This window comes from Pseudosporangium ferrugineum (assembly GCF_003002065.1).
Classification (GTDB): domain Bacteria; phylum Actinomycetota; class Actinomycetes; order Mycobacteriales; family Micromonosporaceae; genus Actinoplanes; species Actinoplanes ferrugineus_A.
In genome coordinates this window covers 1-57,107 of sequence record NZ_PVZG01000008.1, presented here as the reverse complement: position 1 = coordinate 57,107, position 57,107 = coordinate 1, and the positions used below count along the sequence as shown (strand labels likewise).

The following is a 57,107-nucleotide window of genomic DNA, read 5'->3' as shown; positions in this document are numbered from 1 at the left end:
CGGCGTCGCCTGGTATCCGCCGGGCGCCGCCGAGCCGGTGCGCTACCGCGGCGCGATGCCGATCTGGTCGGATGCCGCCCTGCCCGCGCTCGCCGCCGCCACCGTGTCGGGGGCCGTGCTGGCCGCCGTACGCTCCGCCACCGCCGGCATGCCGGTGACCGAGACCGCCGCGGCGCCCTTCGCCGAGGGGCGCTGGCTGTTCAGCCACAACGGCGTGATCCGGGGCTGGCCCGGCTCGGTCGTCAAGCCGGCCGGCCGGCTCCCGGTGCGGGACCTGCTCACCCTCGACGCCCCCACCGACGCCGCGCTGCTCTGGGCGCTGGTGCGCGACCGGCTGCGCGCCGGGGCGCCGGCCGCCGACGCGGTCGCCGAGGTGGTGGCGGAGATCGACCTCGCCGCGCCCGGGTCGCGGCTCAACCTGCTGCTCACCGACGGCGAACAGGTGGTCGCCACCACGCTCGGCCACGCCCTGTCCGTCCGCGCCGGCACCGGATCCGTGCTGGTCAGCTCCGAACCGCTCGACCCGGGCGAGGAGTGGGAGCCCGTACCCGAGGGCCACCTGCTCGTCGCCACCCCGTCCACCGTGCACCTGACCTCGCTAGGGAGATCGTGACCATGCTCGAGATCCACCTCGACGAGCACGACATCGACCGTGAACTGCGCGCCGACGTCACCACCGGCCTCGCCGCCGACCCGAAGTGGCTGCCGCCCAAGTGGTTCTACGACGCCCGCGGCAGCCGGCTGTTCGAGGAGATCACCCGGCTGCCCGAGTACTACCCGACGCGCACCGAGCGGGCGATCCTGGCCGGGCACGCCGACGACATCGCCCGCCTCACCGACGCCAAGACGCTGGTCGAGCTGGGCTCCGGCTCGTCGGAGAAGACCCGGCTGCTGCTGGACGCGCTGCTGCGGCACGGCACCCTGGGCTCCTTCGTGCCGCTCGACGTCTCCGGCGCCGCCCTCGAGGAGGCGGTCGCCGGGCTGACCGCGGACTATCCGGGCCTGGCCGTACGCGGGGTGGTCGGGGACATGACCCGGCACCTGGCGCACCTCCCGGACGGCGACAACCGGGTCGTCGCCTTCCTCGGCGGGACCATCGGCAACCTCGTCCCGGCCGAACGTGCGGAATTCCTGTCGGCGCTGCGCGCGGCGCTGCACGAGGGCGAGTGGCTGCTGCTCGGCACGGACCTGGTCAAGGACCCGGCGGTGGTGGTGCCCGCGTACGACGACGCGGCCGGCGTGACCGCCGAGTTCAACCGCAACGTCCTCCGCGTGATCAACCGCCGCCTGTCCGCGAACTTCGACGTCGACGCGTTCGCCCACGTGGCCCTCTGGGACGACCGCAACGAGTGGATCGAGATGCGCCTGCGCGCGACGTCCGCGCAGCGGGTCACGATCGGCGAGCTCGGCCTGACGGTGAACTTCGCCGCGGGCGAGGAACTCCGCACCGAGATCTCGGCCAAGTTCCGCCGCGAGGGCCTGGAGAACGAGCTGGGCCGGGCCGGCTTCGCGCTCCGGCACTGGTGGACCGACCCGGCGGGGCTGTTCGGGGTGTCGCTGATCCAGGCGGTCACCGCGGCCTGAGGGAGTGGCGGAGGCCGCGGAGGTTGTCGTCGACGCGGTCGAGTTGGGCGAGCAGGGTGACGGCCGCGGGGTCCGGGCGGGGGCCCGCGGGGCGCTGCTCGCGCAGCGGGCGGAACTGGGCGTGGACCAGGCTGTCGCTGGCCGCCACCACCATGGCCAGGTCCGCCGGGTCCGGGCGGCGGGGGGCCGCCGGTGCCGGTGCGGGGGTGGGGCGGCGCAGGGCGGGTGGGGGCGGTGCCGAGGCGCCGCGCATCGCCGGGCTCACGTCGCGGCTCGGTTCATGTGCGCCTCCTCGTACCGGTGGCGGTTCCTTCGCTATCGGCAGGCGGCGGCGGTGCTGTAGGGAAACGGGGTCAGCGGGTCAGGAGGGCGCGGACCATCGTCTCCAGGGTGGTGCGGGCGCGGTCCGGGTCCAGCCGCATCGCGTCGCGCAGGGTGCCCCAGGTGGGCCACATGCTCAGGGCGGTCAGGGCGGTCAGCAGGTCCTCGTCGCCGGCGAGTTCCGGGCCGAAGACGGCTCTCAGCTCGTCGCGTACGCGCTGGATGTGGGTGCGGCGGTGGTTCTGCAGGGCCGGGGAGAAGGGTTCCTTGAGCGAGGAGGCCTTGGCGACCGGCGCGATCTGCTCCAGCTGGCGGGCCCGCTGGTGGCAGTACGCCTCGATGCGCCGGTCGAGGGGCAGGCCGGCCGGGATCGGTTCGTGGCAGTCGTCGCGCTGCTCGAGGATCAGCCGGCCGCTGGCCGCGAAGAGGGCCTCCATGTCGGCGAAGTGACTCCACAGGGCGCGCAGGGACACGCCGGCGTGCTTGGCGATGCGGTCGGCGGTGGGGCGCAGGTCGCCCTCGCGCAGCAGGGTCACGTGCGCCTCGACGATGGCCGCGCGGGTGCGTTCCGAGCGGGCCGTGCGGCCGTCGATGCGCTGGGGCGGGCGGGGTGACGCAGCCGGCATCAGTAGCTCCGGTGGCTCTCGAGGGGGTGAATCACGGGGTGGGCCGGCATCAGGCTTGCCGGTAGCGGTGCAGCTCGCGCCGGGCCAGCGAGCGCTTGTGCACCTCGTCCGGGCCGTCGGCCAGGCGCAGGGTGCGGGCGGCGGACCACAGCCGGGCCAGCGGGGTGTCCTGGCCGACGCCGGCCGCGCCGTGCGCCTGGATCGCCTTGTCGATGATCCACTCGGCGGTGGACGGCACGATGATCTTGATGGCCTGGATCTCGGTGTGCGCGCCCTTGTTGCCGACGGTGTCCATCAGCCACGCCGCCTTCAGCACCAGGAGGCGGGCCTGCTCGATGCGGACGCGCGACTCGGCGATCCACTCCTGCACCACGCCCTGCTCGGCGAGCGGCTTGCCGAACGGGGTGCGGGCCAGCGACCGCCGGCACATCAGCTCCAGCGCCCGCTCCGCCATGCCGAGCAGCCGCATGCAGTGGTGGATGCGCCCCGGGCCGAGGCGGGCCTGGGAGATCGCGAAGCCGGAACCCTCCTCGCCGATCAGGTTCGCCGCGGGTACGCGTACCCCGTCGAAGACCATCTCGGCGTGGCCCCCGTGGTCGCCGTCGTCGTAGCCGAAGACCGTCATGCCGCGCCGGACGGTGAGGCCGGGGGTGTCCCGGGGCACCAGGATCATGCTCTGCTGCACGTGCCGGGCGGCATCGGGATCCGTCTTGCCCATCACGATGAAGATCCGGCACTGCGGGTTCATCGCGCCGGAGATGTAGAACTTGCGGCCGGTGATGACGTACTCGTCGCCCTCGCGGACGATCCGGGTGCCGATGTTGGTCGCGTCCGAGGAGGCGACCTGCGGCTCGGTCATCGCGAACGCCGAGCGTACGGTCCCGTCGAGCAACGGGCGCAGCCAGCGTTCCCGCTGCTCCGGGCTGCCGAACTCGGCGAGCACCTCCATGTTGCCGGTGTCCGGGGCCGCGCAGTTCAGCGCCGGGGGCGCGATCCACGGGCTGCGGCCGGTGAGCTCGGCCAGCGGGGCGTACTGGAGGTTGGTCAGGCCGGCGCCGTGCTCGCCCGGGAGGAACAGGTTCCACAGGCCCGCGAGCTTGGCCCGGGCCTGCAACTCGGCGATGACCGGCGGCGGGGACCAGTCGCCCCGGTACGCCTCGTCGAAGCCCTCCTCGGCGGGGTAGACGTACTCGTCCATGAAGGCGAGCAGCCGCTTGCGGTAGTCCTCGGTCTTCTCGTCGTACGCGAAGTCCATCAGTTCCCCTCCAGCGTGCCGTCCAGCGACTCGTGCCCCTGCGTGACGAGCGGTCCCACCATCGCGCCGACCGTGTCGAAGCCGTCCCCGACGGTCTGCCCCTGCACGTAGCGGTAGTGCACGCCCTCGAGGATCACGGCGAGCTTGAAGGCGGCGAAGGCGACGTACCAGTGCAGGTCGGAGACGTCGCGGCCGGAGCGCTCGGCGTAGTGGGCGGCCAGCTCCGCGAGGCTGGGATGCCCCGGTACGGACAGCGAGGTGCGCGGCGCGCCGTCCTGGGTGAGCAGCGGCCGGCCGGCGTACACGAGCATCAGGGCCACGTCGCTGAGCGGGTCGCCCAGCGTGGACATCTCCCAGTCGAGCACGGCGCTGACCTGGAGCCGGTCGCCGATCAGCACGTTGTCGAGGCGGTAGTCGCCGTGCACCACCGCGCCCGGACCGCCGGCCGGGATCTCGGCGGCGAGCCGGGCGTGCAGCTTCTCGATGCCCGGCACCTCGCGGCTGCGGGAGGCGTCGAGCTGCTTCTTCCACCGGCGCACCTGGCGCTCGTTGAAGCCCTCCGGCCGGCCGAAGTCGCCGAGCCCGATCGCGCCGGGTTCCAGGGCGTGCAGGGCGGCGAGGGTGTCCACGAGGGACAGCACGAGCCGGTGCATGGCCTCCGGGCCCAGCGCCTCCAGGGCGGCCGCGTCGCGGTAGATGGTGCCGTCGACGTGCTCCATGAGGTAGAACGGCGCGCCGATGACGTCCCGGTCGGTGCAGAGCCGGACCGGCCGGGGCGCCGGGAAACCCGCCCGGGACAGCGCGTCCAGCACCCGGTGCTCGCGGGTCATGTCGTGCGCGGTCGGCAGCACGTGCCCGAGCGGCGGCCGGCGCAGCACCCAGCGCTGGGTGCCGTCGGTGACCGCGTACGTCAGGTTGGACCGGCCGCCGGCGAACATCGTCGCGCTCAGCGGCGGCGACCCCAGGTACGCCCGGAGCCGCTCCAGATCGAGCCCCCGCGGCCCGCTCATGACGGGACCGCCGCGTCGAAGCCGCGCTGGATCTTGTTCATGCCGCCCAGCCAGCGGTCGGTGTCGGTGGCCCGCCGCCGGTAGAACTCCGCCGCCTCGGGGTGCGGCAGGATCAGGAAGCTGTCGCCCTCCAGCGCCTCGGCGACCACGTCGGCGACGTCCTCGGGCTCGAGCGCGCCGGCCGCCAGCAGCGTCTTGCTGGCGCTGTCGCCCTCGCCGGTCATCATCGCGGTGTTCACGCCCTGCGGGCAGAGCGCCTGCACGGTGATGCCGCGGTGGGCGTACGTGGCGCGCAGCCACTCCGCGAACCCGAGGGCCGCGTGCTTGGTGACCGAGTACGGCGCGGAGCCGAGCAGCGTGAGCAGCCCGGCGGCGGACACCGTGAACAGCAGGCGGCCGCCGTCGCCGTCGAGCCAGCGGGGGAGCACGGCGCGGGCCACGTACACATGGGACATGACGTTGACCTGCCAGGCCTTTTCCCAGTCGGCGTCGGGCGCATCGGCCGACCCGGCGGTGAGGATGCCGGCGTTGGCGCAGAAGAGGTCACAGCCGCCGAGCTCCGCCCAGGCGGTGTCGACCAGCCGGCGGGTGTCCGCCTCGCTCGCCGCGTCGCCCGGGACCGCCAGCCCGCCGATCTCCGCCGCGACGGCCTCGGCGGCGGCCGGGTCCAGGTCGTTGACGATCACCCGGGCGCCGTCCGCGGCGAAGCGCCGGGCCAGGGCGGCGCCGATGCCGCCGCCGGCCCCGGTGACCACGACCCGGGTGGGCCCGGAGTTCACTGCACCGTCCCGGTGAGGGTGACGCCGCCGTCGATGACCACGGTCTGCCCGGTGATCCAGGCGGCGTCCGGGGAGCAGAGGAAGGCCACCGTGCCGGCGACGTCCTCCGGCACGCCCAGCCGGCCGAGCGGATAGCCGGCGATGACCTCGGCCTCGCGGCCCTCGTAGAGCGCGGTGGCGAAGCGGGTCTTGACCACGGCGGGCGCGACGGCGTTCACCCGGACGGTGGGAGCCAGCTCGACGGCCAGCTCCTCGGTGAGGTGGATCAGCGCGGCCTTGGTGACGCCGTAGAAGGCGATGCCCGGCGCGGGCCGCAGCCCGGAGACCGACGAGATGTTGACGATGGAGCCGCCGGTGTCCGCCAGGCCGCCGCGCAGGGCCTCCTGCACCCAGCCCAACGTGCCGAGCACGTTGACGTCGATCATCTTGCGGGCGGCGCCCAGGTCGAGGCTGCCCAGCGGACCGTACGCCGGATTGATGCCCACGTTGTTGACCAGGATCGAGACCGGCCCGAACGCGCCGAGCACGGTGTCGATCACCGCGGCGCGATGGTCGGCGTCGTCGCCCTTGCCGGGCACTCCGATCGCGACCTCGGGCCCGCCGAGATCCTTGACGGCGGTGTCGAGCGCCTCGGCGTTGCGGCCGGTGATGCAGACCTTCGCCCCCTCGGCGACGAAGCGCTGCGCGATCGCGAATCCGATTCCCCGGCTGGCGCCCGTCACGATCGCGACGGCGCCCGAGAGCTTCGACATCCGGCCCGGACCCCCATAAATTAGTGCACTCGGAGTGCTGAATACTAACGAGTAACCGCCTCGCCGCCAACCCTGCATGGACCGGCGGCGAGCCGCAACCGTTTCGTCTCGGAAGCCTTCGTGCTATGCGGCCGCCGGGATGCCATTCGCCGGCGGGGCCGCCGGTGGCGTCCGGTACGCCCGCACCGCCCCGTCGCCGTCGTCCGTCTCGAGGACGTCGCCGAAGTACGCCTGCTTGCCGCCCTGAACCCGGGTGAGCTGCTCCCCGCCGTACCCGGAATGGTTCGAGCTCGAGAACCGCAGCGGGGCGAAACCGGCGCCCTGGAATCCGCCCTTCTCCACCGCGGCGATGAGCGCGTCGCGGGTCAGATTCTTCCCGGCGGTCTGGAGGCTCTGCACGAACAGGTAACCCACCGCCATGCCGTAGACGACGTTGTTGTCGAACTCGGCGGTGCCGTTGTGCTGCGTGTTGACCTTCTTGAACAGCTGGATCCACGGGTTCGCGTCGTCGGTGCTCAGCGGCAGGTAGTTGGCCGAGACCAGGCCCTCGGTGAGTCGGGCCGCCGGGCCGAGCTGCCGGGTCAGCGTGGAGATGTCCGCGCCGACCTGGGAGACGACGAACTGCGGGCGGAAGCCGATCTTCGCGGCGGTGCCGAGGCTCAGCGCGGTGAAGCCGGGCACGGTCGCCAGCATGACGACCTGGCAGCCGGCCTGCTTGAGCGCGCCCAGCTGCGGCCCGACGTTCGGGTTGCTGGTCACGTACGACTGCTTCGCCGCGACCGGGCCGAGGACCTTCTCCACGCCGGCCAGGAAGTCGCGGCCGAAGTCGTCGTCCTGCCCGAGGAAGCAGACCTTCTTCCCGGCCTGGTCCTGCTTGACGTGGGTGGCGAGGATCTTGCCCTCGACCGTGTAGTCCACGTTGAACCCGAACGTCCCCGGATATTTGTCCGGCTGGTTCCAGCTGCGGCTGCCCGACGCCACGAAGAGGTCCGGCACCCGGTTGGTGCGCAGGAAGTCGAGGACGCCGGTGTGGGTGGCCGTACCGAGGCCGTTGAGGATCGCGAAGACCTTGTCCTGGAGCACGAGCTCGCGCACGACCTGCTGGGTGGTCGCCGGGTTGTAGGTGTCGTCCATGATCTTGTAGGTGATCTTCCGGCCGTGCACGCCGCCGTTCGCGTTGACGTAGTCGAAGTACGCCCGGGTGGCCGGCGCGATCTTCGAATAGCCGGCGGCGGCCGGGCCGGTCAGCGGCATGTGCGTGCCCACCAGGATGTCGGTGTCCGTGACACCCGGGGTGTTCCCGCCGCTGCCGCCCCCGCCGCCGTCGCTGCAAGCGGTGGTCGCGGCGGCCAGGGCCAGGACGGTCAGGGCGGTCCAGAAGCGTCTCACGTCTTTCTCCTCAAGCGTGCGAAGGGCCGTCGGAAGGGTCGGAGGGAGGCGATGCCGCCGGGAGCGGCGAGCATCACGACGATCAAGGTGAGGCCGAACAGGGCCAGCGGCAGATTGCCCTCGAGCCGCTGCGCGTCGATGCCCTCGGTGACGCTGTGCGCCACCGCCGGCAGGGCGACGAGCAGCACCGCGCCCCACAGCGCGCCGGCCAGGCTGCCCAGGCCGCCGATCACGATGGCCATCAGCAGGAACAGCGACAGCGACAGCGGGAAGGCGCCGGGCGAGACGCTCTGGGCCAGCACGGCGAACAGCGCGCCGCCGAGCCCGGCGCAGGCGGCGCTGACCACGAAGGCCAGGACCTGGGTACGCCCCACGCTGACGCCCGCCAGCCGCGCGGCGGTCTCGTCGTCGCGTACGGCGCGCATCTCCCGGCCGAACCGGCCCCGCACCAGCACCGTCAGCGCGACCATCGTCACCAGCGCGCCCGCCCACGCCAGCCATGCCTGCCACCGCTCGAACGGCACCGTGCCGGGCGGCGGATCGAGCACCACGGACAGGCCCTGGTCGCTGTTGAACGTCTCGTCCCAGGTGCTCGCGACGGCCGGAACCACCACCGCCACGGCGAGGGTGAGGCCGGCCAGATAGGGACCGCGCAGCCGGGCCGCCGCGAGCCCCACCACGCCACCGACCACAGTGGTCGTCCCGATCGCCGCCAGCACCGACACGAGCAGGGTCCACTGCCCGCGCCCGGCCAGCCCGTCCTGCACCAGCGCGACCGTGTACGCGCCCGTCGCCATCAGCGCGCCGTGCCCCAGCGACAACTGCCCGTTCAGTCCGGTGAGGACGGTCAACCCCGCGGTGACACACAGGTACGCCCCCACGGTCGCGAGCTGGTAGGTGCGGAACGGCGGCAGCGCGTACGTCAGCACGACGATCAGCGCGGCGGCGAAGACCGTCCACATCAGATATCGCAGAACCGTCATGCCGCTCTCGCCGCTCTCGCCGCTCTTGCCGCCGCCGGTCGTCATACCGCTCTTGCCGCCGATCGGCCGAACAGCCCGCCCGGCCGGCCCAGCAGGACGACGACCAGCAGCACGAGCACCGCGATCGGGGCGACGGTCGCGCCGAGATAGCCGCTGACGTACGACAGCAGCAGCCCCACCACGAGCCCGCCCACGACCGAACCGACCGCGCTGTCCAGCCCGCCGACGACCGCCGCCGTGAAGGACGACACGAAGACGATGTCCATGGCGTTCGGGTGCAACCCCAGCTCGGTGGGGAGCACCAGCATCCCGGCCAGCGACCCGACCGCCGCGGCCAGCGCCCAGCCCAGCGTCAGCATGCCGCCGACGTTCACCCCGAGCAGCCGGGAGACGTCCGGCGCGAACGCCGACGCGCGCATGCGCAGGCCCGTGTCCGTACGCGTGAACAGCAGCGCGAGCGCCGCGACCACCGCGCCCACCGCCGCGAAGACGAACAGGTCGAAGCGCGACAGCAGGGCCACCCCGCCGACCGTGAACGCGTCCCGGCTGAACGGCGCCGCGGCCGGGCGGAACTCGTTGCCGTAGATCATCCCGAGCACGCCCTGGATGACCAGCACCAGCCCGAGCGCCACCACGACCTCGTTCAGCGGTGACGAATGATCGACGAAGCGCATCACCACCCGCTCGGTGACCGTGCCCAGCACGATGCCGGCCAGAACCGCCACCCCGAACCCCAGCCAGTACGACCCGGTCGCGGCGGAGACCGAATAGCCGGCGTACGCGGTGGCGACCGCCATGGCGCCCTGCGCGAAGTTGACGATCCTCGTCGCCCGCCAGATCAGGACCAGCGCCAGCGCGAACGCGGCGTAGACCGCGCCCCGGCTCAGCCCGTCGAAGGTGAGGAACACGAACCGGTCCAAGGTGCCTCCTAGAAGCCCAGATAGGCGTGCCGCAGGTCCTCGTCGATCGACGTGCCCCGGGTGACGACGCGGCCCAGCGACAGCACGACGGCCTCGTCCGCGATGGCCAGCGCGCCCCGGACGTTCTGCTCGACCAGCAGCACGGTCAGCCCGCTGCGGTCCCGCAGGGTGCGCAACAACCGCATGATCTGCGCGGTGACCCTCGGCGCCAGCCCCAGCGACGGCTCGTCCAGCAGCAGCAGCCGCGGCCGCCCGACGAGCGCGCGGCCCAGGGCGAGCATCTGCCGCTCACCGCCGGACAGCTGATGGCCGTGAAACGTACGGCGGCGCGCCAGCGGCTCGAACAGCTCGTACACCTCGCCGAGGGCCCGCCTCGCGTCGGCGCGGTCCCGGCGCCACAGGCCGCCGAGCCGCAGGTTCTCGTCCACGGTCAGCTCGGTGACCACGCCGCGACCCTCGGGCACGTGCGCGACCCCGCGGCGCACCATCTCCTCGACGCGGACCCCGCGCAGGTCCCGGCCGTCGAGCGCGACCCGGCCGCCGGTGGCCGGCAACAACCCGGAGAGGGTACGCAGCAGCGTCGTCTTTCCCGCCCCGTTGGCACCGAGCACGGCGGTGATGGAACCGGCCACCACGTCCAGATCGACGTCGTGCAGCACGGGGGCCGCCCCGTACCCGGCGGTGAGCCCCTCGGCCCGGAGCAGCGGCGCGCTCATCCGGCGGCCCCCAGGTACGCGTCGGCGACCGCCTCGTCGGCACGGATCTCGTCCGGCGTGCCGTGCGCCACCGGCCGTCCGAAGTCGAGCACCAGAATCTCGTCGCACACCGACATGACCAGATCCATATGATGCTCGACGAGCAGCACGGCACAGGACAGGCCGGCGATGAGCTCCCGCAGTTCGTCGATCTCGCGCGCGCTGAGGCCGCCCGCCGGCTCGTCCAGCAGCAGGATCCGGGGGTCGGAGACCAGGGCGCGGGCGAGGGCTACGCGTTTGCGCAGGGCGTACGGAAGCATGCCGGGAAGGTCTCCGGCCCGCTCGGCGACGCCGCACCGCTCGAGCGCGGCCATCGCCCGGTCCCTCCCGCCGGCCTTTCCGCCGGGCGCCGCGGCTGTTACCCCGTGCGGTGCGACTTCTTCGCCGGGCGTCGCGGCTGTTTCCCCGGGCGCTGCGGCTGTTACCCCGTGCGGTGCGACTTCTTTGCCGGGCGTCGCGGCTGTTTCCCCGGGCGCTGCGGCTGTTACCCCGTGCGTTGCGGCTCTTTCGCCGGGCGTTGCGGGGGCTGCGACCAGGACGTTCTCCAGCACGGTCAGGCCGGAGAAGAGGCCGACGCCCTGCAGGGTGCGGGCGATGCCGAGCCGGGTGAGCCGGTGCGGCCGGGGCCGCAACGGGCGGCCGTCGAGGGTCAGCGAGCCGCCGGTCGGGCTGACGAACCCGCAGACGACATTGAAAAGCGTGGTCTTCCCGGCGCCGTTCGGACCGATCACCCCGACCGTACGCCCGGGAGCGACGCGCAACGAGACACCGTCGAGGGCGACGAGCCCACCGAAACGAACGCCGATCCGATCGAGGACGAGACCGCTCATCGTCACCTCATCCTTGAGGGACTAATTTCACTTGGAGTGTAAGTTCCTGAAGACGCATGTCAATGCATGTGTAACATCGTCGACAGTAAATATGTACGGCGAATGCCCGCTTCGGGCCCGCGGGGTTGGGGGCCCGATGCGGAGTTGAGATCGTTCGGGACAGCGGTCGATCATGGCGATTGTTAACGTCCCTCCCGTGACTGAGCAGCGCCCGCCCTCCGACCCCACCGCCGAGCCCGCCCAGCCGGGATTCGCGCCGATGCCCCCGCCTCCGGACCAGCAGCCCGGCGGCCAGCAGCCGTATGGGGCGCAGCCGGGTCAGGCCTTCGGCGCGCAGCCCTACGGCGCTCAATCCGAGCAGGCCTTCGGTGCGCAGCCTGGGCAGGCCTACGATCCACAGTCCGGTCCTGCCGACGGCGGCCAGCCCGGGTCGCCTTACGCTGGCCAGCCCGGGTCGCCCTACGGCGGCCAGCCCGGGTCGCCGCCCTACGGTGGTCAGCCCGAGTCGGCCTATGGCGGCCAGCCTGGGTCGGGCTATGGTGCGCAGGCTTGGGGGGTGCCGGGTCAGGCCTACGGTGGGGTGTCGGGTGGGCCCTATCCCGGGCCGCCGCCGGCCGGTTACGGGCAGCCGGCGCGGGGGACGAACGGGTTCGCGATCGCGTCGCTGGTTCTCGGGTTGCTCGGCGGCATTCTGCTGTCCGTCATCTTCGGGATCGTCGCGCTGGTGCAGATCAAGCGGCGGGGGCAGGGCGGCAGGGGGCTGGCCATCGGCGGGCTGGTTGCCGCCGGGTGCTGGCTGCTGGTCATCGTCGCCGGGGTGGTCTTCGCCATCGCCACGTCGGATGACACGAGCAGCTCGGGTACGCGGGTCGGGGCCTACGTGTCGGTCGCCGACCTTCAGGCGGGGGACTGCGTCGCGACGGTGCCGTCGAGCCGGGAGTCCCGGGTGCGGACGGTGTCGTGCACGAGCCTGCACGAGGGTGAGGTGACCGGGGTTTCGGTGCTGCCCGCGGGCGCCTATCCGGGTGCGCGCGAGACGCAGGCCCAGGCGCTGAAGCGGTGCGTCGCCGCGTTCGACTCGTATGTGGCCGTGCCGGACGACCGGCTCAAGCTTCACTTCCTGTACCCGGATGCGAGCACGTGGGCGGAGGATCGCGGGGTCACCTGCCTCGTCCGCGACCCGAACGGCCCGGCGACCAGATCCCTGCGCAAGTAGCTGCGGGCCACGTGGCCGCCGGCAGATGGGTGGGCGGGCGCCGTGGGCTGGGTGGGTGCTGCGGGTGTGCGCCGTGGGCTGGGTGGGTGCTGCGGGTATGCGCCGTGGGCTGGGTGGGTGCTGCGGGCGGGTGCCGTGCACTGGGCGGGAGGGTGTTGCGGGCCGGGCGGCTCTTGCGGGCGGACGCCGTAGGTCTGGCGGCCGGTGCGGGCGGACGTTGTCGGTCGGGCGGCCAGGCCGGGAATTGGCCGTGTTCCGCCGGGCGCAGTGTGGCTGGGTTGTGCTGCGCGGCGGCCAGTTCGGGTGGGTTGTGCTGCGCCGCCGCCAGCGTGGGTGGGTAGTGCTGCCCGGTGGTGGGCGTGGGTTGTGCTGCGCGGTGGTGGGGGTGGGTTGTGCTGCGCGGTGGTGGGGGTGGGTCAGGCCACGTTGATGGGGCGGAACTGGACGCTGATGCGGGGGCCTACCGGGCGGGCTGTTTTGGGGATGGCGTGTTCCCAGGTTCGTTGGCAGGAGCCGCCCATCACGATGAGGTCGCCGTGGCCCTGGGGGAAGCGGAGGGTTTCCGCGCCGCCGGCTCGGGGGCGGAGCATCAGGTTGCGGGGGGAGCCGAACGAGACGATGGCCACCATGGTGTCGTGGCGGGCGGAGCGGCCGAGGGTGTCGCCGTGCCAGGCGACGCTGTCGTGGCCGTCGCGGTAGAGGCACATGCCCGCCGTGACGAAGGGTTCGCCGAGCTCGGGGTGGTAGTGGGCGGAGAGCCGGTCGCGGGCCTCGGTGAGGGCCGGGTGGGGGAGTTGTTCGTCGCGGCCGTACCAGCGGAGGAGGCGGGGAACGTCCACGACGCCGTCGTACATCGGGCGGCGTTCGGCTCGCCAGTCGACGTCGGTGCGGAGGGTTTCGAAGATGTCGTCGGAGCCGTGGATCCAGCCGGGTAGCACGTCGACCCAGGCGCCGGCCGTGAGGTGATGGCGGCGCAGGCGGCCGGGGAGGGGGTCGAGCGTCGGCGCGGGCCCGCCCATCAGGTCGAGCATCGACGGCTGGTAAGCACTCACGGCGCCACTCTACCCGCGATTAGAACGGGTGTGCTACTCGTGGGGGCGGGGGCGGGGTGTGGCCGTACGGGAAAAGGAGAGGGACCCGCCGGAAAGCGGGTCCCTCTGCGCTCAGCTCTTGTCTTGTTCGGGGTGGTTGTAGGTGATGTTCGGGAGGGGGAACTCCTGGTCGTTGCCGAAGGGTGAGGGGCCGCCCGCGTGCGGGGAGAGCAGCTCGGCGACCTCCAGTTTGCCGTCGGCGCCGACCGCGGGGGCCTGGGGTGGGCGGGTGCCCGCGCCGGACAGGCCGGCCGCCACGCCGGTGACGCCCTCCGAGGAGCTGGGCGCCATGTTCGTGGCCGAGCCGTTCTGGAGCTGGTCGCGGCGGAAGATCTTGCGGCCGAGCCAGACCAGGGGGTCGTAGCGGCGGTCGACGACGCGTTCCTTCATCGGGATGATGGCGTTGTCGGTGATCTTGATGTGCTCGGGGCAGACCTCGGTGCAGCACTTCGTGATGTTGCAGTAGCCGAGACCCTGGCTGGCCTGGGCGTACTCCTTGCGGTCCGTGCGGTCGTCGAGCGGGTGCATGTCGAGCTCCGCCGCGCGGATGAAGTAGCGCGGGCCGCTGAACGCCTTCTTGTTCTCCTCGTGGTCGCGGACCACGTGGCAGGTGTTCTGGCAGAGGAAGCACTCGATGCACTTCCGGAACTCCTGGGAGCGGTCGACGTCGACCTGCTGCATCCGGTAGTCGCCCGGGGCGACGCCGGGCGGCGGCGCGAACGCCGGGGTCTCACGGGCCTTCTCGTAGTTGAAGGACACGTCCGTGACCAGGTCGCGGATCACCGGGAAGGTGCGCAGCGGGGTGATCGTGACGGTCTCGTTCTCCTCGAACGTCGACATCCGCGTCATGCAGCCCAGGCGCGGCTTGCCGTTGATCTCCATCGAGCAGGAGCCGCACTTGCCCGCCTTGCAGTTCCAGCGGCAGGCCAGGTCGGGGGTCTGGGTGGCCTGCAGCCGGTGGATGATGTCGAGCACGACCTCGCCGTCGTTGACCTCGACGTCGAAGTCCTGGATCTCGCCGCCGGACTCGTCGCCCCGCCAGACCCGGAAGTGGCGCTTCATCAGTTGGCCTCCGTCGCGATCGCGTCGAACTTCGCGAGTTCCTCATCGGTCAGGTACTTGCTGAGCTCCGTGCGCTTGAAGAGCCGCAGCAGCTCGTCGCGCATGGTGGGCACCGGCTTGCGGTCCAGGTGCACGTCGCCGTTGTCGTCCAGCGAGCAGACGAGGTTCAGCTTGCGCCACTCCGGGCTCATCTTCGGGAAGTCCTCGCGGGTGTGCCCGCCGCGCGACTCCTCCCGCTCCAGCGCCGCCTTCGCGGTGCACTCGGAGACGACCAGCATGTTGCGCAGGTCCAGGGCGAGGTGCCAGCCCGGGTTGTAGCGCCGGCCGCCGACGGCACCGACGTTCGCCACCCGCAGCTTCAGCTCCTGGAGCCGCTTGAGCGCGTCGGTCAGCTCACCCTCGCGCCGGATGATGCCGACCAGGTCGCCCATGACCGCCTGAAGATCCTGCTGCAACGTGTACGGGTTCTCGCCGTTCTCCCGGCTCAGCGGCGCCAGCGCGGTGTCCACGGCCTGCTCCACATCGGACGTCGCCACCTTGGGCCGCTTCGGCAGCGCGTCGGTGTACGCCGCCGCGTGCTCCCCCGCCCGCTTGCCGAACACGAGCAGGTCGGAGAGCGAGTTGCCGCCGAGCCGGTTGGAGCCGTGCATGCCGCCGGACACCTCGCCGGCCGCGAACAGGCCCTCGACCGAGCCGAACGCCGCGCCGCTGTCCGGGTCGACCTCGACGCCGCCCATCACGTAGTGGCAGGTCGGTCCGACCTCCATCGGCTCCTTGGTGATGTCCACGTCGGCCAGCTCCTTGAACTGGTGATACATGGACGGGAGCCGCCGGGTGATCGTCTCGGCCGGCATGCGGGTGGACACGTCGAGGAACACGCCCCCGGACTTGGTGCCGCGGCCGGCCTTGACCTCGCTGTTGATGGCCCGGGCCACCTCGTCGCGGGGCAGCAGCTCCGGCGGGCGGCGGTTGTTGTCCGGGTCGGTGTACCAGCGGTCCGCCTCCTCCTCGGTCTCGGCGTACTGGTGCCGGAACACGTCGGGGACGTAGTCGAACATGAACCGCTTGCCGTCGGAGTTGCGCAGGACGCCGCCGTCGCCGCGTACCGACTCGGTGACCAGGATGCCCTTGACGCTGGGCGGCCAGACCATGCCGGTCGGGTGGAACTGCAGGAACTCCATGTTGATCAGCGTCGCGCCGGCCCGCAGGGCGAGCGCGTGGCCGTCGCCGGTGTACTCCCACGAGTTCGAGGTCACCTTGTAGGAGCGGCCCACCCCGCCGGTGGCCAGCACGACCGCGGGCGCCTCCAGCAGGATGAACTCGCCGGACTCCCGGTAGTAGCCGAACGCGCCGGCCACCCGGTTGCCGTCCAGCAGCAGCTCGGTGATGGTCGTCTCGGCGAAGACCCGGATCCGCGAGTCGTAACTCCCGGTCTCCGCGAAGTCCTCCTGCTGAAGGGAGACGATCTTCTGCTGGAGCGTACGGATGAGCTCCAGTCCCGTACGGTCGCCGACGTGCGCGAGGCGGGGATACTCGTGGCCGCCGAAGTTGCGCTGGGAGATCTTGCCGTCTTTCGTACGGTCGAACAGCGCGCCGTACGTCTCCAGCTCCCAGATCCGCTCCGGGGCCTCCTTGGCGTGCAGCTCCGCCATCCGGAAGTTGTTGAGGAACTTGCCGCCGCGCATGGTGTCACCGAAGTGCACCATCCAGTTGTCGCGGCTGTTCACGTTCCCCATCGCCGCCGCGGCGCCACCCTCGGCCATGACCGTGTGCGCCTTGCCGAACAGCGACTTCGAGATGATGGCGGTCTTCTTGCCCGCCAGCCGTGCCTCGATGGCGGCGCGCAGCCCGGCCCCGCCCGCGCCGATGACGACGACGTCGTAGTGGTGTCGTTCGATTCGCGTAGTCATTGTGCAGGGCCCTCTAGTTGATGAAGCGCAGGTCGGAGAACCAGCCGGCCGACAGCGCCATGACGTAGAAGTCGGTCAGGGCGAGCGTGCCCAGGGTGATCCAGGCGAGCTGCATGTGCCGGGCGTTGAGCTTCGACACGAAGACCCAGAAGCGGTACCGCACCGGGTGCTTCGAGAAATGCTTGAGCCGCCCGGCGACGATGTGCCGGCACGAATGGCAGGACACCGTGTACGCCCACAGCATCACGACATTGCCGACCAGGATGATGTTGCCCAGCCCGAACCCGAACTCGTCCCCGGACCGGAAGGCGACGATCGCGTCCCAGGTGTTGATCACCGAGATGATCGCGGCGGCGTAGAACGCGTACCGGTGGATGTTCTGGAAGATCAGCGGGAAGCGCGTCTCACCCGTGTACTTCTGGTGCCCGTCGGGCACGGCACAGGCCGGCGGCGACATCCAGAAGGCCCGGTAGTACGCCTTCCGGTAGTAGTAACAGGTGAGGCGGAAGAGCAGCAGGAACGGCAGGGTCAACGCGGCTTCCGGGATCAGCCAGAAGGACGGCAGCGGGGTGCCGAACTCCGCGGACCCCTCGACGCACCGGTCGGTGAGACACGGCGAGTAGAACGGGGTCAGATAGTGGAACTGCTCCACGTAGTACCACTTGTGCATGAACACGCGGACAGTGGCGTAGATCACCCACGCGCTCAGTCCTGCGAAGGTGACCAGAGGTGCGATCCACCACCGGTCCGTACGCAACGTCTTCGCCGCGATGGCGGCGCGCGCACGCCCCGCATCCAGCTTCGTTGCCGTCGTCGTCATTGACGTCTCCCTGAACAGTGCAGCCATGACGTGCTCTGGCGGCGGGCGCGCAGGAACCTGTCGGTGGTGTGCGTCCGCAATGTGTGGCACACGTTACAACGAAGGTCAGCAGGATGCGCCGTAAGGGATGGCTTACCGCGAGCTACCTCACTCCGGCCGGGTCGTCCGGGGCGGGCGGCCGGGTCCGGGGCGGCGGTCGGGCCGGGTTTGTTCCGCGGCCGGCTGAGCCGTATTTGTCCTCGGCCGGGTGAGCCGTATTTGTCCTCGGCCGTATTTGTCCTCGGCCGGGCGGGCGGGGTTTGTCAGGCGGTTGTGGGGCCGTATTTGTCCGCGGCCGGGTGGTCGGGGTCCGGGTTACAGGTCGGGGGTGGCCAGGCGGCGGATCGGGCCGGCGCACGGGGCGGGGGAGAAGCGGTCCAGCTCGTCGGTGACGGCCCGGCCGTCGCCGGTCCGGGGAGCGACGAAGAACGCCGGGGTACGCGACTTCACCTGCGCATCGAGGGCCTCGGCATAGGAGGTACGGGCGTCGAGCAACTGCCGCCACCCGTCGACGGCGCGGTCGTCGCCCACCTGGTTCACGTAGATGCGGGTGGCGGCGTTCTCGTCGCGTACGGCGACGGCCCGCCCCTGCGGAGTCGTGGTGGCTCCGGGCGGGACAAGGCGGTTGAGGCGCTGCTCCAGCTCGAGGCAGGCGGCGTCCCGCAGCCGGCGATCCTCGCGAGCGTCGGCGTGGTCGTCCCGCAGGCCGGAGAAGGCGGAGACCACGGCGATCCCACCGACGCAGAGGCCGACGAGAACGAGGACGGCCCCGGCAGCCAGCGCGCCGATGAACCAACGGCGGCGGCGAGGTGGAGCGGGGGCGGCGGGGGCGAGGCGAGCCGCCCTGGTGCGGGCGCTGCCGGCGGTGGTCGGTGAGGCGGTGGCCGAGCCGCTGCCAGGGGCCGGCTGCCCGGCGGAGCCGCTGGCGGGGGTTGGCTGCTCGGCGGAGCCGCTGGCTGGGGCTGGCTGCCCGGCGGAGCCGCTGGCTGGGGTGGTCGTCGGTGGGGTGAGCGGGCTGCCTGGACCGGCTGCCGTGGCGCCGGCGGGGACGCCGGTCGTGGGTTGGCCGGCCGGCTCAGTGGCGCGGGTCGGGTCGGCCAGGTCCGCCGGGCCGGTTGGGTCGGCCGGGCCAGCCGCGGTGGTCGGGCCAGCCGCGGTGGTCGGGGTGTTCGGGGTGCGGTCCGTTCCCTGGTCAGGCGGCATGTCGCTCACGGCCCCAGTGAAGCACGCCGGTCAATGCGCCGGAGGATGGAGCGGCTCGGGCCTCCGGCCGGCTCGCAGTCGCCGGGATCGGGGCCGGGGAGGGGGCGAGGTCAGCCGGAGGCATTGCCGGTGAGGTTCCAGGAGGCCAGGTGGAGGGCAGGGGCCGTGTAGCGGACTCCCGACCAGCGGTCCGGCAGGGAGATCGCCTCGGTGCCGATGCCGAGGACGGCGCCCGGGCCCAGGGCCTGGGGGTAGGACTGGGTGAAGCGCAGGTTGCCCACGGCGGCCACTATCTCGCCGTCCTCGACGAGCCAGACGCCGTTGCGGGTCAGGCCGGTGACGACGAGGCTCTTCTGGTCGAGGACGCGGGTGTACCAGAGGTCGGTCACGAGCAGCCCGCGCCGCATCCCGGCCACCAGCCGCCGCGCCGACGGCACCACCGGGCCGGCCGCGGACGACACCACCGGGCCGGCTGCCGTCGGCACCACGGGGCTGGCTGCCGTCGGCACCACGGGGCTGGCTGCCGTCGGCACCACCGGGCCGGCCGCCGTCAGCGTGACCGGTCGGCCGGGTGGCGATGAAGCGGGTCGGCCCGCCGCCTCCGGTCCGCCGCCGCCCGCCGTCCCGTGCGCTGAGCCCGAGGAGCCCGCGCCCGCCGTCCCGTGCGCTGAGCCCGAGGAGCCCGCGCCCGCCGTCCCGTGCGCTGGGCCCGGCGTGCTCGCGCCTGCCGATGTCGGACCTGCGTCGTGCGCCGGCGGCTGTGCGGGGGCGAGGCGGAGGTTGACGGCGGTGGGGCCCCAGGAGCGGGAGGCTGCCGAGCCGTGGCCGGTCGAGACCGTGCCCGCTTCAGCGGCGGACGTGCGGTCGTGGCTGACCGCGCGGGTGGTGCCGTTCTCGACCAGGGTCAGGGTGGCGCGGGGGGTGCCTTCGGCGTCGAAGGGGAGGATCGTGCCGAGGGGCTCGTCGGTGAGGGTGATCGCCTCGTCGAACTGCTGGGTGCCCGGTTCGGCGAAGGACTGGTGCTGGGCGTACGACTTGCCGTTGAAGCCGAAGGTGGCGAGGTTGTCGAGGAGGTCGGCGACCGCGGTCGGTTCGAGGATCACTTCGTAGCGGCCCGGTGGGAGTTCGGCCGGGGTGGCTCCGGCGCGGGCCTTCGCGGCGGCGCGGGCGCCCAGCTCGGCGCCGCTCAGGTCGGCGAGGCGGGAGGCGGCGCGGCGGGACATGCCGTCGGCGCCGGCGAGGCGGGCGATGCCGTCCATCGCGGCCTCGGCGACGCGGCCGTGCACCGCCTGCCCGAGCGTGTTGGCGAAGCCGCCGGACGCGTACGTGGTGCGGCAGTAGCCGGCCGTCTCGAGCCCGCCCGCCGCCTCCACGAAGTCGCGCACCCGGGCGGCGCGGTCCCGGGGGCCGGCGCCGGCGGTGGCCTCGTCGAAGCCGGCGTCCGGGGCGAGCGGAGTGGGCGGGGTGAGACCCGGCCAGGAGGCGTCCGGTGGGGACAGCCGGGCGGCGGCGAGGGTGCGTTCCACCAGCGAGCGCAGGCCCTCCGCGTCGGTCACCGTGGTCGAGCCGCCCGCCGTACGCCCGTCGACGTGCAGCCGGAGCCGTACGGTCGTGGTGGCGTCCGCGACGTTCTGGTGGATGGCCGAGTTGGCGAAGCGGGTCAGCGCCTCCGCCGAGTGGGCCGCGACGACCTCGGCCTCGGCGTGCGCGCCGGCCAGCCGCCGGGTCAGCTCGACCACGCGCGCCGCGAGGTCCAGTTCGGTGTGCACAGCTCGGTCGGTCATCCGCGGACTCCCACCCGTACGTCGGTGAACCGTGCCGGTGCGGCCGGATGCCCGGTGTGACCCACCTGGCCGGGTTGCCCCTTGCCGCAGTTGGGGGTGCCCCAGGCGACCGTCTCGGACGAGAGCATGTCCATCGACTGCCAGAATTTCGGCCCGATGCCGGTGTAGGTCGGGTTGCGCAGCATCCGCCCCCGCCTGCCGTTCTTGATCTCCCAGCCGATCTCGCAGCCGAACTGGAAGTTGAGCCGGCGGTCGTCGATGGACCAGGACCGGTTGATGTCCATCATGACGCCGTCGTCGGTGGCCGCGATGATCTCGTCGAGCGTGTGCGGGCCCGGCTCGAGGCCGACGTTGGTCATCCGCACCATCGGCAGCCGCGCCCACCCGTCGGAGCGGACGCTGCCGGCGTAGTCGAGGCCGGCCATCGCGGCGGAGTCGCGCCCGGCGAGCACCCCGACCCAGATGCCGTCGCGCACCGCGTCGCGGCGGGCCGCCGGCGTGCCCTCGTCGTCGTAGCCGAAGCTGCCCAGCGCGCCGGGGATGGTCGGGTCGATGGTGATGTTCATCAGCTCGGAGCCGTAGCGCAGGCTGCCGAGCCGCTCGAGGTCCAGCCAGGAGGTGCCGGCGAACGCGGCCTCCCAGCCCAGGATGCGGTCGAGCTCGATGGCGTGCCCGACCGACTCGTGGATCTGCAGGGCCAGCTGCTCGCCGCCGAGGATCAGCGTGGTCTCCCCGGACGGGCACAGCGGCGCGGTGAGCAGTGCGCGCGCCTCGTCGGCCATCCGCGCGGCATTGTCGGTCAGGGCCAGCTCGTCGACGAGCTCCCAGCCCCGGCTCTCGTACTGCCCGCGGTGCGAGGGCCAGGAGCGTCGCTGGATCTCGCCGTCACCGTACGCCATGGCGGTGATGCCGGCGCCGCACTCGCGGATGTGCTGATCGATGCGGTGCCCGTCGCTGGACGCGAACCACTTGCGGGTGTCCCAGATCTGGTAGATGCCCTCGGCCAGGTCGGCCCCGGCGTCCCGCGCGGCCGCGGTGGCCGCCACGAGCAGGTCACCCTTGGTGGACAGCGGCACCGACAGCGGGTCGATCTCGCACGGACTGGCCCAGCTGGCCGTGGCCGCACCGGCCGGCACCAGGTCGATCGCCGGCCCGGGCACCAGAGCACTGGCGGCGGCGATCTCCGCGGCCCGCCGCCCGGCAGCCCGGGCCGCGGCATCCGACAGATCCGGTACGGAGTAGAAGCCCCAGCTGGACCCGACCAGGGCCCGCACCCCGATGCCGGCACTCTCGTCGGAACTCAGATCCTCGACCTCACCGTCACGCGCGCTCATGGTCTCGGTCCGCCGCAGCATGACCCGGGCGTCGGCATACCGCGCTCCCGCGTCGAGAGCCGCCTGAACCGCGGCGCCGGCCTCGTCGAAGTGATCCCCGCTCATGTGCGAAACCCTAGAGGACGGGTACGACGAAAACCGGCCGTTCGGCGTTGTCCACAGGCGGGCAGACGTCCGTCGATGCATCCCAGTAGTCTCCACCGGTGCTCGACAACCTGATTGGACAGTCCGTATCGGACTCGGCGACCCCCGCGCCCCGCCGCACCGCACCGCAGGACGCCGCGACCGCGGCCCCGGAGGACGCCCGGAGCGTCACGGTGTCCTGGCTGCACCGGGGCATCTCGCTCGCCGCCGTCATGGGTCTGGTCGTCGGCATGCGTACGTTCTGGAACGGTCACGCGCTCGCCCACCCGGGCCTGGCGTTCGCGCTGACCTGCTGCTATCTGCTGATGCTGGGCGCCGCCGTGCTGGCGCTGTGCCTCTCCAGCGGCCGATCGCTCGCCAAGCTGGACGGCGCCGTCCTGGCCGTCGCGATCGCGATCAAGGTGGTCGGCGCGTGGCCCAACCTGGTCGGTGACCGGGCTCTCATCGTCGACGAGGGCATGCTGATGGACGGCGCCACCCGGGCGCTGGCCGCCGGCCACAATCCGTACCTGGCCACGTGGGAGGGCATCGACCCGAATCTGCCCACGCAGCTGATGGACGGGCGCACGGTCTTCGACTTCGGCTACCCGCCGTTCGGTGCCATGCTGGGCGCCGTCGTCCAGCGCCTGATCCCGTCCGTGCCGGGCATCGTGGTGCTCGCCTGGCTGGCCCTGTTCGCCACCGCCATCATGATCTTCTGGGCGGCGCCCGTACCGCTGCGGCCGCTGTCCACCCTGGGGCTGCTGGGCCTGGGAACGCTGACGATCTATGCGAACAACGCGTACCCGTCTCTGATCGCCCTGCCGTTCCTCTGCCTGGCCGCCTGGCGCTGGACCGCCATCGGCCGCGGCGGCCGGCTCGGCCGCAACGGTACGGTCCAGGCCGTCGCCCTGGGCCTGGCCTGTTCCACCCACCAGCTCGGCTGGTTCCTCGCCCTGTTCCTCGTCGTCGGGCTGGCGGTACTGCGCCTCGGCGAGCTTCCGCTCCGGACGACCACGGCCGTGCTCTTCCGGTACGGCGCGACCGCCCTGGCCGCGTTCTTCCTCGTCAGCGCCCCGTTCCTGATAGCGGCGCCCGAGGCGTGGCTGACGGGCATCTTCGAGCCGCTGCTCCAGCACGCGGTTCCGCACGGTCAGGGCCTCTCCGGTCTCACCCACTACGTGATCGGCGGCAGCGGGGCTCTCGACTACTACGGCCGCGCGTCGATGCTGCTGCTGGCGGCGCTGCTGATCGCCTTCGCCGTGCATCTGCGGACGATCGGGCCCGCCGCGGTGGTCCTGCCCTGGCTCGTGTTCATGGTGTCCACCCGGTCCCAGGACGGCTATTGGGTGCTGACCATGCCGCTGTGGATCGTCGCCGTGTGCACGACCCCGCGGTCCGACTTCGCCGGAGCGTTCCGCTTCCGCCTCCCGGAGAGAATCCGCGCGGCCCTCCCGGCCGGAAGCCTCCGACCGCTCGGGATCCTGGCGACCGTCGCGCTGTTCCTGCCGACTGTCGCGTGCGTCGGCGTCGCCGTGGCAACCCGCCAACCGCTCGACATGTACGTGTCGGCGCCGGTTTCGCCGGGCCAGACCGTCCGCACACTGACCGTGGAGGTCAGAAACCGATCGACGGGCGAGCTGACCCCGCACTTCGCGGTCACCACGGACGTGACCATCGCCGAGTTCTGGATCATCCAGCGCGGCCCGAGCGTGCTGGCGCCGAGCACGTCGGCCACGTACACGCTGGTCCCGCCGGCAAAGACCTGGAAGGCGCCGAAGGAGGCGCCGGCGGTGCTGCGCGCGGTGTCGGATCGCCCCCAGACATTGAGCAGCGTCCGTCTGCTCGGCTGATGCCGGGCCGCCATGGCGGTCTGTCATCCTTTCGGATCGATGCATATCAACCGTACGGATGATCTTGCTGAGAAGAACCTGAGCGCCTGTCGCTTTGCGTGATCACGCATTGCGGCTCATGCATGGGCGTCTATCGCCGCCTGGCCAGCAAGATCACCTTTCCCGCGAATGTCGCTCGTGGACGGCGCCGCGGCCCGCCGCATCCCCATGGGCCTACGCAGAGTGTGGCTGGCCTCTCGATGTGTCACCGGTACGTTCCGGCGTGGCATGTGGCTCGACGGGGGAGGCCGAGTGGCGGCAAGTCGTTCTGACCGGATCAGACCGCGGTTCCGCCTGTGGGCTGCCACCGGACTCGTCGTGGTGCTCGGCGCCGCGGCCGGGTGGGCCGCCGGCGCGGACGACCTGATGCGGACGGCGGCCGGAGCGGTGATTCCCGGAGGATCCGGCGCGTCCGGAGCCAGGGGTGCGTCGGCACAGGGCAGCGCACTGGCGCCCGATGCCGCTGCCGTTGCAGGCTGTACGGGCGGCGCCGACTCCGACTTCAACGGAGACGGCCTCAGCGACGTGGTGATCGGTGACCCCGACGCCGCGGTAGGCGCCCAGCAGAAGGCGGGCACCGTCACCGTCTCGTACGGAGGCTCCGGCACGATCCAGGTCCTGTCCCAGGGCGTTTCCGGCGTACCGGGCGGACCCGAGGCCGAGGACCAGTTCGGCTTCGCGCTGGCCACCTACGACGTGAACCGGGATGGGTGCACCGACCTGGCGGTCTCCGCGCCGTTCGAGTCCGTCGGCGACAAGTCCGGGGCCGGTGGCGTCACCGTCCTGTACGGCGCGCCGGCAGGCCTGTCCAAAGGCCCGGCCGGACTCTGGATCGATCAGAACAGCGCAGGCTGGGGCAACTCGGCGGCCGCGAACGACTGGTTCGGCTATGCCCTCGCCGCCGGTAACACCGCGTCGGGCGAGGGCTTCCTGGCGGTCGGAGTTCCCGGCGAGGACTTCGACGCCGCGTTCAACGCGGGCCTGGTCCATTACCAGCGTGGCTCCGCCGTCGTGAACCTCTATGCCGGCCACGGCGCGAAGGGCGTACTGGAGACCGACGACCGGCTCGGATCCTTGCTGGCCGCCTCGCCGTACCATCTGGCGGTCGGTTCTCCCGGCGAGGCGATCGGCGAGGTGACCTGGGCGGGCGTGACCGTGCTCTACACCCACGACATCGTCGACGGTCTGCTCAAGACGGTCGGCGTGGTGGGCGAGAACGCGAGCCAGATCGGCGTGGATCCGCAGGAGAGCGACCATCTGGGGAAGTCGGTGGCGCTGGCACCCTACCGGGCGCCGGGCGCCGCGGCCGGCACGGTCACCTCCGTCCTGGCGGTCGGCGCACCGGGGACCGATGTCGGCGGTCAGCAGGACGCCGGAGTGGTTCATCGATTCCTCGTGACGTCGACCGGCTACACGCGGATCGACTCGCTGACCCAGGCCACTCCGGGGGTGGCTGACGAACCGGAGGACGGGGACTACTTCGGCGACGTCGTACGCCTGGTCAACACGCGACCGGGCGACGTCTCCACCGCGCAGACGGTCCAGCTGGCCGTCGGGGCGCCGGGCGAAGACCTCGACGGTACGGCGGACGCCGGAACGGTGAGCGTCATCGCCGGCGCCACCACGCCGGTCGTGCCCACGAATCTCACGGTTGCCCGGCGTGACGGCTCGTTGCCCAAGTCACCCGGAACCCAGGAACTGCTCGGCGCCTATCTGGGTGTCTCGCGCACCAACCTTTACGTGAGCAGCCCGTACCGGGACGGGGGCACCGTCTTCGCGATCCCGTGGGCCGGCCTGGCGGAGCAGCAGGCCGGTCCGGCCCGAACGATCTCGGCGGGCACCGCGGGGTTCCCCGCCGGGGTCTCCTTCGGGGCGGCGATCGGCTGATGTACCCGCGATCCGTTAAGGGCAGGCAGGCGAAGACACAGAAGGGCGGACCGGTGGTCTCAGGCAGCGGCAGGGCGCGACTCGCGTCGTCGGCCGGACTCGCGGCCCTCCTCGTGGCGGGTCTGGGCTGGGTGCCGTCCACCCGGCAGGATTTCTCCGCCGCGCCGGCGCCGGCCATGGAACCGGCCGCCGACACCCGGCCGATGCGGCAGCAGGAGGACGACGCGGCCGAGCTCGCCACCCGCACCGGGCAGCGGGTCGAGGTGGGCGGCCTGCGAGACGAGAGCCGGACGGTCTACGCGGAACCGGACGGCACGATGCTGGCCGTCGAACACATCCAGCCGGTACGCGTGGTCCGCGACGGGAAGTGGACGCCCGTCGACCCCAGGCTGGCCGAGGCGCCCGACGGCTCCTTGGGACCACGGGCGGCGACCTTCGGACTGCGGCTCTCCGGCGGCGGCCCCGGTCCGCTGCTCACCGCCGAACGGGCCGGGCGGAGCTTCAGCCTGGACTGGACAGGGGATCTCCCGGCGCCTACGTACGACGGCTCCCAGGCCAAGTACGAGAATGTGCTTCCCGGTGTGGACCTGATCGTCAACGTCAGCCCCGACTCGTTCTCCCATGTGCTGGTCATCAAGGACGCCGTGGCGGCCGACAACCCGCGGTTGCGGGAGATCTCGTTCGGTCTGACGGCGACCGACCTCGAGCTCCGGGAGACCGCGGAGGGCGGCATCGATGCGGTCGACGGCGCTGGTGGCGTCGTCTTCGAGGCGGCCCAGCCGCTGATGTGGGACTCCGGCGGCCAGCCGGTCACGACGAGCCGGCAGGCCCGGGCCCACCGGGCGGGTGCGGATTCCGCTGATCCGGAGCGTGCGCCGACGGACGCGTCGGCCAAGGCCCCGCTCGACGTGAGACTGTCTGCCGGAAGCATCACCCTCGTGCCGGATCAGACGATGCTGACCAGCCCGAGCACCCGTTGGCCGGTGTACGTGGACCCGATCTACAAGACCTCCAAGCGTTCCGCGTACGCCATGGTGGCGAAGGGCTATCCGAACGAGTCGTACTGGTCGTTCAACAAGAAGGACACCGAGGGGGTCGGCAAGTGCCCGGTCTCCTCGGGTACGTGCAACGGCACCGGCGTCAAGCAGCTGTTCTACACCGTGCCGACGCCGTACCTGGGCAAGAATGTCATCGAGGCGAACTTCGCCGTCACCATGACGCACGCCTGGAGCAATTCCCCGCGGGCGCTGGAGATCTTCAAGGCCGACGCCGGCATCAGCAAGTCGACCACCTGAAGCAACAAGCCGGGATCCGCGGGCGTCCTGGACACCGTCTCGCCCACGGGCACCCGTGACACCTGCGCCGACGGCCAGCAGAACGTCCGCTTCGACGTCAAGAAGGCGTTTCCCGCCGCGTACACGGGCAAGAGCTTGACCTTCGGGCTCCGCGCCGGTGACGAGGGCGACGAGACCGCTTGGAAGCGCTTCTGCGGCAACGGCCAGCTCGAGACCAAGTACAACCAGGCGCCCAATGTGCCCTCCACCGCGAAGTTGACCTCGTCGCCCGGCGGCAAGTGCCGCGGCGGCAGTACTCGGCCCGTGGTGCCGGAGGCGCCGACGTTCTACATGTACGTATCCGATCCGGACCACTCCTCGGAGCACAAGCAGGAGGTCCTGGCGGAGGTGCGCTTCACCTGGCGCACCGCGTCGGGCAGCACCTCGACCAAGACGGTCCGGACCGCGGCCAAGGCGGGGGACGGCAAGACGAGGCTCCAGACCACGCCGACCGGATTGCCGCAGAACACCGTGATCAGCTGGCAGGTGCGCGCCCAGGACCAGGACGAGTGGTACAGCGACTGGAGTTCACCGGCGTGCGAATACGTGCTGGACACGAAGGCGCCACCTGCGGCGGATGTCGACTCCGCCGAGTTCCTGCCGCTCGAGAAGGGCGAGACGACGGGAGCATGCGCCGAGGACGACAAGATCCGGGAGTACGCCGGGCTCTATTCGACCTTCACCTTCGACAGTTCCGGCACCGACACGACCAGGTACCGCTACGGCCTCGACGAGGATCCGGTGCATGAACTAATTCCGCGTAAGGCTGACGGCTCGGTCAACCCGGGCGGCCCCGTCACGGTCCGGCTCATGCCCGACGTCGCGGGCGAACACGTGGTCAACGTGGTGGCTTACGATGCCGCCGGGAACAACACCGAGAGCAACTGTCGCTTCACTGTCGCGACTCGCAAGGGCGCGGGGGAATGGCTCCTCAGCGAGCCCGCGGGTGCCACGCAGGCCGCCGACACCGGTGGCAATCATCCGCTGGACATCCGCCCGGGAGTGACCTTGGGCGTGCCCGGTCCGGGCTGCGCGGCGGCGCTGGGCGAGTGCACCCGGGATCGGGCCGCTCGCTTCGCCGGCGCGCCCGAGGCCTATCTGACCTCGCGAACCACTGCCCTGGTGGATACCAGCAACTCGTTCGCGGTCGCCGCGTGGGTCCGCCTCACCGAGGCCGGCCAGGATCGGACGGCGGTCAGTCAGGACGGGACCGGGGAGTACGGCTTCATGCTCGGCTACGACTCGAGCACCAAACGCTGGCTCTTCGAGGTTCCCGTCAACGACGTCAACACGCTCGGCCTGTGGACCTCGCGCAGCGACACGGAGGCGCGGCTGGGGGAGTGGACACACCTGGTCGGCGTCTTCGACGAGGAGACGCACAGCCTGCAGCTGATCGTCAACGGCGTCGGGCAGAAACCCGTCCAGAATCGGACGCCGTGGAAGTCGCGGGGTGCCGTGCAGATCGGGCGCCTGATCGACAAGGGCGGCTACCGCGACCCGTGGATCGGCGACCTTTCCGACGTGTCCGTGTACGACCGCGTCATGCCACCCCGCGAGGCCGCGATGCTGGCGAAGTTGAGGCCGGTCCGTCTCGGCTACTGGCCGCTCACCGCGGCGCCGAGCAACCGTAGCGCCGAGTTCGACGGCAACACCGCCCGCGACCTGATCCTGGAGGGCGGCGCCCGGATCAACGCGCCGGACCTCGAGGCGGATCCGTTCGCCGATGCCGCGCTCGTCGGTGCGGGGGAACTGGTCCTCGACGGCGTGGACGACCGGGCCCGTACGAATGCGCCGGTCGTGCCGATGAGCGGCAGCTTCACCGTGTCCGCGCGGGTCCGGCTGGCGACATCCGGCTGCGGTACCGACATGTCGGTGATCTCTCAGGCCGCCTCCAAAACGAGCGGCTTCCGGATCCGCTGCTCCGCCCAGGACCAATGGGAACTGGTCGTGCCGCACGTCGACGTCCCCGCGCCGGCGAGCGGTGAGACCACCACCGTGGTGGAGACATCCCGATATCCGGACGATTCCCAGGACGGCCAGCATCTCGCGCTCGTCTACAACGCCTTCACCAAGGAGCTGTGGTTCTACGTCGACGGCCGGCTCGCGCAGGTCGAACCGGCTCAGCCCGCGACGGTGGTGAACGCGGGCGGAGCCCTGCAGATCGGGCGTGCGCTGGTCGGCGGGGCTTACGGCGAATACTTCGCCGGCACGATCGACGACGTACGGGTGTACTCCGGCATCGCCGACCCGGCGACCGTCGCGCTCATGGCGCAACGCCAGGAACAGCCGCAGCTGTGACCCTCCGGCCCTACGATTCCCCGTCCGTTGCTGCCCCAGGAGTGGCGATGTCATCCGGTTCGCGCGCCCGCCTTCGCGGTGCGATCGGCTTCCTCACCGCGGTCGTCGTCGCCTCGACGTTCCTCCAGGTCGACCCGCCGGCGGCGGTGGCGACGCCGGTTCCCTTGCCGGAACCGTCCGCCGGCCACGTGGCGCCGGCGCGGCCCGCGCCGGCCGGAGTCAAGGACCTGCCGGACCACGCCCTCGCGATGGCGCGTAAGGCACCTGCCGCGGTGGCGTGGCCCGCCGCGGGCACACGCGCCATCACGGTAGGTGCGGTTGGTGCCTCCCAGCGGACGACGCCGGTGACGGCGCAGCTGCGCACGTACGATCGGCAGACGTCCGTACGGGCCAAGGTCGACGGCCCGGTCATGCGCGTGACCCCGGCCGGCGCGGGCACGGTCAAGCTCACCGTCGACTACGCCTCGTACGCGCACGCGGGTGGCGGTGACTTCGGCGCCCGCCTGATCCTGGTCAGCCTGCCGGAGTGCGCGCTCACCACTCCGGAAGTCCAGGCGTGCGCGCCTCGGCCGTTGACCACGGTCAACGACCGGAGCACCCGGAAGCTCACGGCCGACGTTCCCGCGGCTGCCGCCGGTTCCCTGGTCGCCGTCACCGCGACCGAGGGGTCCTCACAGGGCAACTACAGCGCCACCAGTCTCGCGCCCTCGTCGCAGTGGAGCGTGGCACCGTCGTCCGGCGGTTTCTCCTGGTCCTACCCGCTGCGCGTACCCCCGGTCCCCGGTGGGTTCGGTCCGGGGGTGAGTTTCGGCTACAGCTCTCAGGCCATCGACGGGCGCACCGCCACGACGAACAATCAGGGCTCGTGGATCGGTGAGGGCTTCGGCTATGAGCCCGGCTATGTCGAGCGCCGGTACAAGCAGTGCTCGGACGACGGGCACAAGACGGTCGGCGACCTGTGCTGGGCGTACGACAACGCGGTTCTGTCCCTCAACGGCAGCTCCAGCGAGCTGGTGCGGACCGGCAACACCTGGCGGCTGGCGAACGACGACGGATCGAAGATCGAGAAGCTGTCCGGTGCCACGAACGGTGACGAGGGTGCGGATGCGGGCAAGGGCGAGCACTGGAAACTCACCACGACCGACGGCTCGCAGTACTTCTTCGGGCTGAACCGGCTCAGCGGCTGGAGTGACGGCAAGGCGGAGACGAAGTCCGTCTGGACCGCGCCCGTCTTCGGCGACGACGCGGCGAATGCCGACGACAAGTCCGACCCGGACAACGCGAACGAGGCCGCGCCCAAGGAACCCTGCTACAACGCGACCTTCGAGAATGCGTACTGCCAGCAGGCTTGGCGCTGGAATCTCGACTATGCCGTCGACCGCAACGGCAATGCGATGGCGTATTTCTACGAGCCCGAGAAGAACGCCTACGCCCGGACCCGCAAGGTCGACGTCAACGGCGCCGCCTACGATCGTGGCGGCTACCTCAAGCGCATCGAGTACGGCCTTCGCTCCACCAGCCTCTACACGACTCCCGCCGCGGCCAAGGTCGAGTTCGAGGTCGCCGAGCGGTGCATCCAGACGGTGGCGGCGTGTCAGTCGAACAACCTCACCAAGGACACCCAGAGCGCGTGGCCGGACGTGCCCTTCGACCGGATCTGCGCGACCGGCACGAAGTGCAAGTCGGACCAGGTGTCGCCGACGTTCTTCACTCGTAAGCGCCTCAAGTCGGTGACCACTTACATCCGTACGGGCGCCAGTACCTATACCGACGTCGACAAGTACACCCTGGACCACATATTCCCCGACAACGGCGATGGCAGCCGCCTGCTCTGGTTGCACACCATCACCCAGGACGGTGTGTACGGGGACAAGTCGGCATCCGCTCCGGCCGTACGGCTCGACGTGAAGCAGTTGCCGAACCGCATCCGCCGCGACGGCGACATGCTGGGCGAGATGGTCCGTCCCCGGCTCGGCACGGTCTACACCGATTCGGGTTCTCAGATCGACATCCAGTACGCGGAACCCGACTGCACCAAGGACAACCTGCCGGCCGAGGGCAGGAGCACCCGGCGGTGCTTCCCGGTGAAATGGCACGGTCCGGGCGTGGAGGACGTCGTCACCGACTGGTTCCACAAATACGTCGTCGCCGCGGTCCGCGAGACCGACATGACCGACGTGGAACCCGGCACGAAGCTGCCGCCGGACATGGTGACCTTCTACCGGTACGAGGGTGACGCCGCGTGGCGGCACGCGGAACCCGACGGACTGGGGGAGAGCAAGTACGACACGTGGGGCGACTGGCGCGGATATGCGAAGGTTCTGGTCAGCAAGGGCGACGACAACGCCGTGCGCACCCGGACCCGCCACTTCTATCTACGGGGAATGGACGGGGACAAGAACCCGGACGGCGGCACTCGCTCTGTCACGCTGACGGACTCGGTGGGCACCGTGCACACCGACTCCAAGGAACTCCTCGGCTTCGAGTTCGAGACCCAGGTGCTCGACGCCGACGAGAAGGTCATCAGCAAGTCGGTCAACTCACCGTGGCGTAAGCAGACCGCTTCCCAGAAGCGCTCCTTCGGCACCCGGCAGGCCTCAATCGTGCGGCCCGGGTCGAAACGTGGTTTCACCGCCCTGGAATCGGGTGGCTGGCGGGAGACGAAGACCGTCACGACGTACGACGGCAGCGCGTCGTATCCGGTCGGACGGGTGACGCAGGTCGAGGACCAGGGTGACGTCAGCGTCGCCGACGACGACCGGTGTTCCCGGACCACCTATGCCGACAACCCCGACCGCAATATCCGGACCCTGGTCGCCCGGGTGGAGACGGTCGCCGTCAATTGCTCCGCCACGCCCAACCGCGCGAAGCAGGTTATCGGCGACACCCTTTCCTACTACGACGACAAGGCGCTCGGTGCCGCGCCGACCACCGGCCTGGTCACCAGAACCGAGCGGCTGAACAAGCACGACGGCACGAAGGCGACCTACGAGAAGGTCAACGAGGGCGGCTACGACACGTACGGCCGGCCGACCTGGACCCGCGACGCCAAGAATGCCGAATCGCGGATCGCGTACGTCGAGACCAACGGGCTGACCACGAAGAAGACCGAGTACAGCCCGAAGATCGCAGTAGGGGCCCAGACCCCGGCCGAGTTCTCCGCCGTGACCGAGTACAACCCGGCTTGGGGCCTGCCGGCACGTCAGTCCGACTGGAACGGGAAGAACACCAGTTTCGCGTACGACCCGATCGGTCGCCTGGAAAAGGTCTGGTTGCCGAACCGTTCCCCGAACGGCGACCCCAGCGTCAAATACACGTACCGGACGGAGCCCGGTAAGCCGATCGCGATCAAGACGGAGAAGGCCGGCAACTCGGCCGGCGTGTGGACCACGCAATGGCAGATCTTCGACGGCTTCCTGCGCCCCCGTCAGATTCAGGGGCCCGGTCCGCACGGGCGGCTCGTCGCTGACACCTGGTACACCTCGACCGGGCAGGTCGACCGGGTGAGCGAGGAGTACGCGGCCCAGGGCGTGCCGACCTACGAACTCCTGCCGACCCTGAACGTCGACACCGAACTGCAGACCGGCTATCTCTACGATGCCGCGGACCGGGTCACCGACACGATCACCTTCGTCGCCGGCCAGGAGAAATGGCGCTCCCGCACCTACTACGGCGGCGACCGTACCCACGTGCAGCCGCCCCAGGGCGGCGTCGCGACCACCGTCCTCTCCGACGCGCGCGGCAACGAGACGGAACGCTGGTACTACAAGGACAGCACGCCGGGGCCCGCCGGGCATGCTGTGGGCGCCCATGACACCACCCGGTACACCTACACCGCCGCCGGGCAGCTGGCGACCGTGACCGATCCGGACCGCAACGTCTGGAAGTACACGTACGACCAGGTCGGCAACAAGACGAGTGCGGAGGACCCGGACAGCGGGACGACGCTCTTCGGCTACGACGAGGCCGGCCGGCTGATCCGCACCGAGGACGCCCGTCACCGCGTCGTGGAGACCGACTACGACCTCCTCGGACGGGTCACCGGCACGTTCGAGGTCACCGCACAGGGCCGGGTGCAGCTGACCGACCAGGACTGGGACGAGAAGGCCAGAGGTCAGCTCTTCAAGTCCGCCCGATTCGTCAACGGCAAGCAGTACGCCGCGGCGGTCATGTCGCTGGACGACTTCTACCGCCCCCTCGAAACCCGTTACGTCATTCCCGACGACGCTGGCGAGGCGCTGAAGGGCACCTACCAGTTCTTCTCCAGCTACAACCTGGACGGGACCCAGCAGGGCTACACCCTGCCGACGACGAAGGCCGGCGCCGGCGAGGCCGTGGTGTTCGGCTACGACGAGTTCCAGCGGGTCAAGACCGTCACCGGCACCCTGAGCCCGCTGGTGACGGACGTGAAGTACACCGACACGGGCGAGGTCACCCGCGCCGAGCTCAATGCGGGCAAGCGCAGCACGTACGTGTCCATGACGTACGAACGAGGCACCAACCGTCTGGCGACCCGGTCGCTGTCGCGGGAAGCCATGACGTCACCCAGCAACCCCCAGCCGGACAGGCCCGCGAACGACATCAACCAGAGCTTCAATTACGACCACGCCGGCAACGTCCTCTGGGCCCGGAACACCCCGGCGACCGGCGAGAACGACACCCAGTGCTTCACGTACGACCACCTGAACCGGATGACGGACGCGTACTCCACGGGCAACGGCGGCGACACCCCGTGCCGGGACAGCGCGGTCGGCGGGGTGGCGCCGTACCACCACTCGTACACGTACGATGCGACCGGGAACCGTCTCACCGAGACAATCCACGCCGTGCCCGGAACGGACGGCTCGGAACGCACGTACGCCTACCCGGACGGTGGCCGGCAACGCCCTCACGGCGTCACCGCCATCACGGAGCAGGCCGAGAACGGCGCCCAGAAGCTCTACCAGTTCGGCTACGACGAGTCCGGCAACACGAACAAGCGCAGCGTCGCCGGTGAGGACCAGATCCTCGACTGGGACGCCGAGGGCAAGCTCGCCTCGGTGACCAACGCGGACGGCGCCAAGACCACGTTCGTCTACTCGCCGAGCGGCGACCGGCTGGTCCGCAAGGAACCCAAGGCCACGACCGTCTATCTGCCCGGCCTGGAACTGCGGCTGGACACCACCACCAGCGTGGTCTCCGACACCCGCTACCACGCGCTGCCCGGCGGAGTGGTCGCGGTCAAGACGGCGGCGGGCCTCCAATGGCAGATCGCCGACCGCAACGGTACGGGCGAAGCCGCGGTGGACGCCCAGACGGACGCCATCGCGATCCGCCGCTCCACCCCGTTCGGAGCCGACCGCGGCACGCAGCCCACGGCTGCCCAATGGGCGGGCGAGAAGGGTTACGTCGGCGGCACCAAGGACACCACCACCGGGCTGACGCATCTGGGCGCCCGCGAATACGACCCGCTCACCGGCAAATTCATCTCGGTGGACCCGCTCATCGACCTGAGCGACCCCCAGCAGATGAACGGGTACGCCTACTCGAACAACAGCCCGATCACGTACAGCGACCCCGGCGGCCTGAAAGCCTGCGCCGACGACCGCTGCGGCCCCGGCGCCGACTACGAAGACCTCAACGGCGACTACGTCGACGTGGAAGGCGACAACGACGGCTGCGTCGGCGACTGCATGACCTCCGGGGACAACGGCGGCAGCAGCGGAAGCGACAGCGAGCCCGCAGAGGTCAAGGCGGCCAAGAGCAAAGCGCAAGCCGCCAAACAGAAGCTGATCGCGGTAGCCAAGCAACTCGGCAAGCTCCTCATGGACGAGCTGGGCATCACGGACGCGATCGACTGCTTCACCAAGGGCGACGTCGGCGGCTGCGTCAACACCCTCCTCAACATCGCCGCAACCGCTCTCGGCGGCGCGGTGGGCAAGCTGGCGATGCGCTACGCGGCCAGGTGGGACAAGCTGCTCAAGCTGGTGAAGACGGGATGGGACCTCGTCGGCCGGCTGAAGGGAGCCATCGGCGACTTCTTCGCAAGCCGCAAGGCCCTCGACGCCGCCGAGTCGGCCGCCACCAGCTGCGTGCGTCACAGCTTCAAGGCAGGAACGCTGGTCCTCCTCACCGATGGATCATTCAAGAGAATCGAAGAGATCGACGTCGGTGACGAGGTAGTAGCCACAGACCCGGAAACCGGCACGACGCGGTCGGAAGAGGTAACCGAGACCCACGTCAACCTCGACCGGGAACTCGCCGATGTGACGGTGTCGGTGAACGGCGACGACATCGTCCTCGAGACGACGACACACCACCCGTTCTGGGATGCAGGTCGTCGGCAGTGGATTCCCGCTGGAGAGCTGGAGCCGGAGACCGAACTGCTGTCGACCTCCGGCGATCGGGTCACGGTCTCCGACCGGAACAACTACGCCGGCGAACGAACGATGTACGACCTCACCGTCAACGACATCCACACGTACTATGTGCTCGCCGGCAACACACCAGTCCTCGTACACAACTGCGGAGACCTTCCCGAGGGATATAGTTCATCTCCAGGATTGCGGGGCGATCCCTACCATCCGGATGAAGTAGCGAAGCGCAGCAGGGACAGTTGGGACCTGTACGGCCCGTCAATACAAGACAGGGCGGCAGCGTTGGGATACAAATCTAGAATTCCCGCGCAGCGTGCACCTTTCAACTCCCATGGGCAGGTTGTCTTTTCGGACGGGAAGAACTACATCACGCCGGATGTCGACGGGCACAACGTCTCGGATGGCTGGAAGATGTTCAACCGTAGAGGCCAACGGATCGGAACATATGATGCAGACCTCAACTACCTCAAAGAATGACGATTTCGCCATCCAGGTTGTCGGAAGGCCCTCGTCGCCCGTATTAGCTCCATCTGATGAGGCAACTGGTCTGATCAGGGTCGGAGGCTTCCTGGAGACCTTCCCGATGGCCTTGGGTTATTGGAGTGTTGATGAGTATGTTGCGAGTTGGAAGCGGGCACTAGATTTCTTGGAGGATTCCGAGGATGCGGTGGCATGTCTCGTTGCATCTATGGTCGATCCGCGAGAAGGGAATTTCGTCAACTGCTGGCCGCTCTATAGGAGAGGCGAAGCCGTTCTCGTGCAGAATGCCATCATCTTTCTTCGGGAGTTGAGTACGACCTTCGATCCGGACAGGCCGTGGCTTTCCGTTGAACCCCATTCCTCCGTGGACGAGGATGGGAATCGCATTTCTGAATGGTCAGTAGATTTGTCTGAGGTGCTGAGTTTCCGTGAAACTGGCCTTTACATGGCCGACCGAAACGGTGGTGACGGTACGTAGCGTCGAGGCCCCGAAGTGTGCCGGCCGTCGTCGCAGTGCGCATGCGTTGCGGTCAGGATTGCCGTCAAGCGGCGCCCCTCATCGCCGGACGTCGATATTCCTGCTGTGATGTGTGGGATTGCGGTGGGCAATCTGCGATCCCGTGGTCACTCGCTGTTACCGGTCGTGCGTGCGGGGCCGTAGGCCCGCGCGTGCATAGGCGCGGTCCGGTCACCGGCCGGGCTGCCTGTACAACCTTTGGATTCCGAGTTGATCCAGTCGATCACTGGCAGATGCTTTGCTGGGACGCGAGTGCTTCGCCGGGCTTGTCGGTTGTCAGGTAGTCGACGCCGAAGGCTGTGACCTTGGCCCAGTTCTCGGGGGTGTCCAGGGACGGGTTGTCGGTTGTCCAGGTTGATACGCCGATGCCGTACTGGTGGTAGTAGTTGACGTAGTCGGCCGAGCGGACCTCGCCCACCGGGACCGTGTAGACCTTTGCGCCCAGGGCTTGCAGGGACTCTGCCGTGCGCATGAAGCCTGCTGGGGGGCGTTCGAGCAGGTAGTACGTGAAGTTCGGGTACCAGCCGCGCATGGCTTTCAGGCCGTCGGCGCTGTTGGCCATCCAGATGATCTGGGTGCGCATCTGGAGCTCTGCGCGGTCGAGGTAGGAGACGAAGAGGTCGGCTTGCTCCTTCGTCGGGGTGACCTTTACGTCGAGGAGGAGCTTGACCTTGGCCTTCTTCGCCGCGTAGAGGAAGTCGTAAGCGTATGGGGGGCGGACCTTCGGGGTGCCGTCCGCGTTGAAGCCGCCGTAGCGGGGGTCGGTCTTCCAGGGCGCGTAGTCGGCGGCGCTGAGTTTCTGCAGGTCCGGCAGCCAGAGGTCCTGGACGCGGCCGGTGCCGTTGGTGGTGATGGAGACGTCCTCGTCGTGGAAGGCGAAGGCGAAGTTGCTCTTGTTCCAGCGGATGTCGATCTCGACGATCGGGGCGCCCTGGCTCGCCATCAGGTTCAGGCCGGGGACGGTGTTCTCCGGCGCCGACCGCCCGCCGGCCTTGTGCCCGACCACCGTGGGGCACGCAGCCGCCGGGGCCGCCGCAGCCGCCGGGGCCGCCGCAGCCGCCGGGGCCGCCGCGGCAACCGGGGCTACCGCTGTGACCGGGGCCGCCGCGGTGACCCCGGCCGGCGCGGTGGCGGGGTGAGGTGCGGCGGCGGCCTGGGTGGCTGGAGCCAGGGCCACGGAGGCGATCAGGGATGCGGTGAGCAGGGTGGAGCGCGGAGGCATTGTGGCTCCTGGGCCGTAGGTCGGGATGGCCGGCCTGCGGCCGGGCGACGGCTGAGCGACATCGACGCCAGCTGATGATAGAGCGTCGTCCACTGTCAACGGTCGCCCCTGTGGATCACCTGTGGACAACCGGGAGGAGGACCTCCTCGCACCACTGGCGGAACGTTGTCGGGGTGCTGTTGTCCGGCGTACGGATGGCGGCGTTGTCCAGGCCTTTGTTCTTGGCGCGCATCATGTCCAGCATTCCCTGGGCCACCGACTCCGACATGCCCTGCGCCACGAGCAGGGCCTTGTAGTCGGCGTCCGGGGTCCGTCGGTAGTGGACCCGGCGGTGCAGGAGCTCGGACAGGATCTGGGCCATCTCGTCGAAGGACAGGTCCTCCGGGCCCAGGACGGGCACCTCGCCGCTGCCGGTCCACGAGCTGTCTCGGAGCAGGCGTACGGCGACCGTGGCGATGTCGCGGGTTGCGCAGGTGGGGAGTTTGCGGTTGCCGGCGATCGGCTGCGCGAAGAAGCCCTGCGTTCTGATCAGGTCCGCCTGCCACAGCAGGTTGTCCATGAACGAGGGCATGGTCAGGGCCCGGTACGGGACGCCCGTCGCCGCGAGGAGGTCGTCCATGGCCAGGGATGCCGTGACGTGGCCGGCATGGGCGGCTTGGGGGGTGCCGCGGCCGAGGGCGGAGATGCCGACGACGCGGCCGACGGGGTGGGCGGTGAGGGCCGCGGCGGCCGGGCGGGTGAAGTCGACGTAGTACGAGGCGAGGGACGGGGCCTGCGCGTCCGGTGGGACCAGCCAGAACACCGCGTCCGCGTCGGCGAAGGCCTGGGCGAGGACGGCCGGGTCGTTGTGCGTACCGATGACGGATCGGACCTGGTCGCGGATCTCGGCGGGCAGGCGGGCGGGGTCGCGGACGATCACGCGGACCGGCTCGCCGGCGTCGAGGAGCTGGTGGACGACCTGGCGGCCGATGGTTCCCGTGGGGGTGGTGACGACGATCATGGCTCGAGTCAACGCCGGGGCGCTCCGAACCTGAAGGACCGATCCGATCCCGATTGATACCGTACGGATATGAGCGACCTCGAAGTCCGCCAGCTGCGCTACTTCGTGGCGGTGGCCGAGGAACTGCACTTCGGCCGGGCGGCGGAGCGGCTGGGAATGGCGCAGCCGCCGCTGTCCCGGGCTATCCGGGAGATGGAACGGCACCTGGGCGTCCAGCTGTTCGTCCGCACCACGCGGCGGGTGGCGCTGACCCCGGCCGGGGAGGTTCTGCTGCGCGACGCCCGCACGGCCCTGGACGCGGTCACCGCCGCCGCCCGCCGCGCCCGGAACGCCGGCCGGACGGCTCCCGGCCTGCGCGTGGCGCTGAAGGCCGACTACGACGCCGGGATGCTGCCGGAGATCATCGAGACCTACCGGCGTGACGAGGCGTCCCTGCCGGTGGAGGTGCTGCTCGGCAGCCGCGGCGACCAGATCCCGGCGCTGCGGGACGGCCGCGCCGACGTCGCGATGCTGCCGGAACCGTTCGACGACCGCGGCCTCGACACCGAGGCCCTCCTCACCGAACCCCGCCGGGTGGCGCTGGCGGCGGCCGACCCGCTGGCCGCCCGTTCGGCGCTGCGGCTCGCCGACCTGGCGGGCTGGACGCTGCCCGGCGGCTCACCCGCCGACCGCGGCCCGGCGCCGGAACGCGAGCCCCCGGCCGACGCCCCCCGCTACGACCTGGCGCAACTGTTCAACCTGGTCGAGCTGGGCCGGCTGGTGTGGTTCCTGCCCGCGTCGCTCGCCCGCCGGCACCCGCGGCCCGGCATCGCGTACCGGAAGGTCGAGGATCTGGGGCCGTCGACCCTCCTCCTGGCCTGGCCGCAGGACGCCCGATCCCCGGCCGTGGCCGCCTTCGTCCGGGCGGCATTGGAGGTCGCCGCCCGAAACCCCGTCCTCACCGAGGAGGAAGCAGCTTCTCCGGTGCGATGGTGACGTCCACCGGGTCGGTCAGGTGCAGGAGGTCGCCCACCTTCGTGACCGACCGCTCGACGTAGTGCCTGCCCTCGAGCCGGTACAGGTGCAGCGCGCCCGTCTCCTGCTCCACGATGAGATACCAGGGAATCCCGGCCTCGGCGTAATAGTGCATCTTGAGAATCTTGTCCGCGGATGCGTTCGACGGGGACACGATTTCGCAGACGAGCAAGACCTGCTCGGCGTCGACAGCCTGCTCGTCGAAGTCGATATCCGACGTGATCACTACATCGGGGATCGGAATGCGTCCCGGTTTGAGCCGCACGTTGATTGCTTCCACCACGTGCAGGCGCTCTGGCGTAGCGCCGGCTTCGAGCGCGTTCGCGAGCCGTCGCGAGATGTGTTGATGGCGCGGCGTGGGCGCGGGGGTCACGTGCAAGCTCCAGTCGAAGAGTTCGACGCGGTCTGTCGCCTCTTCGAGCGCGAAGAACTCCTCCTCGCTCAGCGGCCCGCCGTCAGGGAAGAAGGCAGACGTCGTCATGGCGGGATTCTCCCACGTGGGGTCAGATATTGAGGCCGGTCACGCGGACGAGTTGCATGACCGATTGTTCGACGTAGCCCTGGGCCGTGAGCATGTGGCTGTGCAGGAGGCCGCGGTCCGGTTCCGCGACCAGGTAGCAGGGGATGCGGGCCTGGGCGTACGCGTGCATCTTGAGGGTCCAGTCCACCGTTGCGCTCGCCGCCGACGTGATTTCGCAGACCAGGCGGACCGAGGGGGCCTCGACCAGGGGGATGTCCGGGTCGATGGTGCCCGCGATGATCAGGTCCGGTACGGCGATGCGGCCCGGGCCGAGGCGGACCGGGACGCCGGTGACGACGTTGAGGTCCGTTCTGCCCGCGCGGAGGGCGTTGGCCAGCGAGTTCAGGATCATCTGGTGGCGTGGGGTGTCCCGGGGGCAGGTCAGGACGTTGCCGTCCCACAGCTCGGAGATGGCCGAGGTCTCGCCGAGCTGAAGGTAGTCGACCTCGGTCGTCGGCAGGGCTTCCATGGGCAGGCTGCGGCCGATCAGGGCTGACGTCATGCACACTCCCGGGTCAGGAATCGCAGTTCTTCGGACAGGCCCCCGGTGGGGGAGATCAGCAGCGGCGCCTGTCCCAGCGCCGCGGCGTGGTGGTCGTAGATCTCGGCGTTGTCGGTGCGGTTGCCGAGGTAGCGCTCGGCGTACGCGGGCGGCAGTTCGGTCCAGTCGGTGACCGGGTCGATCGCCACGCCGCAGCGGAACAGGTCGGGGCGGCGCTGCACCGCGAGCATCGCCAGCCAGCCGCCGAGGCCGGTGCCGCGCGCCGCCACCCGGCCCAGTTCCAGGTCGGGGTGCTTGCCGGTGAGCGCGTGCAGGGCGTCGATCTGGTCGGTGAGGGCCACGTCGGCGAGGCGCCGGTGCACCACCTTCTCGAAGCAGGGCGTGACTCCGGGCGTACCCCTGGTGTCGACGCTGACCACGATGAAGCCGGCGTCGGCCCACCACTGCCGTTCCTGCCACCGGGCCGGGTCGAGGACGACCTGCTGGTGGCCGGGGCCGGCGCCGAGCTCGACCAGGACCGGCAGGCGCGAGCCGGTGACGTGGCCGCTCGGGTAGAGCACGGCCGCCGGCAGCCGGCGGTCGGTGACCCGGGCCAGGACCGGCTGCGGAGCGTACGGGAGGGGTGCCGCGTCCGTGGGCAGCGGCCGGGTCGCCGCGCCCCGCCGCACCACGTCGTCGATGACCAGGACGTCGCCGCCCGCCTCGGCGTGGTGCCAGCCGGGCCGGTCGGTGAGCCGGCGGGCCTTCGCGCCGCCCCCGCCGAGGGCCGTACGCACGGCGTACACGTGCTGTTCCGCCGGCTCCCCGTCGGTGCCCTCGACGATGAGTTCCTGGGTGCCGCCGAGCATGCCCACGACCCGGCGTACGTACAGCTCCGGCGGGGTAAGCAGGCTGCCGTCGGCGAAGAGGCAGCGGGCGTCGAAGCCGTCGTGGGCGAGTTCCCCGCCGACGAGCACGCGGCCGTCGGGCAGCAGCAGGGGCGTGCCGGCCACCGGTTCCACCCAGCGGGCGTCGGCGAGCTCGGCGTGCACCTGCGTCTCGCCCGTCCGCGGGTCGACGGAGAGCACCAGCCCGTGCTGCTGGCTGCGGCGCAGCACGGTCATCAGCGGGTTCCCGGCGGTCCAGCGCACGTCGACGAGGTACGGGTACGTCTCCCGGTCCCAGTGCACGTCGACCCAGCCGCCGTACAGGTCGAGCAGGTGGAGGCTGACCGTGCCGGCGCTGCGTACGGCCAGGATGCGGCTGCCGTCGGGCGACCACCACCAGCCCCGGTCACGCCCGAACTCCGCCGCGGCCGGCTCCGCCACGCCCCACGCCACGCCGCTGCCGGGCTCGCCGGCCAGGAGCTGGTCGTCGCCGTCCGCCCCGATGACCCGCAGCGTGGCGTCGGGGGTCGTGTAGCCGATCGCGCGCCCGGTCGGGTCGGGCCGGGGGCCGTGCACCGGCGCCGCGGCCGCGAGGGTGCTCCCGGAGCAGTGCAGGCGGCCGTCGCGGGCCCAGGCCAGGACGGCGAGGTCGGCCGAGCCGGCGTACGCCTCGACGGGCCCGTCCGCGATCTTCGTCACCGCCCCGGTGGCGACCGTGAGGACCCACAGCGCCGGCGCCGCGTCGTGCGGCCCGGCGGAGCGCAGGAAGGCCACGCGGGCGCCGTCCTCGCCGACCGTCACGGCGTGGGGGGCGCCGAAGCGGAACCGGCCGCTGCGGCCGGCGAGTTCGGGATACTCCACGACGACCAGCATCGCTGATCGGACACCGTCCGCGGGGGGCAAACAGCAGACGCGGGGGCGCGACGGGGCGCGCGTAAAGTGGCGCGGGTGACCGACACCCTGCCCGAACGCCGCCTGATGCTGGTGCACGCCCACCCGGACGACGAGGTCACCGGCACCGGCGCGACCATGGCCCGCTACGTCGCGGAAGGCGCCCAGGTGACCCTCGTCACCTGCACCCTCGGCGAGGAGGGCGAGATCCACGTTCCCGAGCTGGCCCAGCTGGAGGCCCGCCAGGCGGACCAGCTCGGCGGCTGGCGCATCGCCGAGCTGCGGCACGCCTGCGCCGCGCTGGGCGTCACCGACCACCGCTTCCTCGGCGGCGCCGGTCGCTACCGCGACTCCGGCATGATGGGCCTGGAGACCAACAACCACCCGCGGGCCTTCTGGGGTGCCGAGCTCGAGGAAGCGGCGGCGCACTGCCTGGAGATCATGCGGGAGGTACGCCCGCAGGTGCTGATCACGTACGACGAGAACGGCTTCTACGGCCACCCCGACCACATCCAGGCGCACCGGGTCGCCATGCGGGCGGCGGAACTGGCCGAGGCCGAGGGGTTCGGCCCCGAGAAGATCTACTGGACGGCGATGCCGCGCAGCGTGCTCGAGGGCGGCATGGAGGCGTTCCAGGCCCTGGACGACAACCCGTTCGCCGGCGTGGACAACGTCGACGACCTGCCGTTCGGCCACCCCGACGACGAGATCGCGGCCCGGATCGACGGCACCGACTTCTACGAGCAGAAGGTCGCCGCGATGCGCGCGCACGCCACCCAGATCCCCGACAACTCCTGGCTGTACGGCATCGCCGGCGACTTCGGCGGCGAGTTCATGGGCGTCGAGTACTTCACCCTGGCCAAGGGCGAACGCGGCGAGGTGAGCGGCCCGCACAAGTGGGAGAGCGACCTGTTCAGCAACGTGGCCGGGCGATGACGCTGGAAGCCCCGGCCCCCGCGCCGCCCGCCGAGACCCCGAAGCCCCCGCGCCCGGGGCTGGAGCGCCTGATCACCGCCGGCGGCCTGGTGGTGGCCGTGCTGGCGACGATCCTGTCGGCGCTGTTCGAGCTGTTCATGACCCCGCTGCGGATCGGCGGGGTGCCGATCTGCGTGGCGATCGTGCTCGCCGCGGTCGCCAACTACGCCATCTCGTGGTTCGCCGTCACGACGGTCGGCCGGCGGTGGGCGGTGGCGCCGCCCTGGGCCGTGTGGACGATGATCATGTTCTTCGCGGCCGGCTCCCGGACCACCGAGGGCGACTACCTGGTCAGCGGCAAGGACTGGGTCGCGCTGGTGATGATCCTGGTCGGCAGCCTGACCTTCGCCGTGTTCACGTACCGGGCGATCCTGGCGAGGCCGGTCGCCGGCAGGCCATGACGCCGGAGCCCGCGGACCCCGGCCCGCTGGACCGGCGGCGGGTCGTCGTGGTGGGCGTGGTCGCGTCCGTGCTGATCGCGGCGGCGGGGGCGACGGCGTGGGCGTACGGCGGCGACGTGCCGCGCGGCACCCGGGTGCTCGGCGTCGACCTCGGCGGGCTGTCCCGCACCGAGGCGGAGCGGAAGCTGAGGGAGGCGGTCGGGCCGCGCACCGGCGACCCGGTCCGGGTGGAGCTCGGCGACCGGGTGCTGACCGTGCCGCCGGCGGACGTCGGGCTCTCGCTCAACGTCGAGCTCTCCGTGGGCAAGGCCATCCGCGGCAGACCGTCGCTGTTCGGCGAGCGCAACGTCGCGCCGTCGGTCCAGGTCGACGACGCGAGGCTCGATACCGTCCTGCGCGCGGGGTCCGGGCTCGCCTTCGACCCGGCCGTTGCCGCGGCCGAGGTGCGCCGGGCGTGGCTCACCGCGGACACGGCCCATGTCCCTGCCCGTTGAGCCGGTGTGACCGGACGAGCGCGGGGCGCTACGATCCCGAGCCACGAGCCATCGGCGAGGAGCCTTGAGCCGGTCCTGGAGGACGTCATGAAGCAGCGGTGGGTGTCGATCGCGGTCCTGGCCGCGGCGCTGTTCGCGATCAACGTGGTGGCACGGCTGGTCACGCGCATCGGCTTCCCCGACAACGACACGGCGGAGAACTGGGTCTCCGTCGCCATGTTCAGCCTCATCGGCCTGGTGCTGGCCGTGGTCGCGTTCGTCCGGGCCCAGCGGGTCCCGGCCGGCACCTGGCTGCCCGACCTGGCCGCCGCGGCGGTCGGCGGCATGCTGCTGACCGTTCTGGCCGGCCCGTTCGTGAGCGGCGACTACCCGTTCTCCGGCGGCGCGGGCAACTTCTTCTCCCAGATCTGGCTGTACGGCGGCTTCGCGATCGCCGGCACGCTGCTCGGCTACTGGACCGCGACCATGCTGGGGCGCGACTACCGGTCCAAGTCCCTGAAGGCGTTCGCCACCGCGAAGACCGCCAAGCCCCGCCGCGTCGTCCGCCGCTGACGCCTGACCCGGGTCAGCACTCGACGACGGTGACGGCGAGACCGCCCAGCGACGTCTCCTTGTACTTCGTCGACATGTCGCGGCCGGTGTCGCGCATGGTCCGGATCGCCGTGTCGAGGCTGACCCGGTGCACCCCGTCGCCGTTGAGGGCGAGCCGGGCCGCGTTGATGGCCTTGACGCTCGCGATCGCGTTGCGCTCGATGCAGGGCACCTGCACCAGGCCGCCGACCGGGTCGCAGGTCAGGCCGAGGTTGTGCTCCAGGGCGATCTCGGCGGCGTTCTCGACCTGCTCGGGCGTACCCCCGAGCAGTTCGCAGAGCGCGCCCGCCGCCATCGCCGCGGCCGAGCCGACCTCGCCCTGACAGCCGACCTCCGCCCCGGAGATCGAGGCGTTGCCCTTGATGAGGATGCCGATCGCGGCCGCGGTGAGCAGGAAGCGGACCACGTCGTCGGCGTCCGCGCCCGGCACGAAGCGCGCGTGGTAGTGCAGCACCGCGGGGATGATCCCGGCGGCACCGTTGGTGGGGGCGGTCACCACCCGGCCGCCGGCGGCGTTCTCCTCGTTGACGGCGAGGGCGAACAGGTTGACCCAGTCGATGACGTGCAACGGGTCGGTGTCCGTCCGCCCGAGCAGGTCACGCCAGAGCGCGGGGGCCCGGCGGCGCACCCGCAACCCGCCCGGCAGCACGCCCTCCGCGCGCAGGCCACGGGAGACGCACCCGCGCATGACCTCCCAGATGTGCAGCAGGCCGTCCCGTACGTCCGCGGCCGGCCGCCAGGCCTGCTCGTTGGCGAGCATGACCGCCGAGACGGACAGCCCCTCGCGCCGGCAGACCTCCAGCAGCTCGTCGCCGGACGCGAACGGGTGCGGCAGCACCGTCGCGTCCCGGTCGCGGACGCCGCCCTCCTCGACCACGAACCCGCCGCCGACGGAGTAGAAGATCCGCTCGGCGAGCAGCTCCCCGTCGGCGAAGGCCCGGAACCGCATGCCGTTGGGGTGGCCGGGCAGGCTCTTGCGCCGGTTCAGCACCACGTCGGTGTCCGGGTCGAAGGCGATCGGGTGCTTGCCGGCCAGCAGCAGGCGGCCCTCGGCGCGGACGGCGGCGATCCGATCGGGGATCCGGGACGTGTCGACGGTCGCCGGGTCCTCGCCGCAGAGGCCGAGCACGACCGCGGTGTCCGAGTGGTGGCCCCGGCCGGTCGCCCCGAGAGACCCGAACAGCTCGGCTTCCACGCGTACGGTGGCATCGGTGTGGGGAAGTTCGGCCGCGAACCGCCGGGCCGCACGCATCGGGCCGACGGTGTGTGACGACGACGGGCCGATGCCGATCGAGTAGAGGTCGAACGCGCTGATCGCCACGGAAAAAGCTCCCTGTCCCGGGCCGGTCTCTGGGATCTTCACCGCCTCATCGACCTTAACACCCGTTCAGTGCGGCGCCTCCCGCGTCAGATAGGTGTGGTGGGTGCTGAATCCCAGCTTCCGGTAGAGCGCCACCGCGGCCGTGTTCCGCTCCTCGACCTGCAGGTAGGCCCGCGGCGAGCGCTGCTGCACCGCCCACTGGGCGAGCGCCCGCAGGACGTGCGCGCCGAGCCCTTGCCGCCGGGCGGCCGGCGCGGTCTGCAACAGCGACACCCCGAGCCACCGGTCGGGCCCGGTCACCGCGCCCCGGGCCACCGCGAGCAGCTCACCCTGGGCGTCCCGGACATGAGCAAAAACGCTTTCCGGTACGCCGGTGAGAATCCTCCGCGCCGTCGCGGGCAGCGTGCCCTTGTGGTCGGCGACCATCGCGTACCAGTCGTCGGCGGGGGAGTCGGCGAGCTCCACGGTCGGCAGGCCGGCGCGCGACGGCGGGGACTCCAGCAGCGCCGCCACCCGCGCGGTCTGCACCAGCGTGAGCGGGCGCGCCGTCCAGCCCCGCTCGTCCAGCGTCGCGTTGACCGGGGCGGCGAGCGGCATCGGGGTGTTGATCAGGGCCTGCTGGCCGCGGTCGGCGTACCACTGCTCGACCGCGTCGATCGCGGCCTCCAGGGTCCGGTCCGGATCACCGACCGCGAGCGCGGAGTTGGCCCGGCCGGTCCAGTTGCCGGCCGCGCGCAGGATCCACGCGCCGAGCCGGGCCTGCACCGGCGCCGGCCACCCGTCGTTCGCGGCCAGCTCCAGGGCGACCACGTCGGCGGCCGGGGGCCGGCGGGCGGGAGGCACCCGTTTGGCCCGGTGCACGTCCTTGAGGGGCACCCGCAGCGGGCCCTTGGCGGTGGCGAGAGTGAGATCCGTCTCGGTCAACGCGACAAGCTCGCCGAGCGCATCCGTGAATAGCGGCCGATCCCGGGAAACACCTACAATTCGTCGGACTACCACCCGGTGTCCCACATCCTGCCGTCGGAGCACGTCCCACCTCCTCCCGGCGAGATACTAGGCTCTGGCCGTACCGTCGTGCTTCGACGCGGAGTGGCTCCCGCTCGCGAAGTGCTCCCGCTCTCGAAGTGGCAAGGCTCTGGAAGGGAAAGACCCGTGACATACATCATCGCTGAGCCCTGCGTCGATGTGCTCGACAAGGCATGTATCGAGGAATGCCCGGTCGACTGCATCTACGAGGGCAACCGGATGCTCTACATCCACCCGGATGAGTGCGTCGACTGCGGTGCCTGTGAGCCGGTCTGCCCGGTGGAAGCGATCTTCTACGAGGACGACGTCCCGGAGCAGTGGAAGGACTACACGAACGCCAACTACGAGTTCTTCGAGGATCTCGGCTCCCCCGGCGGCGCGTCGAAGGTGGGCAAGATCGAGAAGGACGCGACGTTCGTGGCCGCCCAGCCGCCGCGCGGGGATGCGCACTGACCGTGGTCTCGGCGTCGCTGCCTGACTTTCCCTGGGACCTGCTGGAGCCGGCCAAAGCGGTCGCCGCCGCGCACCCCGACGGCATCGTCGACCTCTCGGTCGGCACGCCGGTCGACCCGGTGCCGGCGTCGATCCGGTCGGCTCTGGCGGACGCCGCCGACGCGCCGGGCTATCCGCTGACCGCGGGGACCCCGGCGCTGCGTGCGGCGATCACGGCCTGGGTCGCCCGGGCCTGCGGCGCTTCCGGTACGCCCGGAGTCCTGCCCACGATCGGCTCCAAGGAACTGGTCGCGTGGCTGCCCACCCTGCTCGGCGTCGGGCGCGGTGACGTCGTCGTCATCCCGCAGGTGTGCTACCCGACGTACGAGGTCGGGGTGAAGCTCGCCGGTGCCGAGGCGGTCCGCAGCGACTCGCTGACCGCGCTCGGCCCCGACCGGCGGATCAGGCTGATCTGGATCAACTCGCCGTCCAACCCGACCGGCCGCGTGCTGCCCGCCGCCCACCTGCGCAAGGTCGTCGCGTGGGCCCGCGAACGCGGCGTCACCGTGGCCAGCGACGAGTGCTACCTGACGCTGGGCTGGGACGAGACCCCGGTCTCCGTCCTCTCCGACGAGGTCTGCGACGGCGACTACACCGGCGTGCTGGCCGTGCACTCGCTCTCCAAGCGCTCCAACCTGGCGGGCTACCGCGCCGGCTTCGTCGCCGGCGATCCGGCCCTGGTGGCCGAGCTGCTCGCGGTCCGCAAGCACGCCGGCATGATCGTGCCGGCGCCGGTGCAGGCCGCGATGATCGCCGCGCTGGAGGACGAGTCCCATGTGGCCGGCCAGCGCGCCCGCTACGAGGCCCGGCGGTCGGCGCTGCGGCAGGCGCTGACGGCGGCGGGCTTCACCATCGAGCACTCCGGGGCCGGGCTCTACCTCTGGGCGACGCGCGGCGAGGAATGCTGGAAGACCGTGGACTGGCTGGCCGAACGCGGCATCCTCGCGGCGCCGGGCGCGTTCTACGGCCCCGCGGCGGCCCAGCACGTGCGGATCGCCCTGACCGCGACCGACGAGCGGGTCTCGGCGGCGGTGGCCCGCCTGGCGGACTCCTCGAGCCGCTAGGACCGCCCAGATCCCCCTCTTCTCCTTCCCCTTTTCCCCTTCCTCGCGCCTTTCCCTTCCCCTGGCGAACCCGGACGGGGTATCGAAGCGTCGCAGGTAATCGCTACCCTCGATGGCGTTGCTGTGACGGCATAGCTGGACGGGGAGGCTGTCGTGGGCGAGCCAGGTATCAATGTCGAGACGGGCGGGCTGAGCAAGTTCGCCACCGATGTGCATGTGGACACCGACAGTGTCCTCGCGCCGGCCACCGAGCGGGCCAGGATCCAGCTCGGTGACGGGGTGACCTTCGGGGCCAGGAATGCCAGCGGGGCGGTGCACGCCGCCAAGGTCCGCTACGCCCAGAGCCTCAGCGCCTCGACCGCGAACCTCAAGCGGTACGTCGAGGCCGCCAAGCTGCTCGCCGCCGCCGCCGAGAAGGTGGCCGCCGACTTCGACGCCTCCGACACCCGGGCCGCCAAGTCCACCGAGCAGGCCGAGCAGGCGCTGTGGGCCGCCGCCCAGGAGGCCCGCGCGGCCCGGCTCGCCGCCGAACGCGCGCAGAACCCGCCGCACCACGGGGGACGGGCGGTCGCGGTATGAGTGACGAGGTGCTGAGCAGCAGTTGGTGCACGGCCTGGGGCTCGTACAACACGCCCCGCCTGTGGGCGATGGTGGCCGACGAGGACGACCCCGAATCGTGGCGCCAGGTCGCGGCCTGGGGCGAGATCTCCGGCTCGGTCAAGGACCAGCGCAACCTCCTCCGCAAGGCCCGCGAGTCGCTGGTGGCCGCGTGGCCGCCGGAGGACAACAAGTCGGCCGCGGCGTTCGTCGAGGAGCTCGACATCCTCATCGCGCGCATGGACACCGCCCGCGCCGACGCGGACGACACCGCGACCGGCCTCGCCAACATCCTCGAGGCGCTGCGCCAGGCGAAGAACAACATCAAGCCCCTGTACGAGCAGTACAAGGAGAAGAACGAGGACATCGTCCCGTCCTGGTGGGACAACGCCGAGGACAAGCTCGACGAGAAGGCCCGCACGCACATGATCACGGCGGAGGGCATCGTCCAGGACAACGTGGCCCGGCTCAAGGTGCCGGACCCGTACGTCCTCGAGCCCGACAAGCCGAAGGGCGGCGGCAGGCCGCTCGGCGAGCCCAGCCCGCAGCAGCACTCGGGCGGCGGTTCGTCCGGCAGCCGAGGCGGGGGCGCGGACCCGATCCCGGTGCCGCACGACCCGGTCCCCCCGCTGCCCGGCCGTGACGCGACGATCCCTGACGGCGTCGACCCGGTGCCCTCGCCCGGCGACGGTCCGTCCGGGGGCGGCCCCGGCGCCGGGTCGACCGGACCGGGGCTCGCCGGGGTCATCACCCCGGCCCCCGTCACCCCGCCCGGCGGCCAGCCCGGTCCCGTACCGGGCCCCGGCGGCCTGCCCGCCGGCGGTGGCGGCGGGATCGTGCCCCCCATGCCCGGCCCGATCGTGGGCGGCGGCGGTGGCGGTGGCCGCGGCGGCACCCTCCGGGGCGTGACCGGCATCGGCGGCCCGGGCGGCACGGCGAACGGCCTCGGCGGGGTCGGTCGCGGTGCGCAGCCCCCCGGCGTCCGGCCTGCCGCGGGCCGGGCCCTGCCATCGGGAGCGGTCATCGGCGAGACGGTCGCCGGTTCCGGGCGCGGTGTGGCCGGCGGGCCGGGTCGCGGCATCGCCGGTGGGCCCGGGTCGGTCGGCGGGGTCTCGGGCCGTGGGGCCACCGGCCGGGGCGGCGTTTCCGGACGCACCCGTGCGGGCGCGCTCGGCGAGGCGGAACGGACCCGGCCGCCACGGCCGTCCTGGCTGCCCCAGGAGCCGGGCGGTTCGCGCGCCGGAGCCACCACCGGTCTGACGGGCTCGGCCCGCGGCAACCGGCGCGCGGGCGACAACGGCGCGGACCACGACCCCGACAACCCGTGGCAGGTGGCCGAGGGCGTCGACCCGGTCATCGCCCCCGACCTGCACGAGGCGACCCACGACCCCGGCCCGAACGTGATCGGCTGGCGCGGGTGACGGTGCGCTCCAGCGCCACCCCGCGCGGGGCCCGCCCGGATGGGGTGCCGGCCCCGGTCCTGCGTGGCCCGCGTGCGGCGGCTGCGCTGATCACCGCGCCGCTGTGGGCGGTCGTGCGGCGGGCGGCCGTGCGCCAGGCGGCCGTGCGGCGGGCGGCTGTGCGCCACGCGGCTGTTGGGCGGGCGGCTGTGCGCCAGGCGGTTGTGCGGCGGGCGGCTGTGCGCCAGGCGGTTGTGCGGCGGGCGGCTGTGGGGCGGGCGGCAGTTCGCCCGGTGGCTGTCCGGGGCACCGTCGCACCCGGGGGGCGCGGGTCGGTTGCGGTGCGGCGGGTGGTGGCCGCGGTGGTTGCCGGCGTGCTCGTGGTGCTGGTCTCCGGTGGTCCCGCGCGGGCCGACGAGGCGCGGGAGCGGCAGTGGTTCTGGGGTCCGCTGGAGGTCGCGAAGGCGCAGCGGATCACCAAGGGTGCCGGTGTCACGGTCGCCGTGCTGGACACCGGTGTCGACGCGCGGCATCCCGATCTCAGGGGGGCCGTGCTGCCCGGGCGGCAGACCGTACAGAACAAGCCGGCCGGGAACGACGACGGCGTCGGGCACGGCACGGGCATCGCGGGCATCATCGGTGGGCGCGGTCACGGCAGCGGCGACGGCGTTCTGGGCATCGCGCCCGAGGCGAAGATCCTGCCCGTACGGCCGGTGAACGACTCCTACTTCGTGGCGCAGGGGATCCGCTACGCCGTGGCCCAGGGCGCGAAGGTCATCAACATGTCCTTCGAGACGCGCGCCTCGGAGAGCCTCCGCGCCGCACTGCGCGAGGCCGCCGCCGCGGACGTGGTGCTGGTCGGAGCTGCCGGCAACGAGGGCGACAAGGGCAACGAGCAGGAGTATCCGAGCGCCTATCCGGAGGTGCTCACCGTCGGCGCGCTCCAGCGCAACAACAAGATCGCCCCGTTCTCCAACCACGGCCCCCAGGTGGACCTGGCGGCGCCGGGGGTCGAGATCCCGGCCCCGGCGCCCGAGGGCAGGTACGTCACCCTCGAAGGCAGCAGCGCCGCGGCCGCCATCGTGTCGGGATCGGCGGCCCTGATCCGCGCCGAACACCCGGACCTGTCCGCGGCCGAGGTCGTGGCCCGCCTGACGGGCACCGCGATCGACCGGGGTGCGAAGGGCCGCGACGACTTCTACGGCGCGGGCCAGCTGGACCTGATGGCCGCGCTGACCGCCCCGCAGCCGGCGGCGAGCAGCTCCCCGCCGGCCGGAGCGAACGGCCAGACCGCGCCGAACGGCCAGGCAGCGGCTCCCCGGCCCCCGGACTCCACCGCCGACGACGGCGGCGGCCTGCCACCCCTGCTGTTCGTGGCGATCGGCGTGGTGCTGCTGGTGGTGGCCGGAGGCGTCGTGCTGGTGCTCCGCCGCCGCTGAAGCGAACGCCCCGGTCGAAGCCATGGTCCGGGCGGCAGCGCGGTGCCGCCGGGAGTGTGGTCGTTGCTGCAACCGAACTGCCTCGGGGCGGCCACCGGGGTTCCTCCGGGGCGCGGCCAGACTGGGGGGCGTGGACGTGATCAGCACGTGGAACGCCGGGGACAAGCCGCCGACCCGGGTGGCTGTGGCTCGGGAGTTCGTTGCCGTGTGGGCCGTGCATCTGCTTCGGTCGTACCGGGTCATCCGGGGTTGATGACGATGCGGGCGGGAGCCGGAGCTCCCGCCCGCTTTCCGGGGTCGGGTCAGACCTTCAGGCGCAGGGCCTCGAGCCGCAGCGACTGGCCGGTGGTGCCGATGACGGCCGGCCAGGAGTGCTTGGAGCAGCTCCAGCCCTGCCAGCCGATGTTCTCGACGTGGCCCTGGGCGCAGATGCGCTTGCCGGCCCACAGGCGCAGGGCCTCCATGCGCAGCGACTGGCCGGTCGTGCCGACCGTCACGATCTTGTTGTTGGCCGCGCAGCGGGTCTGCTGCCAGCCGATGTTCTGTACGTGGGCCCGCAGGCAGATGCCGCCGATCTTGTGGGTGAGGACGGAGACCGCCTCGAGGCGCAGGGACTGTCCCGTGGTGCCCGCCGTCACCGGCCAGCCCTTGCCCGAGCAGCGCCAGCCCTGCCAGCCGATGTTCTGCACGTGGGCGTTGACGCAGATGGCCTTGCCGGCCTTGGCGAGGTGGGCCTTCGCGGTGGCGTTCAGTGCGGGGGCCTTGACGACGGCGGCGGGGGCCTTGTCGGCCGGGGCCGCGGACGCGGTGCCGCCGAAGGTCGGGAGGACGGCCGCGGCGGCGGTCACGCCGACGAGCGCCGCGGTGCGGAGAAGCTTCGAGATGCTGATCATGCAAAGGGATATACCGTACGAATTCGACCGTTATTCCCGAGATTAGGCGCCGAGGCGAAGATTGCACCGTCCGGGTGACCGCGAGGGTCTTCGGGTGCAGGATGCAGCGAAGTCGAGGGGTGTGAACGGCGCTGGATCGGGGACTGGAGCGGTGTGCGGCGATCGGGCATCGGTCGTTCGGACGCATCCTTCTGTCCGTTCGTATGAGTTTGACCATGGGGGGTCAGTGGGCATGAGTCCGGCGACCTGCTGACGGCCCTTCCCGGGACGTTTGCGGGTCACTGGTGAAACAGGGCCGCCCCCGCGGCCGGATCTGAAGGAGCTCGTCCATGACCGTTATCGCCGCCCCTGTCGACAGCGCCCCCGCCGCTGCTGATGCCTCGGCGACAACGGACCGCGCGAGCGAGCTGATCGCCGCGGTCGCCGCCCTGCCGTCCGGACACCCGTCCCGCGCCGCCCTGCGCGACCGCGCCATCGAGGCCTGGATGCCGCTGGCCCGGCACCTCGCCAACCGCTACGCCGGCCGCGGCGAGCCGCTCGACGACCTGATCCAGGTGGCCGTGGTCGGACTGATCAAGGCCGTCGACCGCTTCGAGGCGGACCGGGGCGTCGAGTTCGCCGGCTTCGCGATCCCGACGATCGTGGGCGAGCTCAAGCGCCACTTCCGCGACCGTACGTGGTCGATCCGCGTGCCGCGCCGCCTCCAGGAGCTGCGCCTCGCGATCACCGCCGCCAACAACACGCTGAGCCACACCCTCGGCCGCTCCCCGACGGTCACCGACGTCGCCGAGCACCTGGGCGTCACCGAGGAAGAGGTCCTGGAGGGCCTGGAGGGTTCGCGCGCCTACAACGCCACGAGCCTGTCCACCCCGGTCAACGCCGACGGCAGCACCGAGCTGGGCGACACCCTCGGCGGCGAGGACAACGCCTTCGCCGAGGCCGAGACCCGCATCGCCCTGGGCCCGGCGCTGGCCATGCTGGACGAGCGCGAGCAGAAGATCATCACGCTCCGCTTCTACGGCAACCTGACCCAGTCGCAGATCGCCGAGCAGATCGGCATCTCCCAGATGCACGTCTCCCGCCTGCTCACCAAGGCCCTCGCCAAGCTGCGCGGCCAGCTCGACTTCGCCGCCTGACCACACCGACCACGACGGCCCGCGGGCCAAACCCGCGGGCCGTTCCGGTGTCCGGGAGGAGTCCGCTGCCCGTGCCCGCTCCAGCAGTAGCCCGCACGGTCGCAGCAAGTGCCGCCGCAGCCGTCGCCCCGCCGCAGCCGGGCCCGCAGCCGGGCCGTCGTAGCCGGGCCGTCGTAGCCGGGCCGTCGTAGCCGAGCCCGCAGCCGTCCTGCGCGGAGCGCGGGACAGCCCCGCCCTAGCCGTCGCCTCGCCGCACTCGGCGTCCGCAGCCGGGGCCGGGGTGGTCAGCGGTCCACTGTGCCGGCGGGGGCCATGATGCGGAGCGCGTTCGGGTCGATGCTGATGCGCAGGGGTGTGCTGCCGCTCGGTTCGCCGTCGACCTCGACGCGGGCCGGGCGGTCCGTTTCCAGCCAGAGTTCGCCGACGGCGAGGAACGGGTCGTCGCGCAGGGTCCGGCGGTGGCCGGTCGCCGCGTTGCGGGCCGTTTCGCGCAGGAGGCGGCGGCGGGACGCGTCGCCCACCGGGTAGGCCACCAGCAGGCGGTCGTCGGCGTCCGCGTCGCTGGTGATGGGGCGGCCGGCGTGGAAGCCGCCGTTGGCCACGTACAGCTGGTGGGTCAGGAATTCGTGGTGGCGGTCGCCGGCGCGCAGGCGCGCGTGGAGGGGGCGGTGGCGCAGGAGCAGGGCCAGGGCCGTCATCGGGTACGCGAGCCGCCCCGTGACCCGCTTCAGCGCCCGCGGCGCGTTGATCATGACCTCGGCGGACAGTCCGATGCCGACGTGGTTGGTGAAGGCGAGGTCCCCGGCGAGTCCCAGGTCGACGTCGACGACCGTGCCCTCGGCGAGCGTCGTCACCGCCTCGTCGAGGTCGAGCGGTACGCCCACCGTACGCGCGAAGTTGTTGGTCGTCCCGAGCGGCAGCAGCCCGAGCGCGATGTCGCGGTGCGCCAGCAGCCGCGCCGCCGTGCTGATCGTGCCGTCCCCGCCGCCGGCGATCAGGAGGTCGGGGCCGGCCGCGACCGCCGCCTCGAGACGTGCCGGTAGTTGCGCGGGGTCGTCCACGGGCGCGTCCGTGACCAGCGTGAAACCTGCGGCGAGGAGCCGTTCCCGGGCGTCGTGATAGAGCCGGCCGCCCCGCCGCGAGTGGGCGTTGACCACGAGGGCCGCCCGCCGCCGGGTGCGGATGTCGTCGCTGAGCTCCGGTTTCGTGCGCATCGATGGGAAGCGTATCGGTCGGCCCGGCGGATCCGGCGGTGCGGACCACCCCCGCGAGGCGCCGACCGGCTTCCGGAAGTTTCACGGAAGAAGATCACCATTGTGCTCCACTTTGTCATCACTCACGTACGGCCGTGTTGCCGGATTGTTATGCCGAGGGATGAGAAGTGCGGGGCTCAGCGCTTGTGCTCCGCGCCGCAATGCACAAACGTTGCCGAGCACAACAATCGAAATATCGCACGGCACCCCCGAGAACTGAAACTTTCGGCGATGAAGCCATGAGAAGGGACACGACGGATGCGCAAGGGATTGGCCGTTATGGCGGCGACCGGTCTGCTGGCCACAGGCAGCGTTGCGGCCTGCGGTGACAGCAAGGACGAGAGCGGCAGCGGCAGCAAGGCCACCGGCAAGGTCGGCGTCATCCTGCCGGACACGAAGAGCTCGGCGCGCTGGGCGACCGCCGACCTCACGTACCTGAAGGCGGCGTTCGAGAAGGCCGGCGTCGAGGCGGTCATCCAGAACGCGCAGGGTGACAAGACCCAGTTCCAGACGATCGCGGACGGCATGATCTCCAGCGGCGTCAAGGTGCTGATGATCGTCAACCTGGACGACGGCACCGGCAAGGCCGTGCTGGACAAGGCCAAGAAGGCCGGCATCGCGACCATCGACTACGACCGGCTGACCCTGGGCGGCGGCGCGGACTTCTACGTGTCGTTCGACAACTTCAAGGTCGGCGAGCTGCAGGGCAAGGGCCTGGTCGACTGCCTGGCCGCCAAGAAGGTCACCAAGCCGGTCGTGGCCGAGCTCAACGGCTCGCCCACGGACAGCAACGCGGCGCTGTTCAAGAAGGGCTACGACTCGATCCTGCAGCCGAAGTACGACTCCAAGGAGTACACCAAGGGCCCCGACCAGGACGTGCCGGACTGGGACAACGCGCAGGCGGGCACGATCTTCGAGCAGATGCTGACCCAGAACCGCAACATCAAGGGTGTGCTGGCCGCCAACGATGGCCTGGGCAACGCGGCGATCGCGGTGCTCAAGCGCAACCGGCTCAACGGCCAGGTGCCGGTGACCGGTCAGGACGCCACGGTGCAGGGTCTGCAGAACATCCTCGCGGGTGACCAGTGCATGACGGTCTACAAGGCCATCAAGAAGGAGGCCGACGCGGCTTCCGAGCTGGCGATCGCCATCGCGAAGAACCAGAAGCCGACCACCGCGACCGGTGTCGCCAAGGACACGCAGACCGGGCGGGACGTCCCCTCGGTGCTGCTCGAGCCGGTGACGATCACCAAGGAGAACGTCAAGGACGTCATCGCCGACGGCTACGTGACCAAGGACCAGCTCTGCACCGCGGACTACGCCAAGGCCTGCACGGCCGCGGGCATCAGCTGATTCTGTCGCTTCGAGCCGCCCACGCCTGGCCGGGCGTGGGCGGCGCCGCATCCAAGAAGGAGAACCACCCGTGGCCGCGACACCTCTTCTGGAGCTACGCGGGATCG

The 57,107-nt window shown here is 71.3% G+C and carries 48 protein-coding genes (1 of these 48 running past the window's edge); 21 read left to right on the top strand and 27 right to left on the bottom strand.

The window, feature by feature from the left end; genetic code table 11:
- Together egtC and egtD are read left to right on the top strand one after the other, a co-directional pair.
- A protein-coding gene (gene egtC / locus CLV70_RS18125) for an ergothioneine biosynthesis protein EgtC (RefSeq protein WP_106127712.1) crosses the window boundary here: on the top strand, positions 1-613 show its 3' portion. The gene continues 137 nt to the left of window position 1, outside the view; the window shows 613 of its 750 coding nt (coding positions 138-750); the start codon falls outside the window, past its left edge; the stop codon is at positions 611-613.
- Between the two features lie 2 nt (positions 614-615).
- On the top strand, positions 616-1,584 hold the full coding sequence (gene egtD / locus CLV70_RS18120) for an L-histidine N(alpha)-methyltransferase (protein ID WP_106127711.1): 969 nt from the start codon (positions 616-618) through the stop codon (positions 1,582-1,584).
- Here egtD and CLV70_RS39150 read toward each other — a convergent pair.
- The 11 genes from CLV70_RS39150 to CLV70_RS18070 form a co-directional block, all read right to left on the bottom strand.
- Positions 1,571-1,849: a hypothetical protein gene (locus tag CLV70_RS39150; protein ID WP_146164090.1), complete on the bottom strand. Its 279-nt coding sequence runs from the start codon at positions 1,847-1,849 to the stop codon at positions 1,571-1,573. The genes egtD and CLV70_RS39150 overlap by 14 nt on opposite strands.
- Before the next feature lie 88 nt (positions 1,850-1,937).
- Positions 1,938-2,531: a TetR/AcrR family transcriptional regulator gene (locus tag CLV70_RS18115; protein WP_106127710.1), complete on the bottom strand. Its 594-nt coding sequence runs from the start codon at positions 2,529-2,531 to the stop codon at positions 1,938-1,940.
- A 49-nt stretch (positions 2,532-2,580) separates the two neighbouring features.
- Positions 2,581-3,786: an acyl-CoA dehydrogenase family protein gene (locus CLV70_RS18110; RefSeq protein WP_106127709.1), complete on the bottom strand. Its 1,206-nt coding sequence runs from the start codon at positions 3,784-3,786 to the stop codon at positions 2,581-2,583.
- A complete protein-coding gene (locus CLV70_RS18105) occupies positions 3,786-4,796 on the bottom strand; it encodes a phosphotransferase family protein (RefSeq protein WP_106127708.1) in 1,011 nt (336 codons plus the stop codon). Before CLV70_RS18105 ends, CLV70_RS18110 begins: the two co-directional genes overlap by 1 nt.
- A complete protein-coding gene (locus tag CLV70_RS18100; protein WP_106127707.1) occupies positions 4,793-5,575 on the bottom strand; it encodes an SDR family oxidoreductase in 783 nt (260 codons plus the stop codon). The genes CLV70_RS18105 and CLV70_RS18100 overlap by 4 nt, the downstream gene beginning before the upstream one ends.
- Positions 5,572-6,327 (bottom strand): SDR family oxidoreductase, encoded by a 756-nt coding sequence (locus CLV70_RS18095; protein WP_106127706.1) that lies wholly within the window; start codon positions 6,325-6,327, stop codon positions 5,572-5,574. The genes CLV70_RS18100 and CLV70_RS18095 overlap by 4 nt, the downstream gene beginning before the upstream one ends.
- A gap of 123 nt (positions 6,328-6,450) precedes the next feature.
- Positions 6,451-7,716 carry an ABC transporter substrate-binding protein gene (locus CLV70_RS18090; RefSeq protein WP_106127705.1) on the bottom strand — a complete coding sequence of 422 codons (1,266 nt, stop codon included), beginning with the start codon at positions 7,714-7,716 and terminating at the stop codon, positions 6,451-6,453.
- On the bottom strand, positions 7,713-8,744 hold the full coding sequence (locus CLV70_RS18085) for a branched-chain amino acid ABC transporter permease (RefSeq protein WP_106127704.1): 1,032 nt from the start codon (positions 8,742-8,744) through the stop codon (positions 7,713-7,715). Before CLV70_RS18085 ends, CLV70_RS18090 begins: the two co-directional genes overlap by 4 nt.
- Positions 8,741-9,619: a branched-chain amino acid ABC transporter permease gene (locus CLV70_RS18080; RefSeq protein WP_106127703.1), complete on the bottom strand. Its 879-nt coding sequence runs from the start codon at positions 9,617-9,619 to the stop codon at positions 8,741-8,743. Before CLV70_RS18080 ends, CLV70_RS18085 begins: the two co-directional genes overlap by 4 nt.
- 8 nt (positions 9,620-9,627) lie before the next feature.
- Positions 9,628-10,335 carry an ABC transporter ATP-binding protein gene (locus CLV70_RS18075; RefSeq protein ID WP_106127702.1) on the bottom strand — a complete coding sequence of 236 codons (708 nt, stop codon included), beginning with the start codon at positions 10,333-10,335 and terminating at the stop codon, positions 9,628-9,630.
- Entirely contained in the window at positions 10,332-11,204 is an 873-nt protein-coding gene (locus CLV70_RS18070) for an ABC transporter ATP-binding protein (protein WP_106127940.1), read from the bottom strand. Before CLV70_RS18070 ends, CLV70_RS18075 begins: the two co-directional genes overlap by 4 nt.
- Positions 11,205-11,760: 556 nt before the next feature.
- Between CLV70_RS18070 and CLV70_RS39695 the strand changes: the two genes are divergently transcribed.
- Positions 11,761-12,420: a DUF4190 domain-containing protein gene (locus tag CLV70_RS39695; protein WP_158277775.1), complete on the top strand. Its 660-nt coding sequence runs from the start codon at positions 11,761-11,763 to the stop codon at positions 12,418-12,420.
- Between the two features lie 416 nt (positions 12,421-12,836).
- Here CLV70_RS39695 and CLV70_RS18060 read toward each other — a convergent pair whose 3' ends face one another.
- From CLV70_RS18060 to CLV70_RS18025, 7 genes are all read right to left on the bottom strand, one after another.
- Entirely contained in the window at positions 12,837-13,451 is a 615-nt protein-coding gene (locus tag CLV70_RS18060) for an alpha-ketoglutarate-dependent dioxygenase AlkB (RefSeq protein ID WP_106127700.1), read from the bottom strand.
- Positions 13,452-13,583: 132 nt separating this feature from the next.
- Positions 13,584-14,573 (bottom strand): succinate dehydrogenase/fumarate reductase iron-sulfur subunit, encoded by a 990-nt coding sequence (locus CLV70_RS18055; RefSeq protein WP_106127699.1) that lies wholly within the window; start codon positions 14,571-14,573, stop codon positions 13,584-13,586.
- Entirely contained in the window at positions 14,573-16,483 is a 1,911-nt protein-coding gene (locus tag CLV70_RS18050; protein WP_106127698.1) for a fumarate reductase/succinate dehydrogenase flavoprotein subunit, read from the bottom strand. The genes CLV70_RS18055 and CLV70_RS18050 overlap by 1 nt, the downstream gene beginning before the upstream one ends.
- Before the next feature lie 13 nt (positions 16,484-16,496).
- Entirely contained in the window at positions 16,497-17,303 is an 807-nt protein-coding gene (locus CLV70_RS18045; RefSeq protein WP_106127697.1) for a hypothetical protein, read from the bottom strand.
- Positions 17,304-17,657: 354 nt separating this feature from the next.
- A complete protein-coding gene (locus CLV70_RS18040; protein WP_106127696.1) occupies positions 17,658-18,068 on the bottom strand; it encodes a hypothetical protein in 411 nt (136 codons plus the stop codon).
- 587 nt (positions 18,069-18,655) lie between these two features.
- Positions 18,656-20,329, bottom strand: coding sequence for a metallopeptidase TldD-related protein (locus CLV70_RS41080; protein WP_245908308.1), 1,674 nt, complete (start codon positions 20,327-20,329; stop codon positions 18,656-18,658).
- Entirely contained in the window at positions 20,326-21,768 is a 1,443-nt protein-coding gene (locus CLV70_RS18025) for a TldD/PmbA family protein (protein ID WP_106127695.1), read from the bottom strand. Before CLV70_RS18025 ends, CLV70_RS41080 begins: the two co-directional genes overlap by 4 nt.
- A gap of 98 nt (positions 21,769-21,866) precedes the next feature.
- Here CLV70_RS18025 and CLV70_RS18020 point away from each other — a divergent pair, with 98 nt between their 5' ends.
- From CLV70_RS18020 to CLV70_RS17995, 6 genes are all read left to right on the top strand, one after another.
- Complete coding sequence (locus CLV70_RS18020) at positions 21,867-23,639, top strand: hypothetical protein (RefSeq protein WP_106127694.1); 1,773 nt, start codon at positions 21,867-21,869, stop codon at positions 23,637-23,639.
- A gap of 564 nt (positions 23,640-24,203) precedes the next feature.
- A complete protein-coding gene (locus CLV70_RS18015) occupies positions 24,204-25,565 on the top strand; it encodes an integrin alpha (RefSeq protein ID WP_158277774.1) in 1,362 nt (453 codons plus the stop codon).
- Between the two features lie 53 nt (positions 25,566-25,618).
- A complete protein-coding gene (locus CLV70_RS18010) occupies positions 25,619-26,860 on the top strand; it encodes an AsmA family protein (protein ID WP_146164089.1) in 1,242 nt (413 codons plus the stop codon).
- Between the two features lie 135 nt (positions 26,861-26,995).
- On the top strand, positions 26,996-29,197 hold the full coding sequence (locus CLV70_RS18005) for a LamG domain-containing protein (protein ID WP_106127691.1): 2,202 nt from the start codon (positions 26,996-26,998) through the stop codon (positions 29,195-29,197).
- A 47-nt stretch (positions 29,198-29,244) separates the two neighbouring features.
- Positions 29,245-36,030, top strand: coding sequence for a polymorphic toxin-type HINT domain-containing protein (locus CLV70_RS18000; RefSeq protein ID WP_106127690.1), 6,786 nt, complete (start codon positions 29,245-29,247; stop codon positions 36,028-36,030).
- Positions 35,999-36,511: a hypothetical protein gene (locus CLV70_RS17995; RefSeq protein WP_211303803.1), complete on the top strand. Its 513-nt coding sequence runs from the start codon at positions 35,999-36,001 to the stop codon at positions 36,509-36,511. The genes CLV70_RS18000 and CLV70_RS17995 overlap by 32 nt, the downstream gene beginning before the upstream one ends.
- Positions 36,512-36,773: 262 nt before the next feature.
- On the opposite strand, the gene CLV70_RS17990 is transcribed toward CLV70_RS17995, so the two are convergent.
- Both CLV70_RS17990 and CLV70_RS17985 read right to left on the bottom strand, forming a co-directional pair.
- A complete protein-coding gene (locus tag CLV70_RS17990; protein WP_106127688.1) occupies positions 36,774-37,772 on the bottom strand; it encodes a glycerophosphodiester phosphodiesterase in 999 nt (332 codons plus the stop codon).
- Positions 37,773-37,887: 115 nt separating this feature from the next.
- Complete coding sequence (locus CLV70_RS17985; protein ID WP_106127687.1) at positions 37,888-38,772, bottom strand: NAD(P)H-binding protein; 885 nt, start codon at positions 38,770-38,772, stop codon at positions 37,888-37,890.
- 69 nt (positions 38,773-38,841) lie between these two features.
- Between CLV70_RS17985 and CLV70_RS17980 the strand changes: the two genes are divergently transcribed.
- Positions 38,842-39,747: a LysR family transcriptional regulator gene (locus CLV70_RS17980; protein WP_106127686.1), complete on the top strand. Its 906-nt coding sequence runs from the start codon at positions 38,842-38,844 to the stop codon at positions 39,745-39,747.
- Here the strand turns inward: CLV70_RS17980 and CLV70_RS17975 are convergent.
- The 3 genes from CLV70_RS17975 to CLV70_RS17965 are packed head-to-tail and all read right to left on the bottom strand — an operon-like array spanning position 39,710 to position 42,547.
- On the bottom strand, positions 39,710-40,267 hold the full coding sequence (locus tag CLV70_RS17975) for a Uma2 family endonuclease (protein WP_106127685.1): 558 nt from the start codon (positions 40,265-40,267) through the stop codon (positions 39,710-39,712). The two genes, CLV70_RS17980 and CLV70_RS17975, sit on opposite strands and share 38 nt — an antisense overlap.
- A gap of 22 nt (positions 40,268-40,289) precedes the next feature.
- Complete coding sequence (locus CLV70_RS17970) at positions 40,290-40,808, bottom strand: Uma2 family endonuclease (RefSeq protein ID WP_106127684.1); 519 nt, start codon at positions 40,806-40,808, stop codon at positions 40,290-40,292.
- Entirely contained in the window at positions 40,805-42,547 is a 1,743-nt protein-coding gene (locus CLV70_RS17965) for a S9 family peptidase (RefSeq protein WP_425440180.1), read from the bottom strand. Before CLV70_RS17965 ends, CLV70_RS17970 begins: the two co-directional genes overlap by 4 nt.
- 75 nt (positions 42,548-42,622) lie before the next feature.
- Between CLV70_RS17965 and mshB the strand changes: the two genes are divergently transcribed.
- From mshB to CLV70_RS17945, 4 genes are all read left to right on the top strand, one after another.
- On the top strand, positions 42,623-43,501 hold the full coding sequence (gene mshB, locus CLV70_RS17960) for an N-acetyl-1-D-myo-inositol-2-amino-2-deoxy-alpha-D-glucopyranoside deacetylase (RefSeq protein ID WP_106127938.1): 879 nt from the start codon (positions 42,623-42,625) through the stop codon (positions 43,499-43,501).
- Positions 43,498-43,941, top strand: a complete 444-nt coding sequence (locus CLV70_RS17955) for a hypothetical protein (protein ID WP_106127683.1) — start codon at positions 43,498-43,500, stop codon at positions 43,939-43,941. The genes mshB and CLV70_RS17955 overlap by 4 nt, the downstream gene beginning before the upstream one ends.
- Entirely contained in the window at positions 43,938-44,435 is a 498-nt protein-coding gene (locus CLV70_RS17950; protein ID WP_106127682.1) for a hypothetical protein, read from the top strand. Before CLV70_RS17955 ends, CLV70_RS17950 begins: the two co-directional genes overlap by 4 nt.
- A gap of 87 nt (positions 44,436-44,522) precedes the next feature.
- A complete protein-coding gene (locus CLV70_RS17945; RefSeq protein ID WP_106127681.1) occupies positions 44,523-44,987 on the top strand; it encodes a hypothetical protein in 465 nt (154 codons plus the stop codon).
- Between the two features lie 13 nt (positions 44,988-45,000).
- Here CLV70_RS17945 and CLV70_RS17940 read toward each other — a convergent pair whose 3' ends face one another.
- The gene (locus CLV70_RS17940; protein WP_106127680.1) at positions 45,001-46,347 is read right to left on the bottom strand and encodes an L-serine ammonia-lyase; all 1,347 of its coding nucleotides are present in this window, start codon (positions 46,345-46,347) and stop codon (positions 45,001-45,003) included.
- A gap of 66 nt (positions 46,348-46,413) precedes the next feature.
- A complete protein-coding gene (locus CLV70_RS17935) occupies positions 46,414-47,376 on the bottom strand; it encodes a GNAT family N-acetyltransferase (protein WP_106127679.1) in 963 nt (320 codons plus the stop codon).
- A gap of 123 nt (positions 47,377-47,499) precedes the next feature.
- Between CLV70_RS17935 and fdxA the strand changes: the two genes are divergently transcribed.
- The 5 genes from fdxA to mycP all read left to right on the top strand — a co-directional run bounded on the left by fdxA (position 47,500) and on the right by mycP (position 52,365).
- Positions 47,500-47,826, top strand: coding sequence for a ferredoxin (gene fdxA, locus CLV70_RS17930; protein ID WP_106127678.1), 327 nt, complete (start codon positions 47,500-47,502; stop codon positions 47,824-47,826).
- A gap of 2 nt (positions 47,827-47,828) precedes the next feature.
- Positions 47,829-48,929 carry a succinyldiaminopimelate transaminase gene (gene dapC / locus CLV70_RS17925; RefSeq protein ID WP_425440179.1) on the top strand — a complete coding sequence of 367 codons (1,101 nt, stop codon included), beginning with the start codon at positions 47,829-47,831 and terminating at the stop codon, positions 48,927-48,929.
- A 153-nt stretch (positions 48,930-49,082) separates the two neighbouring features.
- Positions 49,083-49,508 carry a hypothetical protein gene (locus CLV70_RS17920; protein ID WP_146164088.1) on the top strand — a complete coding sequence of 142 codons (426 nt, stop codon included), beginning with the start codon at positions 49,083-49,085 and terminating at the stop codon, positions 49,506-49,508.
- The gene (locus CLV70_RS17915) at positions 49,505-50,947 is read left to right on the top strand and encodes a hypothetical protein (RefSeq protein WP_106127675.1); all 1,443 of its coding nucleotides are present in this window, start codon (positions 49,505-49,507) and stop codon (positions 50,945-50,947) included. Before CLV70_RS17920 ends, CLV70_RS17915 begins: the two co-directional genes overlap by 4 nt.
- Before the next feature lie 329 nt (positions 50,948-51,276).
- Positions 51,277-52,365: a type VII secretion-associated serine protease mycosin gene (mycP, locus tag CLV70_RS17910; protein ID WP_158277773.1), complete on the top strand. Its 1,089-nt coding sequence runs from the start codon at positions 51,277-51,279 to the stop codon at positions 52,363-52,365.
- Between the two features lie 302 nt (positions 52,366-52,667).
- On the opposite strand, the gene CLV70_RS17905 is transcribed toward mycP, so the two are convergent.
- The gene (locus tag CLV70_RS17905) at positions 52,668-53,258 is read right to left on the bottom strand and encodes a hypothetical protein (protein WP_106127673.1); all 591 of its coding nucleotides are present in this window, start codon (positions 53,256-53,258) and stop codon (positions 52,668-52,670) included.
- Positions 53,259-53,587: 329 nt separating this feature from the next.
- Here CLV70_RS17905 and CLV70_RS17900 point away from each other — a divergent pair, with 329 nt between their 5' ends.
- Positions 53,588-54,394 carry a SigB/SigF/SigG family RNA polymerase sigma factor gene (locus CLV70_RS17900; RefSeq protein ID WP_106127672.1) on the top strand — a complete coding sequence of 269 codons (807 nt, stop codon included), beginning with the start codon at positions 53,588-53,590 and terminating at the stop codon, positions 54,392-54,394.
- 284 nt (positions 54,395-54,678) lie between these two features.
- Here the strand turns inward: CLV70_RS17900 and CLV70_RS17895 are convergent, their stop codons facing one another.
- Positions 54,679-55,608: a diacylglycerol/lipid kinase family protein gene (locus tag CLV70_RS17895; RefSeq protein ID WP_106127671.1), complete on the bottom strand. Its 930-nt coding sequence runs from the start codon at positions 55,606-55,608 to the stop codon at positions 54,679-54,681.
- Between the two features lie 297 nt (positions 55,609-55,905).
- Between CLV70_RS17895 and CLV70_RS17890 the strand changes: the two genes are divergently transcribed.
- Entirely contained in the window at positions 55,906-57,000 is a 1,095-nt protein-coding gene (locus CLV70_RS17890) for a sugar ABC transporter substrate-binding protein (RefSeq protein ID WP_106127670.1), read from the top strand.
- Positions 57,001-57,107 lie beyond the last annotated feature (107 nt).

What these genes read in the sequence shown, in the direction of transcription:
- CLV70_RS17980 (WP_106127686.1), top strand. Translation starts at nt 38,842, where the DNA reads ATGAGCGACCTCGAAGTCCGCCAGCTGCGCTACTTCGTGGCGGTGGCC.
- CLV70_RS18095 (WP_106127706.1), bottom strand. Translation starts at nt 6,327, where the DNA reads ATGTCGAAGCTCTCGGGCGCCGTCGCGATCGTGACGGGCGCCAGCCGG.
- egtD (WP_106127711.1), top strand. Translation starts at nt 616, where the DNA reads ATGCTCGAGATCCACCTCGACGAGCACGACATCGACCGTGAACTGCGC.
- CLV70_RS17955 (WP_106127683.1), top strand. Translation starts at nt 43,498, where the DNA reads ATGACGCTGGAAGCCCCGGCCCCCGCGCCGCCCGCCGAGACCCCGAAG.
- CLV70_RS17905 (WP_106127673.1), bottom strand. Translation starts at nt 53,258, where the DNA reads ATGATCAGCATCTCGAAGCTTCTCCGCACCGCGGCGCTCGTCGGCGTG.
- CLV70_RS18070 (WP_106127940.1), bottom strand. Translation starts at nt 11,204, where the DNA reads ATGAGCGGTCTCGTCCTCGATCGGATCGGCGTTCGTTTCGGTGGGCTC.
- CLV70_RS17995 (WP_211303803.1), top strand. Translation starts at nt 35,999, where the DNA reads ATGATGCAGACCTCAACTACCTCAAAGAATGACGATTTCGCCATCCAG.
- CLV70_RS17965 (WP_425440180.1), bottom strand. Translation starts at nt 42,547, where the DNA reads ATGCTGGTCGTCGTGGAGTATCCCGAACTCGCCGGCCGCAGCGGCCGG.
- CLV70_RS18085 (WP_106127704.1), bottom strand. Translation starts at nt 8,744, where the DNA reads ATGACGACCGGCGGCGGCAAGAGCGGCGAGAGCGGCGAGAGCGGCATG.
- CLV70_RS18045 (WP_106127697.1), bottom strand. Translation starts at nt 17,303, where the DNA reads ATGACGACGACGGCAACGAAGCTGGATGCGGGGCGTGCGCGCGCCGCC.
- CLV70_RS18025 (WP_106127695.1), bottom strand. Translation starts at nt 21,768, where the DNA reads ATGAGCGGGGATCACTTCGACGAGGCCGGCGCCGCGGTTCAGGCGGCT.
- CLV70_RS17985 (WP_106127687.1), bottom strand. Translation starts at nt 38,772, where the DNA reads ATGATCGTCGTCACCACCCCCACGGGAACCATCGGCCGCCAGGTCGTC.
- CLV70_RS17890 (WP_106127670.1), top strand. Translation starts at nt 55,906, where the DNA reads ATGCGCAAGGGATTGGCCGTTATGGCGGCGACCGGTCTGCTGGCCACA.
- CLV70_RS17915 (WP_106127675.1), top strand. Translation starts at nt 49,505, where the DNA reads ATGAGTGACGAGGTGCTGAGCAGCAGTTGGTGCACGGCCTGGGGCTCG.
- CLV70_RS17945 (WP_106127681.1), top strand. Translation starts at nt 44,523, where the DNA reads ATGAAGCAGCGGTGGGTGTCGATCGCGGTCCTGGCCGCGGCGCTGTTC.
- CLV70_RS18060 (WP_106127700.1), bottom strand. Translation starts at nt 13,451, where the DNA reads ATGCTCGACCTGATGGGCGGGCCCGCGCCGACGCTCGACCCCCTCCCC.
- CLV70_RS18000 (WP_106127690.1), top strand. Translation starts at nt 29,245, where the DNA reads ATGTCATCCGGTTCGCGCGCCCGCCTTCGCGGTGCGATCGGCTTCCTC.
- CLV70_RS18110 (WP_106127709.1), bottom strand. Translation starts at nt 3,786, where the DNA reads ATGGACTTCGCGTACGACGAGAAGACCGAGGACTACCGCAAGCGGCTG.
- CLV70_RS18075 (WP_106127702.1), bottom strand. Translation starts at nt 10,335, where the DNA reads ATGAGCGCGCCGCTGCTCCGGGCCGAGGGGCTCACCGCCGGGTACGGG.
- CLV70_RS18105 (WP_106127708.1), bottom strand. Translation starts at nt 4,796, where the DNA reads ATGAGCGGGCCGCGGGGGCTCGATCTGGAGCGGCTCCGGGCGTACCTG.
- CLV70_RS18050 (WP_106127698.1), bottom strand. Translation starts at nt 16,483, where the DNA reads ATGACTACGCGAATCGAACGACACCACTACGACGTCGTCGTCATCGGC.
- CLV70_RS17990 (WP_106127688.1), bottom strand. Translation starts at nt 37,772, where the DNA reads ATGCCTCCGCGCTCCACCCTGCTCACCGCATCCCTGATCGCCTCCGTG.
- CLV70_RS41080 (WP_245908308.1), bottom strand. Translation starts at nt 20,329, where the DNA reads ATGACCGACCGAGCTGTGCACACCGAACTGGACCTCGCGGCGCGCGTG.
- CLV70_RS18115 (WP_106127710.1), bottom strand. Translation starts at nt 2,531, where the DNA reads ATGCCGGCTGCGTCACCCCGCCCGCCCCAGCGCATCGACGGCCGCACG.
- CLV70_RS17900 (WP_106127672.1), top strand. Translation starts at nt 53,588, where the DNA reads ATGACCGTTATCGCCGCCCCTGTCGACAGCGCCCCCGCCGCTGCTGAT.
- CLV70_RS17950 (WP_106127682.1), top strand. Translation starts at nt 43,938, where the DNA reads ATGACGCCGGAGCCCGCGGACCCCGGCCCGCTGGACCGGCGGCGGGTC.
- CLV70_RS17895 (WP_106127671.1), bottom strand. Translation starts at nt 55,608, where the DNA reads ATGCGCACGAAACCGGAGCTCAGCGACGACATCCGCACCCGGCGGCGG.
- CLV70_RS17970 (WP_106127684.1), bottom strand. Translation starts at nt 40,808, where the DNA reads ATGACGTCAGCCCTGATCGGCCGCAGCCTGCCCATGGAAGCCCTGCCG.
- CLV70_RS18055 (WP_106127699.1), bottom strand. Translation starts at nt 14,573, where the DNA reads ATGAAGCGCCACTTCCGGGTCTGGCGGGGCGACGAGTCCGGCGGCGAG.
- CLV70_RS17975 (WP_106127685.1), bottom strand. Translation starts at nt 40,267, where the DNA reads ATGACGACGTCTGCCTTCTTCCCTGACGGCGGGCCGCTGAGCGAGGAG.